Origin of the sequence: Streptomyces sp. NPDC050433, assembly GCF_044458565.1 — a bacterium.
In the GTDB taxonomy this organism is placed as follows: Bacteria; Actinomycetota; Actinomycetes; order Streptomycetales; family Streptomycetaceae; genus Streptomyces.
On record NZ_JBITIB010000018.1, the window covers coordinates 1 to 57671 of the forward strand.

Annotated in this window: 44 protein-coding genes and 1 pseudogene (1 of these 45 running past the window's edge); 24 read left to right on the forward strand and 21 right to left on the reverse strand. The window is 69.5% G+C overall.

Translation table 11 applies throughout. From position 1 onward, the window contains the following. The coding region (locus ACIBLA_RS22130) for a cation transporter (RefSeq protein WP_399199547.1) at positions 1-182 on the reverse strand (182 nt) is incomplete at its 3' end. A 286-nt stretch (positions 183-468) separates the two neighbouring features. Here ACIBLA_RS22130 and ACIBLA_RS22135 point away from each other — a divergent pair. The 3 genes from ACIBLA_RS22135 (at position 469) to ACIBLA_RS22145 (ending at position 6838) form a co-directional block, all read left to right on the forward strand. Beyond that, positions 469-1173: a copper homeostasis protein CutC gene (locus tag ACIBLA_RS22135; protein WP_363246928.1), complete on the forward strand. Its 705-nt coding sequence runs from the start codon at positions 469-471 to the stop codon at positions 1171-1173. Between the two features lie 251 nt (positions 1174-1424). Continuing rightward, positions 1425-6161: a DUF6531 domain-containing protein gene (locus tag ACIBLA_RS22140; RefSeq protein WP_399199548.1), complete on the forward strand. Its 4737-nt coding sequence runs from the start codon at positions 1425-1427 to the stop codon at positions 6159-6161. Then, positions 6158-6838: a histone-like nucleoid-structuring protein Lsr2 gene (locus tag ACIBLA_RS22145; RefSeq protein ID WP_399199549.1), complete on the forward strand. Its 681-nt coding sequence runs from the start codon at positions 6158-6160 to the stop codon at positions 6836-6838. Before ACIBLA_RS22140 ends, ACIBLA_RS22145 begins: the two co-directional genes overlap by 4 nt. Positions 6839-6867: 29 nt before the next feature. Here the strand turns inward: ACIBLA_RS22145 and lspA are convergent, their stop codons facing one another. After that, positions 6868-7431, reverse strand: coding sequence for a signal peptidase II (gene lspA / locus ACIBLA_RS22150; protein ID WP_399199550.1), 564 nt, complete (start codon positions 7429-7431; stop codon positions 6868-6870). Between the two features lie 14 nt (positions 7432-7445). After that, complete coding sequence (locus ACIBLA_RS22155; protein ID WP_399199656.1) at positions 7446-9590, reverse strand: HelD family protein; 2145 nt, start codon at positions 9588-9590, stop codon at positions 7446-7448. Between the two features lie 354 nt (positions 9591-9944). Here ACIBLA_RS22155 and ACIBLA_RS22160 point away from each other — a divergent pair, with 354 nt between their 5' ends. Then, positions 9945-10154 (forward strand): hypothetical protein, encoded by a 210-nt coding sequence (locus ACIBLA_RS22160; RefSeq protein WP_363242688.1) that lies wholly within the window; start codon positions 9945-9947, stop codon positions 10152-10154. An 80-nt stretch (positions 10155-10234) separates the two neighbouring features. Next, positions 10235-11503 carry a glycosyltransferase 87 family protein gene (locus tag ACIBLA_RS22165; RefSeq protein WP_399199552.1) on the forward strand — a complete coding sequence of 423 codons (1269 nt, stop codon included), beginning with the start codon at positions 10235-10237 and terminating at the stop codon, positions 11501-11503. Here the strand turns inward: ACIBLA_RS22165 and ACIBLA_RS22170 are convergent. Both ACIBLA_RS22170 and ACIBLA_RS22175 read right to left on the reverse strand, forming a co-directional pair. Continuing rightward, the gene (locus ACIBLA_RS22170) at positions 11461-13104 is read right to left on the reverse strand and encodes a DNA repair helicase XPB (RefSeq protein ID WP_363242690.1); all 1644 of its coding nucleotides are present in this window, start codon (positions 13102-13104) and stop codon (positions 11461-11463) included. The genes ACIBLA_RS22165 and ACIBLA_RS22170 overlap by 43 nt on opposite strands. Before the next feature lie 72 nt (positions 13105-13176). Next, positions 13177-13929, reverse strand: coding sequence for a MerR family transcriptional regulator (locus ACIBLA_RS22175; RefSeq protein ID WP_399199553.1), 753 nt, complete (start codon positions 13927-13929; stop codon positions 13177-13179). A 72-nt stretch (positions 13930-14001) separates the two neighbouring features. Here ACIBLA_RS22175 and ACIBLA_RS22180 point away from each other — a divergent pair, with 72 nt between their 5' ends. From ACIBLA_RS22180 to ACIBLA_RS22190, 3 genes are all read left to right on the forward strand, one after another. Next, positions 14002-14469, forward strand: a complete 468-nt coding sequence (locus ACIBLA_RS22180; RefSeq protein ID WP_399199554.1) for a DUF6194 family protein — start codon at positions 14002-14004, stop codon at positions 14467-14469. Between the two features lie 47 nt (positions 14470-14516). Continuing rightward, positions 14517-15089 (forward strand): helix-turn-helix transcriptional regulator, encoded by a 573-nt coding sequence (locus ACIBLA_RS22185; protein WP_399199555.1) that lies wholly within the window; start codon positions 14517-14519, stop codon positions 15087-15089. Positions 15090-15280: 191 nt separating this feature from the next. Next, on the forward strand, positions 15281-15559 hold the full coding sequence (locus tag ACIBLA_RS22190) for a DUF397 domain-containing protein (protein WP_399199556.1): 279 nt from the start codon (positions 15281-15283) through the stop codon (positions 15557-15559). 71 nt (positions 15560-15630) lie between these two features. Here ACIBLA_RS22190 and ACIBLA_RS22195 read toward each other — a convergent pair whose 3' ends face one another. Continuing rightward, positions 15631-16050, reverse strand: a complete 420-nt coding sequence (locus tag ACIBLA_RS22195) for an NUDIX hydrolase (RefSeq protein ID WP_399199657.1) — start codon at positions 16048-16050, stop codon at positions 15631-15633. Between the two features lie 230 nt (positions 16051-16280). Between ACIBLA_RS22195 and ACIBLA_RS22200 the strand changes: the two genes are divergently transcribed. Then, on the forward strand, positions 16281-17036 hold the full coding sequence (locus tag ACIBLA_RS22200; protein ID WP_399199557.1) for a VanZ family protein: 756 nt from the start codon (positions 16281-16283) through the stop codon (positions 17034-17036). Positions 17037-17044: 8 nt separating this feature from the next. Here ACIBLA_RS22200 and ACIBLA_RS22205 read toward each other — a convergent pair whose 3' ends face one another. Then, positions 17045-19555 carry a helicase C-terminal domain-containing protein gene (locus tag ACIBLA_RS22205; protein WP_363242694.1) on the reverse strand — a complete coding sequence of 837 codons (2511 nt, stop codon included), beginning with the start codon at positions 19553-19555 and terminating at the stop codon, positions 17045-17047. A gap of 387 nt (positions 19556-19942) precedes the next feature. Between ACIBLA_RS22205 and ACIBLA_RS22210 the strand changes: the two are divergent. Further along, a pseudogene (locus tag ACIBLA_RS22210) lies at positions 19943-20425 on the forward strand (hemerythrin domain-containing protein); the annotation flags it as partial. A gap of 84 nt (positions 20426-20509) precedes the next feature. Then, positions 20510-21613 (forward strand): hypothetical protein, encoded by a 1104-nt coding sequence (locus ACIBLA_RS22215; protein WP_399199558.1) that lies wholly within the window; start codon positions 20510-20512, stop codon positions 21611-21613. A gap of 107 nt (positions 21614-21720) precedes the next feature. Here the strand turns inward: ACIBLA_RS22215 and ACIBLA_RS22220 are convergent, their stop codons facing one another. From ACIBLA_RS22220 to ACIBLA_RS22230, 3 genes are read right to left on the reverse strand one after another with little or no spacing between them, the layout of a single operon-like run. Next, the gene (locus tag ACIBLA_RS22220; RefSeq protein ID WP_399199559.1) at positions 21721-22554 is read right to left on the reverse strand and encodes an ABC transporter ATP-binding protein; all 834 of its coding nucleotides are present in this window, start codon (positions 22552-22554) and stop codon (positions 21721-21723) included. After that, a complete protein-coding gene (locus tag ACIBLA_RS22225) occupies positions 22551-23651 on the reverse strand; it encodes an iron ABC transporter permease (protein WP_363242697.1) in 1101 nt (366 codons plus the stop codon). The genes ACIBLA_RS22220 and ACIBLA_RS22225 overlap by 4 nt, the downstream gene beginning before the upstream one ends. Beyond that, on the reverse strand, positions 23648-24688 hold the full coding sequence (locus ACIBLA_RS22230) for an iron ABC transporter permease (protein WP_363242698.1): 1041 nt from the start codon (positions 24686-24688) through the stop codon (positions 23648-23650). The genes ACIBLA_RS22225 and ACIBLA_RS22230 overlap by 4 nt, the downstream gene beginning before the upstream one ends. Positions 24689-24846: 158 nt before the next feature. On the opposite strand from ACIBLA_RS22230, the gene ACIBLA_RS22235 reads away from it, so the two are divergent. After that, on the forward strand, positions 24847-25518 hold the full coding sequence (locus ACIBLA_RS22235) for an HAD hydrolase-like protein (RefSeq protein ID WP_363242699.1): 672 nt from the start codon (positions 24847-24849) through the stop codon (positions 25516-25518). On the opposite strand, the gene ACIBLA_RS22240 is transcribed toward ACIBLA_RS22235, so the two are convergent. Then, complete coding sequence (locus ACIBLA_RS22240) at positions 25470-25691, reverse strand: hypothetical protein (RefSeq protein WP_363242807.1); 222 nt, start codon at positions 25689-25691, stop codon at positions 25470-25472. The genes ACIBLA_RS22235 and ACIBLA_RS22240 overlap by 49 nt on opposite strands. Before the next feature lie 266 nt (positions 25692-25957). Here ACIBLA_RS22240 and ACIBLA_RS22245 point away from each other — a divergent pair, with 266 nt between their 5' ends. Next, positions 25958-26341 (forward strand): cold-shock protein, encoded by a 384-nt coding sequence (locus ACIBLA_RS22245; protein WP_363242700.1) that lies wholly within the window; start codon positions 25958-25960, stop codon positions 26339-26341. A 20-nt stretch (positions 26342-26361) separates the two neighbouring features. Here ACIBLA_RS22245 and ACIBLA_RS22250 read toward each other — a convergent pair whose 3' ends face one another. The 5 genes from ACIBLA_RS22250 to ACIBLA_RS22270 form a co-directional block, all read right to left on the reverse strand. Beyond that, a complete protein-coding gene (locus ACIBLA_RS22250; protein WP_399199560.1) occupies positions 26362-27390 on the reverse strand; it encodes a questin oxidase family protein in 1029 nt (342 codons plus the stop codon). Between the two features lie 87 nt (positions 27391-27477). Continuing rightward, complete coding sequence (locus tag ACIBLA_RS22255) at positions 27478-28347, reverse strand: 1,4-dihydroxy-6-naphthoate synthase (protein WP_399199561.1); 870 nt, start codon at positions 28345-28347, stop codon at positions 27478-27480. Next, positions 28332-28991: a futalosine hydrolase gene (locus ACIBLA_RS22260; protein WP_399199562.1), complete on the reverse strand. Its 660-nt coding sequence runs from the start codon at positions 28989-28991 to the stop codon at positions 28332-28334. Before ACIBLA_RS22260 ends, ACIBLA_RS22255 begins: the two co-directional genes overlap by 16 nt. A gap of 60 nt (positions 28992-29051) precedes the next feature. Beyond that, the gene (locus ACIBLA_RS22265; RefSeq protein WP_363242704.1) at positions 29052-29549 is read right to left on the reverse strand and encodes a DUF2771 domain-containing protein; all 498 of its coding nucleotides are present in this window, start codon (positions 29547-29549) and stop codon (positions 29052-29054) included. Between the two features lie 27 nt (positions 29550-29576). Beyond that, positions 29577-30926, reverse strand: a complete 1350-nt coding sequence (locus tag ACIBLA_RS22270) for an MFS transporter (RefSeq protein WP_363242705.1) — start codon at positions 30924-30926, stop codon at positions 29577-29579. 419 nt (positions 30927-31345) lie between these two features. Here ACIBLA_RS22270 and ACIBLA_RS22275 point away from each other — a divergent pair, with 419 nt between their 5' ends. From ACIBLA_RS22275 to ACIBLA_RS22295, 5 genes are all read left to right on the forward strand, one after another. Then, entirely contained in the window at positions 31346-32251 is a 906-nt protein-coding gene (locus ACIBLA_RS22275) for a DUF3027 domain-containing protein (protein WP_399199564.1), read from the forward strand. A 121-nt stretch (positions 32252-32372) separates the two neighbouring features. Continuing rightward, entirely contained in the window at positions 32373-33251 is an 879-nt protein-coding gene (locus ACIBLA_RS22280; protein WP_399199565.1) for a nucleic acid/nucleotide deaminase domain-containing protein, read from the forward strand. Continuing rightward, positions 33248-34921, forward strand: a complete 1674-nt coding sequence (locus tag ACIBLA_RS22285; protein WP_399199566.1) for a hypothetical protein — start codon at positions 33248-33250, stop codon at positions 34919-34921. The genes ACIBLA_RS22280 and ACIBLA_RS22285 overlap by 4 nt, the downstream gene beginning before the upstream one ends. A gap of 97 nt (positions 34922-35018) precedes the next feature. Next, entirely contained in the window at positions 35019-36575 is a 1557-nt protein-coding gene (locus tag ACIBLA_RS22290) for a nucleic acid/nucleotide deaminase domain-containing protein (RefSeq protein WP_399199567.1), read from the forward strand. Continuing rightward, a complete protein-coding gene (locus tag ACIBLA_RS22295) occupies positions 36572-37165 on the forward strand; it encodes an SUKH-4 family immunity protein (protein WP_399199568.1) in 594 nt (197 codons plus the stop codon). Before ACIBLA_RS22290 ends, ACIBLA_RS22295 begins: the two co-directional genes overlap by 4 nt. 771 nt (positions 37166-37936) lie before the next feature. Here the strand turns inward: ACIBLA_RS22295 and ACIBLA_RS22300 are convergent. Further along, positions 37937-38200: a hypothetical protein gene (locus ACIBLA_RS22300; RefSeq protein ID WP_399199570.1), complete on the reverse strand. Its 264-nt coding sequence runs from the start codon at positions 38198-38200 to the stop codon at positions 37937-37939. Beyond that, positions 38197-45426, reverse strand: coding sequence for a DNRLRE domain-containing protein (locus tag ACIBLA_RS22305; RefSeq protein WP_399199658.1), 7230 nt, complete (start codon positions 45424-45426; stop codon positions 38197-38199). Before ACIBLA_RS22305 ends, ACIBLA_RS22300 begins: the two co-directional genes overlap by 4 nt. Positions 45427-46757: 1331 nt before the next feature. Here ACIBLA_RS22305 and ACIBLA_RS22310 point away from each other — a divergent pair. From ACIBLA_RS22310 to ACIBLA_RS22320, 3 genes are all read left to right on the forward strand, one after another. Then, complete coding sequence (locus ACIBLA_RS22310) at positions 46758-47252, forward strand: hypothetical protein (RefSeq protein WP_399199571.1); 495 nt, start codon at positions 46758-46760, stop codon at positions 47250-47252. 171 nt (positions 47253-47423) lie between these two features. Then, positions 47424-50534, forward strand: a complete 3111-nt coding sequence (locus ACIBLA_RS22315) for a sacsin N-terminal ATP-binding-like domain-containing protein (RefSeq protein WP_399199572.1) — start codon at positions 47424-47426, stop codon at positions 50532-50534. Between the two features lie 138 nt (positions 50535-50672). Next, positions 50673-51527 carry a DUF5707 domain-containing protein gene (locus ACIBLA_RS22320; protein WP_399199573.1) on the forward strand — a complete coding sequence of 285 codons (855 nt, stop codon included), beginning with the start codon at positions 50673-50675 and terminating at the stop codon, positions 51525-51527. A 78-nt stretch (positions 51528-51605) separates the two neighbouring features. Here the strand turns inward: ACIBLA_RS22320 and ACIBLA_RS22325 are convergent, their stop codons facing one another. After that, positions 51606-54089: an HAD-IC family P-type ATPase gene (locus ACIBLA_RS22325; protein ID WP_399199574.1), complete on the reverse strand. Its 2484-nt coding sequence runs from the start codon at positions 54087-54089 to the stop codon at positions 51606-51608. A gap of 98 nt (positions 54090-54187) precedes the next feature. Continuing rightward, positions 54188-54475, reverse strand: a complete 288-nt coding sequence (locus ACIBLA_RS22330) for a DUF2530 domain-containing protein (protein WP_363242722.1) — start codon at positions 54473-54475, stop codon at positions 54188-54190. Between the two features lie 158 nt (positions 54476-54633). Between ACIBLA_RS22330 and ACIBLA_RS22335 the strand changes: the two genes are divergently transcribed. Beyond that, positions 54634-56061, forward strand: a complete 1428-nt coding sequence (locus ACIBLA_RS22335) for an NCS2 family permease (protein WP_399199575.1) — start codon at positions 54634-54636, stop codon at positions 56059-56061. 13 nt (positions 56062-56074) lie between these two features. On the opposite strand, the gene ACIBLA_RS22340 is transcribed toward ACIBLA_RS22335, so the two are convergent. Continuing rightward, positions 56075-56257 carry a ribbon-helix-helix protein, CopG family gene (locus ACIBLA_RS22340; RefSeq protein WP_363242724.1) on the reverse strand — a complete coding sequence of 61 codons (183 nt, stop codon included), beginning with the start codon at positions 56255-56257 and terminating at the stop codon, positions 56075-56077. A gap of 176 nt (positions 56258-56433) precedes the next feature. On the opposite strand from ACIBLA_RS22340, the gene ACIBLA_RS22345 reads away from it, so the two are divergent. Continuing rightward, positions 56434-56871 (forward strand): MarR family transcriptional regulator, encoded by a 438-nt coding sequence (locus tag ACIBLA_RS22345; RefSeq protein WP_363242725.1) that lies wholly within the window; start codon positions 56434-56436, stop codon positions 56869-56871. A 123-nt stretch (positions 56872-56994) separates the two neighbouring features. Then, positions 56995-57671, forward strand: partial view of an MFS transporter gene (locus ACIBLA_RS22350; RefSeq protein WP_399199576.1) — the 5' portion only. Its footprint extends 673 nt past the window's final position; only the first 677 of its 1350 coding nucleotides appear in the window; the start codon lies at positions 56995-56997; the stop codon falls past the right edge of the window.

Sequence of the window (57671 nt, forward strand, 5' to 3'; positions counted from 1 at the left end):
TCGCCCTGATAACTGACCCTGGCCTTCTCCGTCGCGTAATTGACGGTCGCCTCGACACCGTCCATACGATTCAGCTTCTTCTCGATACGAGCCGCGCACGAAGCACAGGTCATCCCACCGATGGCCAGCTCGACCTCAGCCGTGGCGGCGGCGGGTGTGTCGGTTGCCTGTGTGGTGGTCATGGCCGGCTTCTCCTCTGTGTCCTCTGCTGCGGTCCAGTACCCCTAGGGGGTATCTATCCCTTGATTCATGTATACCCCTCGCCCCTATCTCGGGCAAGGGTAGTTGCTTGTCTTTTACTATACCCCCAGGGGGTATCTATCAATCATGGGGTCGACTGCGAGGTCGACCATGCTGGAGGTTTGGTGATGCGAGCGCGCCCCACGGCGTCGTAGGCTGGCTATTGGACTAGACCTATCGCGGGCTTACGAGCCTCCCAACCAGCCTTCAGAACGGAAATGGGTTCCCATGAGCAAGCGCGCAGTCCTGGAGGTGATCGCCCTCGACGCCGTGGACGCTGTCGCGGCCCAGGCCGGCGGGGCGGACCGCCTTGAGCTGGTCACCGACATGGCGGCGGACGGCCTCACCCCGGCGGTCGAGACCTTCGCCAAGATCCGTGCCTCCGTCGACATCTCGCTGCGCGTGATGCTGAGGCTCCAGGACGGGTTCTCGGCGGGCTCCCCGGAAGACGTGGACGCGCTGGTGGAAGCCGTGGTCGCGATGCGGATGGAGGGGGCGGACGAGTTCGTACTCGGCTTCCTCGACATCGCGGGCAATCCGGACCTCGTCACCGTCGAACGGCTCGTCGCGGAGCTGGACCCCTGCCGCTGGACCTTCCACCGGGCGATCGACCGCGCGGTCGACCGCGACGCGCTGCGCAAGCAGCTCGCGGACCTGCCCGGCCTGGACACGTATCTCACGGCCGGTTCGGCGAGCGGGGTGGACGCTGGCATTCCGGTCCTGCTGGAGGAGGCGGCGTCGGGGGCCCGTGGCGAACCGGGTTACGGTCCCGAACTCCTCGTCGGCGGCGGGCTGCGGCTCGACCATCTGCCGCGGCTGCGCGAGGGCGGCCTGAACGCGTTCCACATCGGTGGCGCGGCGCGGCCGAACGGGTGGGGGGCGCCCGTGGACGAGGCGACGGTGCGGGAGTGGCGCGAGGCGATCGACGCGTAGCCGAGCGGTCTCGGCAGTCGGCCCGATGGTGTGGTGTCGAATCCGGGCAGCGCCATGAGGGAGGACGAGCACCCGCTGAACGTCAGCATGGACCACAGCCGCGACCACCTTCGTCTTCGATCTTTGTCCAGATCATGAGGAGACAGGTGAAGGGCTCGTGAGTGGCGGATATCCGCCTGGGTGAGCCGTGTGGGACATGGCAGCGTGGATCTGGTCGGTAGTGAGTGACAGCAGTGCGGGGGGACTGACCGGTGGGGTACACGATTCCCGAGGGTGTCGACACGATGCTCGACATCGTGGGTGTGGGCTGGCCGAATGTCGATGAGGACGCGTACCGCGACATGGCGGACGCGTTGCGGGAGTTCGCGGAGGATGCGGACGAGGACGCGCACGCGGCGCACGGGCACATCCAGCGGTTGTTGTCGACGGGTCAGAGTGAGTCGCTGACGGCGCTGGACGCGCACTGGAGGAAGGTCCAGGGGAAGAACAAGGACCTGGCGGGGGCGGCGCGGCTCATCGCCGGGGCTCTGGATCGGGTGGCGGACATCATCGTGGCCCGGAAGATCGCCGCTGTCGCGGAACTCGCCGACTTGTGCGCGACGGTGGGGATCACGCTGGCTTTCGCGCCGGTTACGGCCGGGCTGTCGACGCTGATCGCGGGGGCGAAGATCGCGGCCACTCGTATCGCGTTCAGGAGGATCCTCAAGGAGATGGCTGAGGCGGCGGTCTCGGAGATCACCGCGATCCTGACTCAGCCCGCGGTGGCGGCGTTGGAGAGCATCGTGACGGATCTGGTGATCCAGACCGCGATGAACGTGACCGGTCAGCAGGACGGCGTCAACGCCGGCCAGGCGGTCCAGGCAGGCAGGGACAGCCTCCAGTTGAACTCGGCCGGCGGGGGTACCGGTCCGGGCGGGGGCCTGGGCATCGATCACGACGCCCACGGCAACACCGGCGGGAAGCTCGTGAACGTGCAGGTGTCGATGAACACCCGCGCGGCGGGCAAGATAGGCAAGGCCAAGGGCCATCACGGCAGGGCGAAGGGGAAGGACTCCCTCACCGCCGTCCTCGACTCCACCATCGAAGGCGTGGTCGAGAAGCTGGTCAAGGGCCACAACCACATGGGCAAGCACGTCGGGAAGGAACTGCCCGACGCCATCGGCCTCAGTTCCAAGACCCACAAGAACACCGACCTGGACATCGACGACCGCATCAAGAAGATCCCCGGCGGCGGTCGCCGGGACGACGGTGATCTGGGCGACAGGCGCGGCGACTCCGGCGGCCCCGCCCGCAATCGCCCCGACGACACCCGCACCAAACCGGCCTCCCTCGACGGAGCGACGAAGGATCCCCGCGGCAATGCGGTCTCGCTGGAGAAGACGGTCTGCGCCACCGACCCTGTCGATGTGGCCACCGGTGGGATGGTGCTGCCTCAGACGGATCTCGCGCTCCCCGGCACGCTTCCACTCGCCCTGCGGCGTACGCATCTGTCGGGTTACCGGTACGGGCACTGGTTCGGACGTAGTTGGGCCTCCACTCTCGATGAGCGGATCGAACTCGACGCCCGCGGCCGGGGCGCGCTCCTGGCCCGCGAGGACGGCTCGGTCCTCGTCTATCCGCGCCTGCCCGCTGTCGGCGACAGTGAGGGTGTCCTCCCGCTGGAAGGTGACCGCCTGCCTCTGACGCACGGCGGCCTCGCCGACGACGTGACCACGTACGTGATCACGGACCTGCGGTCGGGCTTGGTCCGGAGGTTCACCGGTAGCCCGTACCGTACGTCGAAGGCGCACTGGCTGACCGAGATCGAGGACCGGCACGGCAACGGCATCACCATCCATCGCCGCCCCGACGGCACCCCCACCAGCGTCGTCCACGACGGCGGCTACCACATCACCCTCACGACCGGCGACGGTCGAATACGCTCCACGGTGCTGCGCACTTCCGACGGTCCTGTCACAGTCATGGCCTACGGCTACGACCAGGACGGCAACCTCGATGCCGTCACCAACTCCTCCGGCGTCCCCTTGCGTTTCACCTACGACGCGGAAGCCCGTATCACCTCCTGGACCGACCGCAACGACTCCACCTACCAGTACCGCTACGACACCGCAGGACGAGTCACCCGCACCATCGGCCCTGACGGATACCTCTCCAGCACTTTCGCCTACGAGACGGATCCGGAGTCGGGCGGCGGTGTCACTCGCTACACCAACTCCCAGGGCGCCACCACCATTTACCGCCTCAACGACCGTCGGCAGGTCGTGGCGGAGACCGACCCTCTGGGGAACACCAGCCAGTACGTCTTCGACGCCTACGACCTGCTCGTCGCGGCAACTGATCCGTTCGGGCAGACAACGGAACTGGAACGCGACGCCTCCGGCAACGTCATTGCGATGACCGCGCCGGACGGGCAACGGACCTCGGCCACGTACAACGACCTCGGACTACCGGTCGAGGTGGTCGAGCGGGGAGGCGCGCGGTATCGGTACGCGTACGACGCGAGGGGCAATCGCACGGCGGTCATCAGTCCTCTCGGGGCGAGGACGGAATACCGGTACGACAGTGCTGGTGGTGTCGTCGAGATACGCCCTGCGGCCGGAAACCCGATCCGTGTCCGGAACAACGAGGCGGGCCTGCCCCTGACGATCACAGCGGTCAACGGTGCCGAAGCCGTGTGCACCCGTGATTCCTTCGGTCGTGTGACCGGCGTCGCCGATGCCCTCGGCGGCTCCGTCCACCAGGAGTGGACCGTCGAGGGGAAGCCGGCGTGGCGTGAACTGCCCGACGGTACGCGGGAGGAGTGGGCCTGGGACGGTGAGGGGAACCTCCTGCGGTACACCGACCGGATGGGGCGCGTCAGAGCCCACTCCTACACTCACTTCGACCTGCCACTCGAAACCAGTGCGGAGGAATCCGCCTACGCCTTCACCCATGACACCGAGTTGCGTTTGACGCAGGTCACCAACTCCGACGGTGCTTCGTGGACATACGTTTACGACCTGGCCGGCCGGCTCGTCGGGGAGAGGGACTTCGACGGGCGCTCGATGACCTACGCGTACGACGCCGTGGGCCGTCTGGTCAGGCGGTGCAATGCGGCAGGGCAGATTCTGGAGTACGAGCGTGACGTCCTCGGCCGGGTGCGGCGTGTCACACACGATGGCAGCACCCTGGCCGCCTTCGCCTACGCCTCCAGCGGCACCGTCCGGGAGATCGCCAGCCCGGATGCCCGGATCACGCGCGAGACCGACGTCACCGGCCGCCTGATGTCGGAGACGGTGAACGGGCGAACCTTCCGCTACGCCTACGACGCGCAGGGCCGCCGCGTGTGGCGGCGTACCCCTTCCGGTGCTGAGAGCAGCCTCGACTACGGCCCCGAGGGATTGACCACCTACGGTGTCGGGGACCACGCCTTCAGCTTCGAGCGTGACGCTCTGGGCAGGGAGACAGCGAGGACCCTTGACGAGTCTCTGGTCATGCGGCAGTCCTGGGACGCGGTGGGCAGGCTCACGCAGCACCGCGTGGAGACGGAGGACGCCGAAGTTCTCGTCAGGGCCTTCACCTACCAGCCTGACGGCACACCCGTCGCCATCGACGACAACATCACCGGCCGCCGTACCTTCACGCTGGATACGGGTGGCCGTATCACCGGTGTGCGGGCACGGGGCTGGAGCGAGCAGTACACGTACAACAGCGCGGGCGACCAAGTGACGTCCGATGTCAGCGTCCCGTCCGCGGCCGGGCAGGACGGGGCGGGTGAACGTCACTACGACGGCACCCTGTTGACCCGCGCCGGCCGACGCCACCACACCTACGACGCGCAGGGGCGGCTCATTGAGCGGAGTAGCCGTTCTCTGAGTGGCAAACGGCTGACCTGGAAGTTCGACTGGGACGCCGCGGACCGTCTGATCCAGGTCCGTACTCCTGCCGGCACCCTCTGGCGTTATGTCTACGACGGCCTCAACCGCAGGATCGCCAAGGTCCAGCACCACGCCGACGGCACGGTCATCGAGTCGGTGCACTTCAGCTGGGACGGACCACAACTCGCGGAACAACGGGCCGGTGACACCGTCCTGGTATGGGACTACCTCGGTCTGAGGCCCCTGGCTCAGCGAGAGGTGAAGACCCGGCGTGACTCCGACGACGAGGACCAGCGTGAGATCGACCGACGGTTCTTCGCGATCGTCACCGACCTCACCGGCGGCCCGCAGTACATGCTGGCCCCCGACGGATCCATCCCCTGGCGGGCGCGTACCACGACCTGGGGTACGACGCGGTGGAACAGCAACGCCACCGCGTACACCCCGCTCCGCCATCCCGGGCAGTACTTCGACCCGGAGACGGGGCTCCACTACAACGTCCAGCGCTACTACGATCCGGACAACGGGCGTTACATCAGCCCGGACCCGCTCGGCCTGGCACCTGCCCCGCACCAGTACGCCTACGTCAGTAACCCGTTCGTCATGGCGGACCCCCTGGGGCTGGCCGGGTGCTCACCGGACCACACCTGGGGCGGCAGGGTCGTCTTCGTCCGGGACGAGCACGGTCGCCCCTACGAGATGCACGCCACGATCACCCGCGACATGCTTGACGAGGGCACCGAGGCCAACCCGCGGCGGATGCCACCGGGCTTCATCGACGGGAACCTCTACAACCAAGCCCGTGGCCATATGCTCGCCCGGATGCTCGGGGGCACAGGCGACAACCTGGACAACCTCTTCACCATCACGCAGAACCCCACCAACAGCCCCCTCATGCGCGATCTGGAGCAAGACATCTACAACGCGGTCATGGGAGATCCGGCCAACGGTGTCCCGGGCCAGACCGTCCAGTACAGCGTCTATCTTCAATACACCGACGACATGACGACCTCGGTGCCCTCACGCGTCTTCATGGCAGCGGACGGCTCCGACGGATACTTCATGGACACCAACTTTGCCAACCCCGACCACGCAGCGCAGCAGAACCGACGCCGATTGGGAATCGAATGACCGATCTCGAGACCCTCATCCGACTGTGCCCTCCCCCGAACCCGCCGATGCCCATCGACTGGAACGGAATCGAGGCCGGGCTCGGAATGCCCCTGCCCGACGACTACAAGGCCCTCGCCGAGAGCTACGGGCCCGGAACCTTCTGCGACTACCTCACCCTCTACCATCCCCACGGGCCCACCGAGTACGTCACCCTCACCGGCCCCATGCCCACGCGGATCAGGGCCCAGCTACGCACGGACTACGACCGTGGCACACACCCGGTGCCCTACGACCCCGACCACCTCTTCGCCTTCGGTGTGACCGGCAACGGCGAGTACCTCTTCTGGATCACCGACCCCGCGACCGACAGTAACCGCTGGCGAATCGCGGTCAACGAGGCCCGCGGGCCTCGCTGGTTCACCTACGACGGCACCGCTGCCGGCTTCCTCGTGTCCGTCCTCACCGGCGAGACGCGCGTACCCCAGTTCCCGCAAAGCCTGCTCGAAGTTCCCCTCACGTTCACGCCCTCACATCCCGTTCTCTTGAAACCCCAGCCCTACGACCGTCTTGCCTCCGCCCCTGTCGACACCGCGGCCGTCCGCGCGTGGGCTCGTGAAAACGGCTACGACGTACCGTCCCGAGGACGCGTCCCCCCGGACATCCTCAAAGCATGGGAAAACTCCCACAACCACTGAGCCGTCCCGGCCGGAGCTACGTACAGCGGCTACTCGTGGGAGGGGATGCTCTCGGCCGCCGTTGCTTGCGGGTCCTGGGTGGCCTCTACGCCCATGAACGAGAGCACCACGATGGTCACGGCTCCCGCGAAGATCCCGATGTCGGCGACGTTGCCGACGAAGAAGCCCGAGTAGTCGATGAAGTCGACCACATGCCCCCGCCCGAAGCCGGGCTCGCGCAGGAGCCTGTCACCGAAGTGCGACGTGGCGCCGCCGAGGAGCAGCCCGAGCGCGTACGTCCACGGGGCGGAGCGCACGCGCCACGCGTACCAGGCGATGGCGACGACGGCGAGCCCGGCGAAGACGGTGAAGATCCAGGTCACCCCGGTGCCCATGGAGAAGGCGGCGCCGGGGTTGTAGACGAGCCAGAAGCGGATGAAGTCACCGATGACGGGGATCGACTCGGAGTCCCCCAACGCCGTGACAGCCCACCACTTGGTGCCCTGATCGACGATCAGAAGCCCAAGGGCGACACCGAGAGCGGACCAGAACAGCCGGCGGGTGGGGGCGGGGGTGTCGGTGTCGGCCGCCTCGGGCTCATCGTTCGCGTTCACCCGCACAGTGTCGCCTACCCGGCCGAGTCCGCCCAGGGCGAGGTCAGCTGGGGCGGGAGTGCGGTGGCGTGGAGCACCGTCAGGCCCGAGACCGCGCGGGTCAGTGCCACGTACAGGCGGCGCAGGCCCGTGCGTTCGTCGGGTTCGCCCGCCACCACCGCCGACGGCTCGTCCAGGACCACGTAGTCGTACTCAAGACCCTTGGCCAGCGACGCCGGGACCAGGGTGAGGCGGGAAGCCGCCGTCGTCTCCTCGCCCGGAGCCAGGTACGACAGGTCCGCCGCCGACAGGGCGGCGGCCAGCTCCGGGATGCGGGCGTCCGCCGCGATCAGGCCGATCGAGCCCTCGTGGCGCAGCGACTCCACACACGCCCCGACGACCGCCGCGTCCAGGGTGTCCGCTTCCACGGGGCGTACCTCCAGCGACCCCGGCGACTCACGTACCGACGCCACCTCCGTCAGCCCCGGTGAGATCGCGGGCAGCAGGCGCGACGCGTAGGCGATCACCTCGCGCGGTACGCGGAAACCGGCCGTCAGCTCCTCGACCACCGCCTCCGGCTTGCCCAGATGCGCCAGCGCCTCCGCCCAACTCGCCGTCGCCCAGGGCGTGGTGCCCTGCGCGAGGTCCCCGAGCACCGTCGCCGAGCCGGTCGAGCAGCGTCGGCCCACCGCCCGGTACTGCATCGGCGACAGGTCCTGCGCCTCGTCCAGTACGACATGGCCGAGCGAATGCGTACGGGACACCAGGTCGTTCGCCTCGTCGATCAGCACCGCGTCCGCCGACGACCACTGCGCCGTCTTCACGCTGCGCGGCGGCTTCGTCCACAGCAGCGCCTTCTGCTCGTCGTCCGTCAGCAGCCCCTCCGCGTGCTCGGCCAGGAAGTCCGCGTCGGAGAGGAGACGCAGCACCAGCTTCGCCGGGTCGACGGCGGGCCATGCCGTCTTGACCGCGGCCTTCACCGCGGGGTTACGGGCCACCGCGTCCTGCACGCGGTCGTCGGGCGCCTCGCCGGATCTCTCCATCTGTACGAGCACGGCGTGCGCGATGCGCTGCGGCAGGGCCTCGTGCGCGGCGCCGTAGCGGATGTCGCGGTCCAGCAACTCCCTTACCAGCTCTTCGAGTTCGTACGCCGGGACCCGCCAGCGCCGGGACCCGCGCACCACCATCACCGGCTCGGTCGGCAGAGTGACGTGCGACCGGACAGCGCGGCGCAGCACCCGCGCCATACGGGCGTCGCCCTTGACGACCGCCGTCGCCGCGCCGTCCACGCCCCGCACCCGCACCTGGCCGGACCCGGACGCCACCAGCTCGTCGACCGTCGCCTGCTTGACCTCCAACTCGCCCAGGGCGGGCAGCACTTGCTCGATGTAGTGGAGGAAGGAGGCGTTCGGTCCGATGACGAGCGTGCCGGTCCGGGCCAGCCGCTCGCGGTGCGCGTACAGCAGATACGCCACCCGGTGCAGGCCGACCGCCGTCTTTCCGGTGCCGGGGCCGCCCTGTACGCAGACGGAGCCGCCGAGCCCGGACCGGACGATCTCGTCCTGCTCGGGCTGGATCGTGGCGACGATGTCACGCATGGGGCCGACGCGCGGGCGCTCGATCTCGGCCTGGAGCAACTTGCTGGAGTGGGCCGTCTCCGTCGGGTCGGAGAGGTGTTCGTCCTCGTACGCGGTCAGCTCGCCCGCTGTGTAGCCGAAGCGCCGGCGCAGGCCGATGTCCAGCGGGTTCTTCTTGGAGGCCTGGTAGAAGGGCTGCGAGACGGGCGCGCGCCAGTCGATGACCATGGGGTCGCCGTCGGCGTCGTGGACATGTCGCCGGCCGATGTAGAAGCGCTCGCCCTCCGCGCCCTCGGCCTCCTCGGCGCCGACCGCGCGCAGATAGTCGAGGCGGCCGAAGAAGAGGGGGGTGTGGGAGAGGTCGGCGAGTGCCTTGATGCGGTCCTCGATCTGCGATTCGAGGACGGCGGCGTTGACCCAGTTCGCCGTCACGTCGCGGATGTCCAGGGCCTGGACGTCCTCGCGCATGGCGCGCAGGGCGGCGCGGGAGGCGCCCAGGTGGGCGCGTTCACGGGCGAGGAGCGGGTCGGCGCCGTCAAGGGAGAAGGGGGAGAGGGGGGCGATGGCGGGAGCAGACGTCGGTGCGTGGTCGTGCGCGGACACGGTGGTGCCTCCGGATGTACGCAGGCCGACGGGCCGCGACCCGGTGGTGGCGGGGTGGCGGCGAGACATCGGCGGTGGATCACGTCAGGGCAGCCGTCCGGTTTCCGACCGGGCGGCGGCGCTCCTCGGAGGGAGGCGGGAGAAGAGGGAGAGTGTAGTCAGGGGGTGGCGGACGGGCGAAATGGTTTTCCGCCGGGGGCGTCTGTCATTCCTGGGTAGTCATGGGGGAGGGGGGTGTAGTCCCCGTAGGGGATGCCGTACGGGATGCCCTATCTCTGGAGTCGTAGGGAACGGCTCCGGAGCTTCACCCCGCAGAGCGATGTGTTCCGGTCGCGGGAGAAGCACCATTGAAGTATGAGTACAGCGACCTTCAACCCCATGCCATCCGCGCACGTCGGGCCTCCGCAGAGCGGGGCCACCGCGCTCGGTTCCGCCCCTCACTCCGGACCGCACTCCCCGCACCGGCTCGGTGACGCGCTGCGGGCCGTCAAGGTCTTCGTGGCCGCCGCGTTCAGCGTGGCCGTCCTCGGTGAGTACGGGGAGGAGGCGGGCATCATGCGCTGAGCCGCAGCTCTGCCGCAGCTTTGACCAGCGTCTCGGTGGCGGCCTGATCGGCTAATGTCGCGGCCGTGACGTACCTGAACGTGACTATCCGAACGCTCTTCGCAGTTGGCGCACTCGCCCTGTCGCTGACCGCGCTCATATTCGCCGCGCTCTGCCCGGTCTCGTTCGCCCCCGTCGATTCCGTCGCCCAGCCCATCCACGCGGCCGACCGTTTCGCGGTCACCGAATGGGCACTGCCCGTCGCCTCTCCGCCGTTCGCCGCGATTCTGTTCGTCCCGGCCACCTGGCTGCCGGTCGCCACGCTCAAGGCCGTCGCCGTCGTGGGCAACGTGCTGCTGCTCGCCCTTCTCGTCCGGCTGTCCTGGCGGTTCGCCGGGCGCCACCGCACCCCCACCCGCGCCCTCGTCCCCCTCCCGCTGTGCGTGCCCGTCGTCGTTGTCGTCGCTGTCGCAGTCGCCGTCGGGCTGTGGCTCGAACCCGTCCTGCGTACCGTCCACTTCGGAGAGATCAGCCTCGCGCTGACCTGCCTCATCCTCTGGGACCTGACCCGCCCGGACCACGCACTCGGCAAGGGCTTCGCCCTCGGGATCGTGGCGGGCGTCGAGCTGACGCCCGCCCTCTTCATCGCCTATCTGCTGCTCGCGGGCCGTCCCGGTGCCGTACGTGCCGGGCTCACCGCCCTCGCGTCGCTCATCGGCACCATGCTGCTCGGCGCGCTCGTCCTGCCGCGGGCGAGCGCCGACTTCTGGACGCTACGGGTCTTCGAGACCGGCCGTGCGGGCGACGGGTGGACCATCGGCAACCAGTCGCTGCAAGGGCTGTTCGCCCGCGCTCTGCACACCACCGAGCCGGGTGTCGGCTGGGCGCTGGCCTGCGTCGTCCTCACGTTCGCCGGACTGTGGCTGGCGCGAAGGGCCGTCGTACGGGCGAGACTTGAGACATGGGGGGTCCTCGTCACCGCGCTGACCGCGCTGCTCGTCTCCCCGGTCAGCTGGTCCCACCACTGGGTGTGGTGCGTGCCGCTGCTGGTCGTCCTGCTCGCGGAGGGCCGTTGGCGTACGGCGGTGGCGGTCGCGCTGGTCTTCGCGGCCCGGACCTTCCGGTTCGTACCGCACGAGGGCGGGGGCGAGCTGGAACTGCCCTGGTGGCAGCAGCTGTTGGCGTCCCCCTACGCGCTGCTGGCGCTCGCGCTCCTGGCGTACGCGGCGTACCGCTGTCGCGCCCGTACGGCCCTCCGGGTGCGACGGCCAGGGGGCACGCGCCGCATCCCGCCGCTCAAGCCCCTCGCCACGGCGGCCCCCGCCGCTCAGCTGCCGGCCAGCAACTCGTCCGCGTCCACGATGCGGTAGGCGTACCCCTGCTCCGCGAGAAAGCGCTGGCGGTGCGCCGCGAAGTCCTGGTCGATCGTGTCGCGCGCCACCACCGAGTAGAAGCGCGCCTCATGCCCGTCCGCCTTCGGCCGGAGCACCCGGCCCAGCCGCTGTGCCTCCTCCTGCCGTGAGCCGAACGTGCCCGACACCTGGATCGCGACCGTCGCCTCCGGCAGATCGATCGAGAAGTTCGCCACCTTCGACACGACAAGCACCGAGATCTCACCCTGCCGGAACGCGTCGAACAGCTTCTCCCGCTGCGCGTTGCTCGTCTCGCCCTTGATCACCGGGGCGTCCAGATGCTCACCCAGCTCGTCCAGCTGGTCGATGTACTGGCCGATGACCAGCGTCTGCTCGCCCTTGTGCCGGCGGACCAGCGCCTCCGTCACCTTGCGCTTCGTCGCCGTCGTCGCACAGAAGCGGTACTTCTCGTCCTGCTCGGCCGTCGCGTACGCCAGACGCTCGCCGTCGGTGAGATTGACCCGTACCTCGACACAGTCCGCGGGCGCGATGTAGCCCTGCGCCTCGATCTCCTTCCACGGCGCGTCGAAGCGCTTCGGCCCGATGAGCGAGAAGACGTCCGACTCGCGGCCGTCCTCCCGTACGAGCGTCGCCGTCAGCCCCAGCCGGCGCCGCGCCTGGAGGTCGGCGGTGAACTTGAACACCGGGGCGGGCAGCAGATGCACCTCGTCGTAGACGATCAGCCCCCAGTCGCGCGAGTCGAACAGCTCCAGATGCGGATAGACGCCCTTACGGCGGACCGTGAGCACCTGGTACGTCGCGATGGTGACCGGGCGGATCTCCTTGCGCGTACCGCTGTACTCGCCGATCTCCTCCTCCGTCAGCGACGTCCGCCTGATCAGCTCGTGCTTCCACTGCCGGGCGGAGACGGTGTTCGTGACGAGGATCAGCGTCGTCGCCTTCGCCTGCGCCATCGCGCCCGCGCCGACCAGCGTCTTGCCCGCGCCGCACGGCAGCACGACCACCCCGGACCCGCCGTGCCAGAAGCCCTCCACGGCCTGTTTCTGGTACGGCCGCAGCGACCACTCCCGCTCGTCCAGCTCGATGGCGTGCGCCTCACCGTCCACATACCCGGCCAGGTCCTCGGCCGGCCAGCCCAGCTTCAGCAGCGTCTGCTTGATCTGCCCGCGCTCGGAGGGGTGCACGGCGACGGTGTCCGGGTCGATCCGGGCCCCGACCAGCGGCTGGACCTTCTTCGACCGCAGGATCTCCTCCAGCACCGGGCGGTCGGTGCTGGTCAGCACCAGCCCGTGGGTGGGGTGCTTGGAGAGCGTGAGCCGCCCGTACCTGGCCATGGTCTCGGCGACGTCCACGAGCAGCGCGTGCGGCACCGGGTAGCGCGAGAACGCCACCAGCGCGTCGATGACCTGCTCGGCGTCGTGCCCGGCCGCCCGCGCGTTCCACAGCCCGAGCGGGGTCAGCCGGTAGGTGTGGATGTGCTCCGGCGCGCGCTCCAGCTCGGCGAAGGGCGCGATGGCACGACGGCAGGCGTCGGCCTGGTCGTGGTCCACCTCCAGCAGCAACGTCTTGTCGCTCTGGACGATGAGAGGTCCATTCACAGCTGCGCCCTTTCGTCCTTCGTCCGTCTTGCGTACGGCCGCCGCGCGCGGCCAAACGTCCAGTGTCGCCCATCACCGACGTTTTCGGGGCGGGGCCGCGTGTGAGGTGGGCCCGGTGGCGGCGAGGACCGCGCTGAGCGCGGCACCGGCGTCGAGGAGAGCACGGGAGCGGGCCGCGATGCTCATGTCCCGGGCCGCCAGCCCGGCTGCGACGTCCTGCGACCCGCGCCCGCGCCGCAGGCCCGGCAGCAGCTCCCGGAGCTGCCCGATGCGGTACCCGGCGGCACGCAACTGGTGCACGATCCGGGCGTCCCGGGTCTGCGCCGGTGAGTAGCGTCGCGTCTCCCGCGGGGGGACCCGGTCGGGAACGGCGAGCCCCTCGGCGTCCCAGTGCCGCAATGTCGACGGGCGCACCCCGAGCGCGGCGGCGAGTTCGGAGACGCTCATCGAATCCGAAGGGCGTACGTCTTCGACCGGCTCGGCGGAGATCGCCGCGGCGGCCTCCCTGGCGAGCCTGAGGTCCGTGCGTTCCCGGTCGAGGCGAGCGTGAGCCGAGTCGAGAAGCGCGAGTACGTCCGGGACCGGGCGATCGTGCACGGCACGAACGATCCGCTTGGCCTCGACCGGACCGGTCCCGACCGCGAGGGCCCGATAGGCCAGGACGGACTGAAGGTGGACCTCCCCGTAGATCCGGTAGCCCGCCCCCGAGCGCGCCACCGGCGGCAGTACACCGTCGCGTTCGAGATTGCGCACCTGCTGGACGGAGTACCCGGCGCGTCGCGCGACATCGACCGTGCGTGTGGGCGGCGACTTGAGGGTTGGCACCCGACACTCTCCTGTCTTCCGTGTCTCCCGGCTCAAAGTCTCCACAAGCACCTTAATGAAACGCTTGAGCACATGACCATGGAAGAGATCATCGAATTCGTCGAGGCCCTGGACGGAGCCCTGGCCGTCGGGCCGGGGCCCGGAGACGGGTCACCGGAGATCAGTTGGGGGGATACGTTCTTTTTCTACGCCCCTGACGGCGTCATGCCGCAAGGGACTCAGCCGTTCGCGACGATCGTGACGAAGAACCAGCCGGGCGACGAGAGTTCGCGCCTGGACCGCCCTGACACGTTCCGCGTCAATGTGGCCGCCGGAAAGGAAGCGTTCACCACCTGGACCGGCCACGCACCGCGCGAACCGGCCGCCGCCGACGACCCAGGCGCCACCGACGCGCTGATCGCCCACCCCGTCTACGGCTCCGCCGGCTGGCTCGCGGTGGTGAACCCGGGCCCCCGGACCGATACGAGGCTCCGTGAACTGCTCAGCACCGCCCACCACTTGGCGCGTTCACGCTACGAGCGACGTCGGCGAGAGATGTAACCGTTTGTGTGTGATCTGTGACTCTGTGGCGCTAGCGTGGTCGGGAGATGATTCCGCGACGCGAAAGGGGCTGGACGCATGGCCGGCCGGCCGATGTGGGCGAGCAGGTGGTGTGCTCGCCGTCGCTGATCGCCCACTTCGAGGCGGGGCGACGTACACCCTCGCTGCCGGACGCGCACCGCTTGGACAAGGCGCTCCGTACAGACGGGTTCTTCGTGCGGATGCGGCGGACGCTCGGCAAGGTGAAGTTCGCCGAACACTTCGAGGCGGCGGCCGAGGCGGAGCAACTCGCGTCGCTCATCGAGGAGTACGCGGTGTCGCTGGTGCCGGGCCTCCTTCAGACGGAGCGGTACGCGCGGGCGGTGTACCGAGGGTTTCAGCCGCACGACCTGGCGGACAGCGTGGACAGGAAGATCGCCAACCGGCTGGAGCGCGCCCGGATTCTGGATGATCCGGAGACTCCCAGGATGTGGGCGATCCTGAACGAGAACGTCGTCCGGGCCGTGGTCGGCGGGCCCGAGGTCATGGCCGAACAGCTCCGTCATATCGCCACGTTGGGACGATCCGGGCGTGTGCTGGTGCAGGTCCTGCCTCATCGCGTGGGCGCGCCGCGACCATGAGCAGCATGGTGAAACTGATGCGTTTCGATGACGCGCCGGACATGGTGTACGTCGAGGGATTGCTCACCGGGGCGTTGACCGACGAGCTGTCAGTGGTACGTCGTTACCGCGACGCATACTGGCGCGGGCCGCCTCGCTTCCCCCGGAGGCATCCCTCGATCTGCTCGACTCGGTGGCGGAGGAGTACGACCATGAGCGTTCATCGCATCCCTGACGCATCCATACTCACCACATGGCGCAAGTCCAGCTACAGCGGTGGTGACAACGGCAGTTGCCTGGAGGTGGCCGATGCGCTCCCGTGGCGCAAGTCCAGCTACAGCGGTGGTGACAACGGCAGTTGCCTGGAGGTTGTTGACGGGCTCGTCGACGTCGTGCCGGTTCGCGACAGCAAGAATCCCCACGGTCCGGCCCTCGTTGTCCCCGTGGGGGCGTGGTCCGCGTTCATCAAAGGCGTGAAGGGCGACCTGTAGACCGGCACGTGGGGAATCGACCTGGAGCACGTCGTGGGCTTCCTCTCCCGGCCTGATCCAAAAGAGAGGCCCTAGCCGAGATAGGGCGTCGGCCGATGCTCCGTGAAGTGCTGGAGCCGTAGCCGTTGGGTGTGGCGCATGGGCAGTGAGTCGAGCTCGGCCGCCTCCACGAACCGCAGTTCTGTGCTCTCGTCGGAGATGGCCGGCTCACCGCCGACGATGCGCGCGGTGAAACAGACATTGAACTGTCGCCGCACCTCCCCGTCGCTGTACTCGATGATGTGCCGTGGGTCGGTGTAGGTGCCGACGAGTCCCGTGATCTCCACATCGAGTCCGGTCTCTTCCTTGACCTCACGAACGGCCGCGCCGGGCAGCGATTCGCCCAGGTCCATGCCGCCGCCGGGCAGCGCCCACAGGCCGTTGTCCCGCCGCCGTTGCAGCAGGATGCGGCTCCGCTCGTCCGTGACCACCGCTGAGGCGGCCACGACCATGACGACGAACACCTTCAGCCTGACCCTGAGTTGGTCAGGATCCACATCCTGAACCCGCACGCCGTACATGTCGGTCGACATCGTCGTCCCCCTCAACAAGTGACTCGCGGAGACAACCGGCACCGGCGGAATCGCCTGCCTCCCCCCAACATCGGTGATCCGCCCAGAGGGGTCTGACAACCGGCCCGACTCGGCTGCGTACGTGGTCCCGTCGGGGGCAAACGCGGCGTATGACCGTTGGAACGGAACGGAACGGTGGGCGGGCGACGGCCCGCGCGGTGGATGGGGCGGGGAACGCGGCCTCGGCCTGGAGTACCTCGTGGGGTGGAGCCGTGTTGCGGGTGGTCATCCTTGCCGTCGTGCTCGTTCTGCTCGTCGGGTTCGCCGCCGTACTCGCGGAGTTGACGCTCACGCCGTCGCCCGCCTCGTCGGAGATCGCCGGGGCCAATCTGCAGCCGGGGCGCTCGTTGCGGCAGTACGCCGAGGACTACACGTTCCTCGCGGCGTGCAAGCAGATCGGCGGCAATGTGCTGATGGGCGCGCCGTTCGGGCTGTTGCTGCCGGTGTTGGTGCCGCGCAGGTTCCGGATGGTGCGGGTTGTCGCGTTGACGTTGGTCATGATGACCATGGTGGAGCTGGCGCAGGGGGCGATCGTCGAGGGGCGGGCCTTCGACGTGGACGACGTGATCATGAATACGAGCGGTGCGTTGCTCGCGTACCTGCTGCTGGGGCGCCGGTTGAGTCACCGGTTTCACACGCTGGGGTTCCGTTCGCCGGAGGGGCGGGAGGGGGACGTGGTGAAGCGCGAGCCCGTGGCGGCGAAGAAGGCGGTTGCGAAGAAGCCAGCTGCCAAGAAGCCAGCTGCCAAGAAGGCCGCTGCCAAGAAGACCGTTGGCAAGAAGGCGGTTGCCAAGAAGACCGTTGCCAAGAAAGCCGCTGCCAAGAAAGCGGGCGCTCCGAAGAAGAAAGCCGCTCCCAAGAAGTAGGCGGTGCCCTACGCCGGGTCGTCCGCCAGTTCCGACACTCCCGTGATGCGGTGCAGCGGGTACGTGCGGACCTCGTCCGCCGTGTGGTCGTACGCCGTCACGAAGCCGCCCTCCACCCGTACCGGCGCGATCACGCGCTGGCTCGCCGCGCCCTCCGCGTTGACGTAACCGATCCAGAGCGCCGAACCCGTCAGCGCCGCCGCCTGCACCGTGGCCAGCGTTTCGGCCGATGTCGTGCGGGGCATGTCGCCGCTCGTCGTCGCCGGGGCCGGTTCGGGGAGCGTCTTGCGTACGGCGGTCGCCGCCTGGTCCCCGGCCCGGATCGCCCGTACCGCCGCGCCGAGCAGCGTCGGCGCGGGCACCGGCGGGCCGTCGGGGACGGGGGCCGGTGGCGTACGGGGCGGGGTGCGGTGCGCGTGGGCGCGGGTGATCAGGACGTCGCCTTCGGCGGACTCGGCGGCCGGCGCGAGGCCCATCGTGCGCAGCCCGTCCAGCAGCGTCGTGGGGTCGGCCTGGGCCGACAGGACGGTGGGCGCGAGGCGGCGCAGGCGCAGGCCGTGGGAGCGCCGGTCGGCCATGATCTCGTCCAGGACGGCCTCGTCGTCGCACCGTACGTACGCCGACGCGGAGCCGATCCGCAGATGCCCGTGCCGCCGCGCCATGTCGTCGATGAGATAGCTGAGCGGCTGCGGCACCGGCGTACGGCTGTGTGCCGCGAGGAACGCGTGCAGGTCGGACGCCGACTGCCCGGCGTCGAGCGCCCGGCGTACGGACGCGGGCGTGAAGCGGTAGACCGTCGCGCCGCCCCGCGACTCGATGTCCGCGATCACGGACAGTGTCTCGGCGAGCGGACGCAGCAGCGGTCCGGGGGCGACGGCCGTGAGGTCGGCCTGGAGGAGCACATGGTCGAGCGGTTCGGGGAGGTGCGGCGCGAGGGTGGCGGCGGCAGCCGCGCCGATGGCCGTGCCGGTGTTCGGCTTCGGGAACGTACCCGTCGCCCCGCCGGCCGACGGCTCCGCGGCGATCAGCGCACGGCCGTGCGACGACAGCGCGCCGCGGCCGGTCACGCCCAGCAGCTCCGCCTCGTTCAGCGTCCACGCGGCGATGCGCGCCCGCAGGTCCTCCGGCCGGCCCGCGACCGCGCCGCGCAGCGGGCGCTCCCAGCGCAGCCGGGCGAGCACGCTCTCCGGGTCGGGGGCGGTGCCCTCCGGGAGGCTCGCGAGCAGGTCGAGGACATGGCGCCGTACCTCCGGCGCGCCGCCCCGGTCCAGGTCCGGGCCGAGCGCGGCGAGCGTACGGCCCTTGCTGTCCTGGCCGCCGACCAGGCCCGAGGTGCGGGTCGCCTCCAGCCAGGCCGTGGCCAGGAGGGCCCAGCGCTCGGCCGCGGGCAGCTCCGGCCACTGGTCGTAGGCGGGCGTCGGCGCGTAGCGCTCATCCGCCTCGCCGTCCGCCGCCAACAGCCCTGCCGCGTAGGCGAGTTCGACCCAGAAGGCGGCCACGGGCTCGGTCACGTCCAGCGCGATGGCGGTGCGCTTCAGGTCGCGTACGGAGAGGCCGCCGGCCCGCAGGACGTTCGGGCCGCCCTCGTTCCACTCCTTGGCCAGCTCCTCGATCATCTCCAGCGCGGTGTACGCCTGCGCCGCCGCCGCGCTGTCCACAACCTGTGGACGGCTCGCGGGCGTCAACGACGCGGAGGGGTGCGGCAGGATCTCCGGCGGCTCCGGCTCGGTGTGCCGGTGCGCGCGCCCGCCCCGCAGGTGCAGCGCGGCCTCGCGCGGCAGCACGACGGTGCGCGTCGAGGTCGGCAGCAGCAGCCCGTGGTCGCGCAGCCACTGCACGGGCGGCGCGGGCTTCGAGGTGATCTCGCCGTACGGCGGCCCCCACACCAGCCGGTCGAGAACAGCCAGCGCGTCGGGCGGGGCGGTGTCGAGGAGCGCCGCCATGCGCGTGCGGTCGGTGAACAGCGCGGTCAGGGCGGTCACCGCCGAGACCGGGTCGTGCGTGGACGGCAGCCCGGCGGTGGTGATGATCTCCTGGATCCGGCCCGGTGACATCCCCGCCGTGGCCTCGGCGACGGTCGGGCCGAGCCCGGTCGGGGAGGGGCGGTTCGGGGACGGGGCAAGGATCTCGCGGGCCGTACGGACCAGCCGCAGCCGGTCGTCGGCGCCCCAGAGCAGCGCCTGCTCGCGCAGCGCGGCGACGGCGCGCGGCAGGGCCGCCTCGACGCGCGGGTCGCGCTCGTCACCGGTCATCAGCGCGCGGACGGACTCGTACGGCGCGGGGTCGGTCGAGGCCGCCAGCGCCTCGGCGGTCTGGAGCGTGAAGCGGTCGAGCCGCTCCAGCGCCCGCATGACGGAGGCACGGGTACCGGCACGGGTGGCGAGCTGGCCGAGGTCGTTCGGTACGGGGCTCAGCAGGTCGGGACGTGCGCGCAGCAGGGCGGCCAGCGCGTCGTCGTCGCGGGTGCGCAGGGCCTCCGCGAGCGTACGCGGGGGCGTTCCGCCGGATCGTTCGGACACGTGCGCCTCCAGGGCGGCTAGCTGATTCCCATCCGCCACACGTTAGCTCCTGCGGGGCGGATGGCCGGGGTGTCGGCGGTCGGGGGCCCAAGGCGTCCCCGGTTTGTTGACAGGTGTTGGACGGCTGCATGTAATGGGGGTGGTGCCGCGTGGCGCCGGCCGAAGAGCAGTGGGCGGGCCGGTGACCGGGCGAGCGCCCTTCATTCGAGGGATCCGCCGATGAGTACGTACTCCGCGATCCGTACGTGACGACGTGACGTAACGAGCGAGCGCCTACGAGCGCACCGCCACCGCCGTCGCCTCATTTCTTTCGCAGCCGGGATCGGCTGCTCTCACCTTCCGGAGAATCAGACACGCATGCCCACATCGTTCAACGACTCCGTCAGTCCCCGCGAGGTCCGGACCCTCGCCGACAAGATCCTTGAAGTGCACGACCAACTGCGCGCCCAGCTCAGGCTGGTGACGGCGGACGTCGACGCGCACCTCGTGGCGCTCGCGGCCCACGAGGGTCCCGGCGAGCCGCCGGAGCCCGGTCTCGGGTTCCAGATCCGGCAGCGCTGCCTGGAGTTCTGCCAGGCTCTGGAGTTCCACCACACCAGCGAGGACGGGCACCTGTTCCCCGGCATCGCCGTGTATCACCCGCACCTGACCGACGTGTTCGACCGGCTGGGCGCCGAACACCGCACGGTCGCGCGGATCCAGGAGAGTCTGGTGGCGCTGCTGGCCGGCATCGGCGTCGCCGAACCGCGGCGCTTCCGCGCGGAGTTGGCGGCGATGACGACGGAGCTGCACGCGCATCTCGCCTACGAGGAGGAGGTGATCCTTCCTCTCGTGGCGGACGTGCCGTGGCCGCCGCCGCCCCGCGCGTGAGCGTGGTCGTATGTCGTACTGGACGTAGGCGTACGGGCGCGACACCATCGGCCGCAGGTACGGCGCGCAAGTGCGGAGGGCAGTGTGGGGATCGAGAGCGACCAGCTCGTCTACGACTATCTGAGCCGGGTCGGAGACGTGGCCCAGCAACGGCAGTTGCCCTCCGGTGAGCGGATGAGACTCGTCTCCGAGCTGCGGAGCGAGATCGACAAGCAGCGCGGGAAGTTCGGCGGCGACAGCCCCGCCGCCGTGCGCCGCATCCTGGGGCGGCTCGGTTCGCCGGACCAGGTGGTGGGTGCGGCGACGGGGGAGTACGCGGGTGGCGGCCCGGTCGGATCGTCGGGCGGTGGCGCGGGCGGCCCGGTGCGCCCGGAGCCGGTGGCCGGGCCGCCGTCACCGCCGCAACCCGCTCTCCCGAAGCAGCGCGGCAAGCGGGGTGGTCTCGGGCTCGGTCTCGGGCTGGGGCGACCCCGCGAGGCGCGGCAGTCGGACGGACCCTCGCTGCCGAAGCAGAAGCGCAGATCCGTACCCGGGCCCCCCGCCGCCGAACCCACCGCGGCCCCGCCCCATCTGGCCGGTACGCAGGGACTCGGCTCGTCCGGCGACGAACCGGACTGGTGGCGCGTCGACCCCGGCCCGATGGGGGCGGCGACCGATGTCTCCGGGTTCGTCGGTGGTGTCGAGATCCCCGAAATACTGAAGCCGCCGCCCAAGCCGGAGGAAGCCGCCGAGAAGGAGGACACGGGCGACGAGGAGGATGCCGAGGAGACGACGCCCGAAAAGCGCCGAGCGCTGCCACGGCTCCGACGCCGTGGTGCGAAATCCGCCCCCGACGCCGCCGCCCGCCCCGGACTCCAACTCACCAATCCCTTCCTGCTGCTGGCCGCCGCCCTCCTTGTCCTCGGCGCGGTCCTCGGCTCCTTGCTGGCGCTCGCGGGCGGCTGGCTCCTCGCGTACGCCTCACGCCGACTGTCGCGCTTCGAGGCGAAGCTGGCGGTCTTCGGGCTGCCGATCGTGGCCGTCGTCGGGGGCGGGGTCTGGCTCTGGGGCCGTACGACGGAGCGCTGGGGCGAGGTCATCGCGGACGACGCGATGGGTGACGCGATCGCGGAGACGTGGCCGGTGGTGGTGCGGGTGGCGGCGGTCAGCTCGGCGCTGTTCCTGGTGTGGCGCTCGCGCCGGCGTTGAGGCGGGGTGTTAGTACGGCGGGGGTTCGTACCGGGGCGTTCGCGTACGTACGTTGTGCGCCCCGGTACGAACTCCCGCGAACTCCCGCGAACTCCCGTGAACCGCCGCTACGCCGCGTCCGCCCCGTCCCGTGGCCGGTACGGCGCCCCCGGTACCACCAGCGGCGACCCCGTCACCGGGTCCGGTACCACCACCGATTCGAGGCCGAACACCTCCCGTACCAGCTCCGCCGTGACCACCTCGGCCGGGTGGCCCTCGGCGACGACGCGGCCCTCCTTCATGGCCACCAGGTGATCGGCGTACCGCGCCGCCTGGTTGAGGTCGTGCAGCACGATCACCACCGTGCGCCCCTGGTCGTGGTTGAGCCGGCGCACCAGGTCCAGGACCTCCACCTGGTGCGCGATGTCCAGGAACGTCGTCGGCTCGTCCAGCAGCAGCAGATCCGTCTCCTGCGCCAGAGCCATCGCGATCCATACGCGCTGCCGCTGCCCGCCCGACAGCTCGTCGACCGGCCGCTCGGCCAGCTCGGTCACGTCCGTACGCGCCATCGCCTCCGTGACGGCCCGCTCGTCCTCCTCCGACCACTGCTGCCACCAGCGCTGGTGCGGCTGGCGCCCGCGCGAGACCAGATCGGCGACGGTGATCGCCTCCGGCGCCGACGGCGACTGCGGCAGCAGACCGATCGACTGCGCGATCTTCCGCGTCGGTATCCTCGCCAGCTCCTCGCCGTCCAGCAGCACCGAACCGCTCCTGGGCTTCAGCAGCCGTCCGAGCGCGCGTAGCGTGGTCGACTTGCCGCAGGCGTTGGGGCCGACGATCACGCTCACCCGCCCGTCGGGGACGGCCAGTTCGAGATCGTGGACGACCGTGCGGTCGTCGTAGGCGAGCGTCAGCTCGTGTGCCCTGAGCCTGCTTTTCAGACTGACCGTGCGCTTGCTCATTTTCCAGCTCCTGCGGTACGGCTGCGGATGATCAGCCAGATCAGATACGGCGCCCCGATCGCGGCCGTGAGCACCCCCACGGGCAGTTCGGTGGGCGCGAACAGCTTGCGCGCGAAGAGGTCGGCCAGCACCACGATCACCGCGCCGAGCAGCGCGGAGCAGAGCAGCGGTATCTGCGCCGTACGCGTCATCCGCCGCGCGATCTGCGGTGCCAGCAGCGCCACGAAGTCCACCGGACCGGCCGTGCCGGTAGCGACGGAGGCGAGCACCACGCCCAGCAGCACGAGCCCGAGGCGCACGTGCCCGAGGCGTACGCCGAGCGCGGTGGCCGAACCGTCGTCCATCGACACCGTGCGCTGGGCGTACGCCGCCCACGCGACGGCCGGCAGCAGGATCAGCAGCAGCCAGCCGAGCGGCGCCGCCTCGTCCCAGCCACGCCCGTTGAGCGAGCCGGTCATCCACACCTGGGCCTGCTGGGCGACGAGATAGTCGCCCTTCGTCATGAAGAGTGTGGTGAGCGAGCGCAGCGCGATCGCGAAACCGATGCCGATGAGCACGAAGCGGGTGGCGTGCAGTCCGCCGCGCCAGGCGAAGACGTACACCAGCGCCGCCGCCAGCATGCCGCCCGTGACCGAGAGATACGGCAGGACGGTGAACGACGTGACGCCGTACGTCATCGCGAAGACCGTCAGCGCGCTCGCGCCCTGCGTGACGCCGATGATGTCGGGGCTGGCGAGCGGGTTGCGGGCGACGGCCTGGATCAGCGCACCCGAGACGCCGAACGCGGCGCCGACGAGGAGACCGACCACCATGCGCGGCAGCCGCAGCGTACCGACGACGAGTTCGTCCGGCGACGGCTGTCCGAGGATCACCTTCAGGACCTCGGCGGGGGCGACGAAGCTCTCGCCGACACTGAGGTAGGCGACGCAGCTGAGGCAGAGCAGCAGCACGAGGGCGGCGGCGACGACGGCCGCGCGCCGGTGCACGAGGAACGACACGCGCCGGGCGCCGAACCGGGTGCGTACGAGGGAGTATCCGGCGGGCCGCACGCCGGCGCGCGCCTCGACGACCTTCCGGTCAACAGCCGTCGCGCTCATGCCGGTACCGCCTTCCTGCGTACGAGAACGACCAGGAACGGCACACCCAGCAGCGCCGTCATCACCCCCGCCGGCACCTCGCCCGGCGGGAACAGGACGCGGCCGAGCACATCGGCGACGAGCAGCATCACCGGCCCGACGAGCGCGGCCATCGGCATCAGCCAGCGGTGGTCCGTCCCGACGATCGCGCGCGCGATGTGCGGGACGGCGAGGCCGATGAACGCGATCGGGCCGGCCGCGGCGACCCCGACACCGACGAGTACGGTCGCGCCGACGCCGCCCACGACGCGTACGGCTCCGACGTTCTGGCCGAGGCCCTTCGCGACGTCCTCGCCGAGCGCGAGCGCGTCGAGCCCGCGGGCCACGCTCACCACCAGCACCGTCCCGACGGCGAGGAACGGCCAGACCTGGCCGACCAGTTCGGCGTCCCGGCCAGCGACCGACCCCACCTGCCAGAAGCGGAACTCGTCCAGGGCGGCGGCCCGCGTCGTCAGGATGCCCATCGTGACGGAGACCAGCAGCGCGTTGATCGCCGCGCCGCCGAGGGCGAGTTTGACCGGGGTCGCGCCGCCTCTGCCACGGGTGGCGATGGCGTACACCGCGACCGACGCGACGGCGGCGCCGGCGAACGCGAACCAGACATACCCGGTCAGCGTGTGCACCCCGGCGAACGCGATGGCCATGACGACGCCGACAGCCGCGCCCTGGCTGATGCCGAGGATGCCGGGGTCGGCGATGGGGTTGCGGGTGATGCCCTGGAGGACCGTACCGGCGAGTGCGAGCGCGGCGCCGACCATCAGGCCGATGACGGTACGGGGCACCCGCAACTGCCGTACGACCTCGGCGTCGTCGCCGTGACCCCCGCTGAACAGGGCGTCGAACACGGCGCTCGGCGCGACGGCGCGGGCGCCGACCGCGAGGCTGAGCAGGACCGCGAACAGCAGGGCCACGGCAGCGGCGGCCGTCCAGCCGACGCGGCGGGCGACGAGGGCGCGTCCGGTGCGGTGGGTCGTCGTCGGGGCGGCGGCGGCTGGCATCGGGACCAATCGGGGGTACGGAGGCGGGGTGAGGCTCGGTGAGCCCGGCAAGGCGGTGAGCCCGGCAAGGCTTGGTAAGGCTTGGCTAAGTCTATGCGCCGAGATCAAGCCACCGACCGGCGGAGGGTCCCAGGACAGCTCCTAGGCACAATGTTGATATGACTTCGCTTCCGTCGGCCTCTCCCGCCCAGCCGCTGACCGTCGGGTTCGACCTCGACATGACACTCATCGACTCCCGGCCCGGCATCCACGCCGCGTACCTCGCGCTCGCGGCCGAGACCGGTGTCGCGATCGACGCCGATCTGGCCGTGACCAGGCTCGGTCCACCGCTCGACGAGGAGCTGGCGCACTGGTTCCCGGCGGACCGCGTCGCGGCGATGGGGGACCGGTACAGGGAGATCTATCCCACACACGCCATCGCGCCGACGCTGCTGATGGCCGGCGCCCGCGAGGCCGTCGCCGCCGTCCAGGCGCTCGGCGGGCGGGCGATCGTGGTGACGGCGAAGCACGAGCCGAACGCCAAGCTGCATCTCGCGCACCTCGGCGTCGAGCCGGACGCGGTGATCGGCTGGCTGTGGGCGGAGGCGAAGGCGGAGGCGCTGCGCGAGTACGGCGCGAGCGTGTACGTGGGCGATCACACCGGCGATGTGCGCGGCGCCCGTACGGCGGGCGCGCTCTCGGTCGCGGTGCCGACCGGCCCCTGCGGTGAGGACGAACTGCGGGCGGCGGGCGCGGAGGTGGTACTGCCGGACCTGCTGGCGTTCCCCGAGTGGCTGCGGTCCTACGTGGCGGAGCCGCCCGCCGCGCCCGCCGCGCCCGACCGGGCCTGACGGCGCTGCGCGGCGATCGACCGGAGCAGCCCGGCGCCGGCGAGCAGGAAACCGACGCCCATCAGCATGGAGAGCAGATACGCGACCGTCGGGAACGGGTCCGTCCCGAGAAGCAGTGGGGCCACTGTGACCAGTGTGGCGACCGCGCCGACGATGAAAACGATCGCGCCGATCCGTACGAGCCGATCGCCGGCAGCCGGGGGCGCGGCTGTGGGTCCGGCCGCGGGTCCGGTCGGCGGTCCGGCCGTCGGTGAGGAATGAGTAGCAGTCACTCCACCAGGGTAGTTCCCTGCGGACAGGAACCAACCGGCGACGTCTTGTCACCAGCCCCTGGACCATTAGCCTTGGGGATTGGCGGGTCGTCCGACCCGCTGTAGTGCTATCAAGAGCCGTTTTGTGCGCGCCAGCGCCCCCAACACATATGAGGACGAGGACAGACGTGCCTACCGGCCAGGTCAAGTGGTTCAACCGTGAGAAGGGCTTCGGCTTTCTCTCCCGTGACGACGGCGGAGACGTCTTCGTCCACTCATCGGTCCTCCCTGCCGGAGTCGACGCACTGAAGCCGGGCCAGCGCGTCGAGTTCGGCGTCGTCGCGGGCCAGCGCGGTGACCAGGCCCTCTCGGTCACCGTTCTCGACCCGGCCCCCTCGGTCGCGGCGGCCCAGCGCCGTAAGCCCGACGAACTGGCGTCGATCGTCCAGGACCTGACGACGCTTCTGGAGAGCATCACCCCCACGCTGGAACGGGGCCGCTATCCGGACAAGGCCCAGGGCGCGAGCATCGCGGGCCTGCTCCGCGCGGTGGCGGACCAACTCGACGTCTGAACCCGGTGCCCCCACCTGCCTCAGTAGCGCAGCGGCTCGCTCAGGTCCACAGCGCGCAGTGCCGCGGTCAGTGCCTGTTCGTCGCCCGTGTCCACGGCGGTGTCCGCGAACTTGATGACGTGTTCGTCGCCGTGGGCAAGGGCGCGTTCCAGGACCTCCTCGGCGGTGGTGCCGGTGACCGGCGTGTACGGGACCGGCTCCGCCGGGGCGTACATCGACGTCACCGCCGCCGAGGCCGTCCACGCCGCGTGCAGGCTCGGGACCCACAGGGCGCGCGGCAGGGCGGGGAGCGTACGCAGCACGGCGTTCGGTGCCGTCGCCGCGTGGACCAGCATCGTCTCGTCGCCGTGGCCGTGGGTGGCGTAGCGGTGCGTCGCCGCGCGCACCAGGTCCGTCAGCCGGCGCCGCGCCTCGTCCGGGTCGGTCACGTCCGCCGACCAGACCGGCAGCCGGTCGACGCGGGGGAGCCGGTCCCTGAAGCCGCCCCGGAGGTCGCCGATGGGTGGTACGGCCTCCAGCGCGGCGTCGGCGTCCGGGGCGCCTGCGAGCGGGGTGACGCCGCGGACCGTGTGGTGCCGGGCGGCCCAGTAGCCGAGTCCGTGGGCGAGTTCGGTGAGGCGCGGACCGTTCTCGCCGCTCTCCGTGATGACGCGTACGGCATGGCCCACCCGGATCACCGGGTGGGTGGCCCCGCCGTACATTCCCGGCAGCAGCCGGGGCCACCACTCGGCGAGCACGTCACGCCAGGGCCGTTCCTCGATCGCCCGCAGGAAGTAGCCGATCCAGTCCGCTCCCCGGCGCGTATCGCCCAGCGCCTCACGCCAGTTGGCGTCGGTCACGGGGGACACGCGCGTGGGGAAGTCGTCGAGCCGGACCTGGTAGGCGTCCAGCCACCGGTGCACGGCCGCCGACTGCCCATGCGTGGCGAGCGCCTCGACCACCATGGGGGCGTGGTTGGTCAGGCGCCACTCGTAGATCTCGGGACCGGAGGCGTGCAGCCGCCCCAGCGCCTCTTCCAGGACACCGCTCGTGTTCACGTCGTTGGTCATGGGTGTGACGCTAGGACGGGGGCCGGCGGTCGCGTATCGGCCGCTCGGACCAGGCCGGCACACCCGGGTCCTAGGACCGAGGTCCCGTCAGCCGAACGAGAGCGCGTCCGGGGCCAGGGGTGGGACCAGGCCCTCCGCCGACGCACGGGTGAGAAGGCCGCGGACCGCCGCGTAGCCTTCCGGCCCCAGGTCGGCGGTGAACTCGTTGACGTACAGGCCGATGTGCTGGTCCGCCACCGCCGGGTCCATCTCCTGCGCGTGGGCGCGGACGTACGGGCGCGAGGCCTCCGGGTCGTCCCACGCCATGCGGACCGACGTACGCGCCGAGTCCGCCAGCGTCCGGAGCGTGTCCGCGCCCAGGTTGCGCTTGGCGATGATCGCGCCGAGCGGGATCGGCAGGCCCGTCGTGGACTCCCAGTGCTCGCCCATGTCGGCGAGCCGGTGCAGCCCGTACTCCTGGTACGTGAAGCGCGCCTCGTGGATGACGAGCCCCGCGTCGACCTTGCCGTCGCGCACCGCGGGCATGATCTCGTGGAACGGCATGACCACGATCCGGCCCACCCCGCCGGGCAGGACCTCCGCCGCCCACAGCCTGAACAGCAGGTAGGCGGTGGACCGTTCGGACGGTACGGCGACGGTCCCGCCGGTCAGGTCGGCGGCCGGCTCGCGCGTCAGGACCAGCGGACCGTTGCCGCGGCCGAGCGCGCCGCCGCACGGCAGCAGCGTGTACTCGTCGAGCACCCACGGCAGGACGGCGTACGACACCTTCAGTACGTCCAGCTCGCCGCGCTCCGCCATGCCGTTGGTGATGTCGATGTCCGCGAACGTCACGTCCAGTTGGGGCGCGCCGGGCACCCGGCCGTGCGCCCAGGCGTCGAAGACGAACGTGTCGTTGGGGCAGGGCGAGTACGCGATCCGCAGGGGCGGCGTGGCGGCGTGCCTCATGGTGTCTGCCATGGCGACTCCTCGAAGACGGGGCTGAGTTGCTGGAAGGCGTACCGCAGCGCGTCCAGCGCCGGACCGATACGCCAGGCCGAACGGTCGCGCGGGCCGACCGCGTTGGAGACCGCGCGGATCTCGATCACGGGTACGGCGTGCGCCGCCGCGGCCTCCGCGACGCCGAATCCCTCCATGGCCTCGGCGGCGGCGCGCGGGTGACGAGCGGTCAGTTCGGCGGCACGCGCCGCCGATCCGGTCACGGTGGAGACGGTCAGCACCGGTGCGTGGACGGCGTCCAGAAGGCCCGCGATCCGGGCGGCGAACCCGGGGGGCGGGTGGTGGACGGTGCGGCCGAAGCCCAGCTCGTCCACCGGGAGGAACCCTTCGGGCGTCTCGGCGCCCAGGTCGGCGGCGACGATCGCGTCCGCCACCACCAGGGAGCCGAGGGGCGCGAGCGGCTGGAAACCGCCGCCGATACCGGCGGAGACGACCAGGTCGTACGGCGCGGAGGCGAGGGCCAGCGCCGTCGCCGTACCGGCCGCCGCGGCGGCGGGACCGACCCCGGCCGCCAGCACGTCGGTGGCCGCCGGCACGTCCGCGCCCGGCCCGCCCGAGACCGCGTCGGCCTCGGCCGCCACGGCCGTCACCACCAGTACGCGCACGAGCGCCCCTCCTACGAAAGAGCAGGATCAGGTCGGAACCGGATAGGAACCCGGTCGGGATCAGGTCAGCGACTTGTTCTTCAGCTCGAAGTTCCAGACCCCGACGACGGCCCGCTTCTTCTCGCTCGTCTCGACGATGCTCAGATTCACCGTCTTGATCGGCTCACCGGTCCGCGAGGAGAAGAACGAACTGGCCGGGAAGGTGCGGTAGGTGTTCTTGTCCGGCTCCGGCTCGGCCCGCTGACCCTCGATGTAGAAGGTCCAGCCGTTGCGCGCGATCTCCGGGTCCACGCCGAAGTGGATGCTGGCGTCGGGGGAGACCGTGATCGTCTTCCTCCCGTCCGTGTCGTTGAGGCACTTCTTGAGCGCCGCGTTCCCGCCCAGCGAATCGCCGTCGTTGTAGCAGGTCGCCTCCGAGTGCACGGAGTCCGTACCGACCGTCAACGTCGCGATCGGCGTCGGCTTGTCGCAGGCCGAAAGGGCGAGCAGGCCCGCGGACATGGCGCCGAGCGCGACACCGGTCCGGCGGGCCCTGGCAGAGATAAACGCAACGGTCATGGGCCGAAGGCTATCGCCCGGCCGGGTTCAGGCGACGCGCGGGTGCGGCGTGCCGTGCCGGGCCGCGCCGAGCAGCCCCCGCCAGGAGAACACCGCCCCGGTCGCCACCAGACCGGCCGCCACCGCCATACCGAGCACGCCGTTGAGCGGCAGGGCGATACCGATCGCGCCGCCCACCACCCACGACATCTGGAGCAGCGTCTCGGAGCGCGCGAAGGCGGACGTCCGCACCTCCTCCGGGACGTCCCGCTGCATACACGCGTCCAGCGACAGCTTCGACAGCGCCTGCGAGAAACCGGCCACCGTACAGAGCACCGCGATCATCAGGCCGCTGAAGAACACCGCCGCGAGGATCGCCGCCGCGAGCGCGAGCGCCAGCACGGTCACGATGATCACCTCGGGCGCGCGGGCCTTGAGCCAGGCGCCCACCGCCGTACCGACCGCGTTGCCCGTACCGGCGGAGACACCCACGATGGCCAGCGAGACGGCGGCACTCTGCCCCGCCAGCGGATGCTGCCGCAGCAGGAACGCCAGGAAGAAGATCAGGAACCCGGAGAGCGCCCGGTGCGCCGCGTTCGCCTGGAGGCCGTTGAAGACGGACGGGCTGACCGAACGCAGACTCGGCCGCTTCTTGCCCGCGCGCGCCACGATCTGCACCCTGCGCTCGCCCTTCGCGGAGTCCACCTTCGGCGGCATCGTGAACGCCAGGAAGGTGCCCGCGACGAAGATGACGAACGCCCCGTACAGCGGCCACTGCGGCCCGATCTGATGGAGGCCGGCCCCGATCGGGGCCGCCGCACCCGTCGCGAGCAGCCCCGCGAGCGTCACTCGGGAATTGGCCCGGACCAGGGGGAACTTCGGTGGCAGCAGACGCGGTACGACGGCGCTGCGGACCACGCCGTACGCCTTCGACGCGACGAGCACGCCCAGCGCGGCCGGATACAGCTCAAGACCCCCCGTCGCGACCGCGCCCGACATGGTCAGCGCGAGCAGCGCCCTGGTCAGCATCGCGCCGGCCATCGCGGCGCGGCGGCCGTGCGGGACGCGGTCGAGGAGCGGGCCGATCACCGGGGCGAGGAGCGTGAAGGGGGCCATGGTGACGGCGAGGTAGAGCGCGACGCGGCCACGAGCCTCGTCGGTCGGTACGGAGAAGAAGACCGTCGACGCGAGGGCGACGGTGATCATGACATCGCCCGCGCCGTTCACGGCGTGCAGTTCGATCAGCCTGCCGAGGCCCGACTCGCCCGCGCCGTGCGCGTGCGTGGCCTTGCGGATGCCCTTCGCGGCGCCGGTGAACGGCAGGTGCAGGGCACGCCCCATCGACCGGCCCGCTCTGCGGAACGGCCCGGACCCCTCGGACGACCTGACGGCTGCCACCCCGTCATAGTGCCCCCACAACGGGCGGCGGAACGCTCGCGACGTCGCTGACGCGCGGAGTTCGGCTGTTCTTCTCATTACTTTGCCGAGATTTCACGGCGTGTCCGGGGGCCGGGGCACACCGCCGGTTCCGGGGCTTTCCGCCGTGCCCGCACCGCCTCCGGGCTGCCCGAACGCGGGGAAAAGGGACGCGCCGGTGGGCGGCGGGCGGTGGAGGGGGTAGCGTGCGTAGCGCGCCACCGGCGGTTGTTCTCGGCCGCGCGCCTCTTCGTCATCCCGCAGAATGGTTGACGGTAGGTGTGCCCGAGAGAAGTCGGGCGTGGACGTCGATGCGGCCCTCTGGTCCGCTCCGCCCTCGGCCCGTACATCGTGAATCGGCCGGCGCACCCGTGAAACGGCGTAGGAGAGAAGCGAGACCTGTGAGTGCTGCGACGACTCGAAGCCGAACCCCCGACCGCCTGTGCGCCGAGGCGGTAGACCTCGCGAGGTCAGCAGCCGAGGAGGCTGCCTCGCCCGGTGTCGTCGGCGAGCATGTGGCGGCGCTGTCCGAGGGTGACCGCGTCGTCACGCATCTCTTCGAATGCAAGGAGATGGGCTACCGCGGCTGGCGGTGGGCGGTGACCGTCGCCCGCGCGTCCCGCTCCAAGCTCGTGACCCTTGACGAAACGGTGCTGCTGCCCGGCCCCGACTCCCTCCAGCCCCCCGAATGGGTGCCGTGGAGCGACCGGCTGCGCCCCGGTGACATGGGCCCCGGCGATCTGCTGCCGACCGAGGCGCAGGACCTGCGCCTGGAGCCCGGCTACACCGGCGAGGACACGCCCCCGCCGAACTCCGCGATCCCGGACGCCGTCACCCCGCAGGCCCTGGCCGAGCTGGTCGAGGCGGAAGACATCGAAGTCAGCGCGGAGACGGACCGCGACGGCGACACCTCGGGCACACCCGTCACCGCACGCGGCACCATCGCCTCGGTCGCCGAGGAACTGGGCATGCGCCGGGCCAGAGTGCTGTCCCGGTACGGACTCCACATCGCGGCCGACCGCTGGGACGAGTCCTTCGGCGCGAAGACCCCCATGGCCCAGGCGGCACCGGCACCCTGTGTCTCCTGCGGCTTTCTGCTCCCGCTGGCGGGCTCGCTGCGGCAGGCGTTCGGCGTCTGCGCGAACGAGTTCTCACCGGCGGACGGCCGGGTGGTCTCACTGGCGTACGGCTGCGGCGGCCACTCGGAGGCGGCAGTGATGCCCACCCCGCCTCGCCCGGCACCCCACGTCCTGGACGAACTGGGCGCGGACGCGTTCCCGCTGGAGCCGCCGGGGGACGGGGGGTAGGGCGAGTCGCTTGGCCCACCACTCGACGTCGCACTCCTCGTCCGAACGGTGAACGACCCCGGCTTCACCTGAGTTCAGTAGGGTCGTAGACCGTCCGTCGTCTGGTGTGTGAGGTAGCTCGATGTCGATGTCGTCTCGTGATCCGGTGGGAGCGCAGTTCGGCGTCGAGGGGATGCGTCGCTTCCGTACCGGTTCCGCCTCCGGTGTACTGCTGCCTGAGTCGGCGCGCGCGGGTCTTGAGGAGACGGGCGTGCCGCTGCAAGTCCCTCCTTATTTCACCGCCGCCGCTGAGAGCGACGCGCTCCAGCTCGGTACCTTCGCGGCTCATACAGGTCTTCCCCGCCCCGCGGCGGGGTTCGAGGGCTGGCCGCGGGTTGGGCATGACGGGCTGGCTCAACTGTGCGTACGGCCTGACGGCGCTCTGCAGGCGGTCATGCTGGAGGGGGGCGAGGAGGACTTGTTCGTCAGCTCGGATCTTGAGGCGTTCAACGGGTCGTTGGCGGTGCTGGACCGGGTGCTGCCCGTGATCGCGACCTCGTCCGGTCTGACCGAGGCGGCGGCTGCGTTCCGGGAGTTGAACGAGGCGTTGCGTGGCGTCGACGCGGAGGCTTTCAGCGAGCGGGAGGGGTGGTGGCCGCGAGTGCTGGACGACGTGCGGCACACGCTCAACTTTCCTTTCTCCGCGGCGTTCGAGTACGTCGACCACGCCGGGGAGAAGCACATCGTCACGGACGCGACCGGGCCGGGGCGTGCGCATCCGGAGGAGCTTGTCTGGCGGGAGCTGTCCGCCCGGGGAGTGGCGCCGGGGCAGGTGCGGCGGGTGTTCTGCGAGTTGCAGGCGTGCATGATGCCCGGTCACTACTGCGCGGTGTGGATGCAAAGGCTGTTCCCGCAGGCGGAGTTCACGCACGCCTTCGACTACGGCAGTGATGCCGAGTCCCGCGAGGCGGGGCTCAAGGCACTGATCACGCGGGCGGCCGAGCAGGCGGGCGGCGGGTGAGCGTGACCAGGTGGGGCCGGCCTGCGGCCGGGCGTGAACCGGCCGGGGCCGCGTTGCTGGCGTGGCTGGCTGATTCCTCCGCGCCGGGCCTGTGTGTGGTCACGGGTGGTGCGGGGTGCGGGAAGTCGGCGCTGCTGGCCTGGCTGGTGCGGCATGGCACCCGTGCGGGCACCGAACGGGAGCGGGCGGTGCATGCTTTCGTGCCGCTCGGAGGCCTCAGTGTGCGCGGTGCGGTGTGGATGCTCGCCGATCAGCTGGGTCTGGTGGCGCGGGGGCCGGAGGAGTTCCTGGCACGGCTGGCCGGCGACCGCCGCCGGGTCACCGTCGTCCTGCCCGACCTGCACGCGGCTGACGATCCAGGTGCGCTCGCCGAACTGGTGCTCGCGCTGAACGCCCACGAGCACGTGCGCCTCGTGGTCGAGACCCGCTCGGGGACCGCAGTCCAGGTGCAACTGGCCGACAGCGGGGCGGCGGTGATGGATCTGGACGAGCCGCAGTGGACGGATGAGGCCCGCCGGCGGTCCTGGGATGCGACCCACACCGAGACCATGGCTTCCCCGGCTCGGCAGCAGGCCGCCACGGTTGTGGAGTTGGCCGACCCGGCCGCGCTGTGTGCGGCCGACCCGTGGGAGGTCACTGCCGCTTTCGACGCCGACCCAGAGGAGCACGGGGGGCTGCGTGCGGCGTGGCTGCGTGCCGGGCAGTCGCTGTGCCGTGACCAGGAGGTCGCGGAGCGCGCGCTGGTGCTGCTGACCGCCCTGGGCGATGCCGCTGATCCGCGGCTACGGCCCGAACTCGCCCGGCTGGCGGCCCCCACCTACTGGCAGCTGGACTGGTCCAAGGTGCGCGGGGACATGGCCCCGCCCTGGCCCGGACCGGTCTTCGCGATGACCACGGTGGGACTGCCCGCCGGCCAGGCACTCCTGGCCGACCATCAAGGTGTGCTGCGGACCGTGGACGCCACCGACGGCACCCCCGTCGGACGCCTGCCCCAACTACCCGGCCGACCCGCCGCGCTCTACGTCCTGGCGGACTCAACTGTGCTGGCCCTCGACGGCCAGGGCCACCTGCACGAGGCCATGCTGCCCGGTGCGTCGCGGCCCACAGGCCTCGCGGCCCTGCTCGACGACGGGCCGACACCCGCGCAGCGGCTCACCGACACCCTCCGGACCCATCTCGCCCGCTCCCTCGGCACGGCGCTCTGCGCCACACCCGGTGTCGTGGCTGTCGGCGTGGACGACGGCAGCGTCCACACCTTCACACCCGGCAAGCCGGACGAGCCCGCGCGCTCGGCCGCTCTGCACACCGGCACCGTCACCGCGCTGGCGGCGCTCGACCTTCCGGTCGGCGACGACGGGCAGGCGGTGCCGCTGCTGTACAGCGCAGGGGCCGACGGCCAGGTCCGCGCCTGGTCCCCGACCACCGACCCGCAGCCCACGCCGGTGGCCGAACGCACCAGTCCCGTCACGGCGTTGAGTACGGCGCACACGCCCCGCGGCTTGGCCCTCGCGGTCGCCTGGGCCGACGGACTGGTGGAGTTGCGCCTCCTCGATGAGGGCGAGACACGCCGCCTGTGGCCCGGTACGACGGTGAACGCCTTGGCCCTGACAGCCGTCGGGAGCCTGCTGATCGGGACGGACGACCGGTTGCTCTGCCTGCGCCCACGGTGACGTAGCCGATCCCACCCACCCTGCCGTCGCGCCCAGTTGACGCACCCTCACATCGCGGGAAAAGTGTGATGAGCTGATCGCTGAGGGGGCGTGCCGTATGGGGAAGAAGCTGCCCGATGAACTTGTCGAGGTGCTCGATCTCGTCGGCGTCCAGTGGCCCAACATCGACGAGGACGAGGTCCGAGACAGCGCCAAGGACTACCGGCAACTCGCCGAAGGCCTGCGGGATGTCATCAAGGAAGGCAACACCGCCTGCTCCCACATCGTCGGAGGGCGCAGCAAGGGCGCGACCGTCACCGCCATCGACCGCCGCTGGGGCAAACTCACCACCAAGGACCTCACCACCTTCGCCAAGGCACTCGACGACCTGGCAGGCGCCCTCGACGACTGCGCCGGCCTGATCGAGGCCTGCAAGGCTGCCTGCATCGTCGAACTCGGCGCCACCGCAGCTGCCGCCACCGCCGGTGTCGTCGGCATGTTCTTCACCGCAGGCCTCAGCGGCCTGCTCACCGCCGGAGCCATCGCCGCCTGCCGCTTCGCCCTGCACGAGATCATCGACTACGCCGTCGGCGAGATCACGGCCATCGTCACCGACAAGATCGAGGCGAAGATCCTCGGCAAGATCGAGGACGTCTTCACCGACCACCTCGACGCCGACGGCGGCGAGGACCTCTCCGGCTACACCGCCGGCAGCGCCGACATGGCGCAGGACCTCGCGATCGAGTTCGACGACTTCGACCGGGCCACCGGCGGCTACGAGGAAACCCGCAACAACTTCGACAGGAAGAAGGGCACCCACAAGACCGGCGGCGCCAAACGCCGCAGCTCGGTCAAGAAGGACAGCCGCTTCCACAGACTCGCCACCGTCATGGACAAGGCCGAGGACGCCGTCGACAAGAAAGCCGACGAAACCGTCGACGTCCTCGAAAAACACGGCGGGAAAATAGACAGGAGCAAACGCGAACAGAAGGAACGCGACGAGAAAACCAAACGCGACATCGACGACTGCAAGGACGTCGACGGCGGAGACACTCCGATGTACCTCCTCAACGCCGACGGGTCAGTGCAGGAACTTCATGCCGACGGCAGCAGGACCGCTGTATCGAAAGATGACAAGTCCGGTATCTGGAACATCATGGAGAAGGATGGGACTGTCTGGCGTCCACCGAAAGGTACGAATCCCTACCCTGTCCCGAATACACGCACCGGCCCCAAGGTGGTCTCCCAGAAGATTGCACCAGGTTCTACGGACCTGTCTCGAGCCACGGAAATCGCTCGGTTCGCCAAAGGTGACTACGGCGGCACCAACTTCGCCGCTGCGGAATACGTGGATCCCAAGACCAAGAAGCCCATCATTCTCGTCGGCGACAGCGAAGGGCCGCACTCGGAAAGAACAATCGGATACCCGATCCTCCGACACGAAGAAGCTGCCAACGTCACCAAGGTCTACACCGAGCGGGAACCCTGTCAAAAGTCCCCGAAGTGCGACCAGTGGCTCGACGAGTACTTCAAATCGAAGAATCCGAAACTCGAAGTAGAGCACGCTAACTCATACGACCAATCGCTCTCTGTCAGGGATCCCCAACGAGACAGAGAACACCGGGAGTACATGAGAGAATTGCAGGATCGCCACCAGAAGCAAGGGCATCCATGACAGACAGGTCCGACATGCTTACCCGCATCACTCCAGAAGATCTGATCGAGGCTTTCGGCCTTACCTCCATCACGTATTTTCCACAGGCGGTACCTGGGCACCTTCATGGCCCGACGGCCCACTTTCTGGCAACTGTCGGACTCCCGGAGAGTAAATTCTTCGGCCCTCGAATGGATCTGGAGGACGACAGTACGCAGCGACTTTGTTTCAGCCCGAGCTTGAAGGCGTCTTTCGAACGAGCCGGATCTGAACTGCCGCCGGAGGCTGAGACATGGGAGAAGCTCGGAGACTTCATCTACGCCACAGTCGCACTCGACCCCCAGGACGGTCGGATCTACACCTTTCCGGAGGGAGAGAGTGACTACCAGCCGATGCACGCGGACGTCTCGAGCCTCGTACACGCTCTCATCGTTCTGAACAGTGGGCGGGTGGACTTCCTGAAGCTGGGGCCGGACGACGATGAGCAGCGTGCACGGATCGTGGACCGCATGACTCACGAGATCACCGCTGTAGACCCCGCACCCTTCACAGACGAAGAAGGCGAGTGGGAAACACTCTTCGACCAGATCAGACTCAACATGTGGCGATGAGGGCAGCCGCAGGGTCAGGGCGTGGACCGGTGCGACAAGGAAGTCCCGTTCCCTTCGCCAAAGAAGACGGCGAATGGAACGCCCGCCGTCGAAGAGATCGCCATGGGGATGTGGGCGTAGAACACCTGCGAAGAGAAGCTGAGACTCAGCGGGACCGGGGCCACCGGCGTCGGGCTCCCTGGCAGGATTCCGCGAGTTCGTCGGCACCGAGCAGCGCGGCCGAGGCAATGAGTGCGCGCGGTCACCCGCCGACGCCCTCCTGACGGGCCCGGCCACCGAACCGAACCCGGCCATAGCCGTACCCGCGACCCGTCGGAGGCGTCCCGTGCGGTGCCTTCGTGCCCCACACTTACCGAGTAGTGGACCGGTAGGCGGACGGACAGAGTGGAGTCACAGGGCGAGTGTCACAACGACCGGCCGGGTGGTCTCACTGGCGTAAGGCTGCGGAGGCCACTCGGAGGCGGCGGTGATGCCCACGCCACCAGGCCCGGCCCCCGCACGTCCTGGACGAACTGGGCGCGAACGCGTTCCCCGCTGGAGCCGTCGGGGGACGGCGGCGTCGTGGGTGACCCCGACCCCGACCCCGACTCCTCACCGGGTCGGAGTCGGGGTCGAGTCCAAGGCAAGGGCCGGGACGCGCGTACGGTGGCAGCCGCCAGTCCCTGGCATGGCCGCTGACCGGCTGCGATACAGGTGGGTGAGCCCTCCAGGGGCTCACCCACCTGTTCTTTCGGTCCCTGACCCGACCCGATCGGATCGGGTTCGATCAGGTCAGCTCAGGTGGAGCTTGAGCTGATGGTTGTGTTCTGTGTGCTCGACCACGACTCCGGTGACCGCCTCACCCAACTCGGGCCAGATCACCGTGTGGCCGTCATCGCCGTGATGCATTCCCGCCACATCCGCGAAAGCGCAGCTCAGTTGCACACCTTCGACCGAAATGAAGATTCCGAAGGGAGCGACCTCGTCCACCGTGCCGTGCACCGTGGACCCGCGGGGGAATCTCTGTTTGATGGCAGCCCATTCTTCGCTTGTCATCTGTGCCACACCCTGTCGTATGAGTTCAGCCGGTCGAACGCTGATGTCGGGATCGGCACTTCTACCTCAGAGCTACCTTCGTACTGCTTCTCGTAGCGCTTGAAGTAGCTGTTGTAGTCTTCCTCGGGGATTCGAATTTCGATGACACCATCCCCGTAGTACCGAGCGTACTTTTCCTCCACCAGACTGTATTTCCTTCCGAAGTACGCCATACCCGGTTCCCTGCTTGAAGAAGGGAAGTCCGCCGCCAGGTAGCCGTTGTCGTACTGGTGCTGGCCCTTACCCGACTGCGGCGCCTTGAACAGGGAAATGTAGCCGTCGCTGTCGCCGTACTTCTCCTTCTTGGGTGCCGGCGGCTCCTTGGGCTTGGGTGCGGGGGGCGTCTTCTTCTTGGGCATCGCGCCCGGCGACGGAGTGGCGGAGGGCTTACGCCCCACCAGGTCGGCCACCATGCTGGGCAGGGTGTACGTCCACTTGTCGGTGTTGTAACCCTGGTCCGCGGCCCACTGGTCGAACGAGGCGCCGTAGTCGCAGCCCGGAGCACCGGCGCCGCCGTTCCAGCAGTCGCCGTCGACCAACCAGCCGGCGTACGACGCCGTGTCCGGGACGTTCGACACCAGGCCGTAGAACACTTCCCCGGTGCCCATGTAGATACCGCTCGCGGTGTCGGCGATGGCGTCACCGGTCGCGGCGACGGCGTCCTCGCACCAGCCCATGCCGAAGCAGTGGCCGTCGAGTTCGACGTTGCTCACCGGATTTCCGCCCGAGAAGGCGTACCGGTTACCGGTGTACGGGTCGCTGCCCAGCCGCATGTCGGCCAGGGCGCCGTTGTACATGTCCCGAGTGGTGAAGCGGTTCAGGCCCGGGCTGTAGTCCCGGAAGCCCATGTCGTAGGTGCCGGAACTGGCGTCCCAGCGCTTGGAGTTGAAGCGATAGGGGTTGTACGCCTCCTTGCCGGGGTCGGTCGCCTCGGGCTTGTCGATGCCGGTGAACTCGGTGTCGTCGTCCTTGCCGTAGGCCGTGTAGCCGTAGGTCGCCTTGGTGTCGCCCGTGCTGTCGGTGAGGATCTCGGCGTCGGTGTGGCTGTTGTAGCCGTAGACCCCGAGTTCCTCGGTGCCGTCGCCCTCGTGTGTGATCTGCGACAGGCGCTTGCCCCACGGGCTGTACTGGTAGGACTTGGTGATCTCGCCGGCCACGCGCTCGTCGAGCACCTCGCCACCGGTACCGAGGTAGTTGTAGTCAGTGGTCTTGGTGCCCTCGGTCTTGGCCGTCTTGCGGTCCAGCGGATCGAAGGTGTACTTCGTCGTCTTCGACGTGCCGTCGCTCTGCAGCTTGGTGTGCTCGGTGACGTGGTCGAAGCCGTCGTAGGTGTTGTCCTCCACGGTCCTGCCGCCGGACGTGACCGTGTCCAGCCTGCCGTACGCGTCGTAGTCGTACGTCGCGGAGATGCCGCCGGAGGTCGCCGTGGTCAGCCGGTTGCGGTCGTAGTCGAAGGTGGACGAGACGCCCTTGACCGTCTGGCTGATGACGTTGGCGTTGTTGTCGTGGACGTAGGTCTCGGTACCGGCGCCGTTGCCGGTCTTGGTGACCTTGCTGATGCGGTCGGACGGGTCGTAGGTGTAGTCGCTGGTGGAGTCGAGGTACGCCGCGTGGTTGTCGGCGTTCATCTTCTTCGCGACGTCCTGTGCCTTGTTGCCGTTGGCGTCGTAGGCATAGGTGTGCGAAGCGACCAGCGTGCCGTCGACCTTCTTCTCCGTGGTTCCCTTGACCGCCCCGTTCAGGTAGTACGCGAAGTCGACCGTGTTCTTGTTGGCCTTGGTCTCCTTCAGCATCTGGCCGCGGTCCGTGTACGTGTACTCCGTCACCTCCGGATCGGCGTCCGTTGCGGACTCGCCGATCTTCACGGTCTTGACCAGCTCGCGCGGGTCGTAGGTGAAGGCGGAGTGCTGGTCGGGGTGGGTGACGGTCTCCGGCTGACCGTTGCCGTCATAGACGTACGATGTGGTCTTCTTCGACTCGCCGGCCAGTGCCTCGGTGACCTTCTCGACCTGGTTGAGGCCGGTATAGGTCATCGTGTAGGCGTCGATCTTCGCGCCCGCGGAGGTGTCGTCGATCGACGTGGTGTTGCCGTTGGCGTCGTAGGCGTAGGCGAACGACTTGCGGTCCGTGCCCGCGGAAGGGGCATCCGTGCGGGTCTTCATCGACCCGTCCGGCCAGTACGCGGTGGTCATGGTCCGCGACGGCGAGCCGCCGGCACCGGTAAGCGTGCGCCTGGTCTGCTGCCCCGCGTCGTCGTACTCGTACGAGGTGCGGATGTCCCACGTGTCGGTGGACGTCCTGGCCCAGCCGTTGTCGAAGTAGGTGTACTCGGTGTCGTTGCGGACCGACTCACCGGACGACGGCGGTGCCGAGACCTTGCTCACCCGGCCGACCGCGTCGAACACCGTCTGGGTGTAGACGTTCGGGCTGTTGTAGCGCGTGTCCGCCGGGTCGTACGGCTGGTACGCCTTCACCGCCCGGTTCAGCTTGTCGTACTCCGTACGAAGGGCGAAGTCCTCGGTGCCCGAGGTGTTCACGCCGCGGGGAGTGACGACCTTGGTGCGGTTGCCGACCTCGTCATACTCGAACTTCGTCGAGCGGACCGTGGCGCCCTCGTAGGGCTCCTTCTTCTCGACCGTCATGCCCCGCTCGTCGTAGCGAACCTCAGTCCTGTTGCGCTCCTTGTCGGTGGCCGCGACGATCAGCGAGTCCTTGTCGTACACGGTGGTGGTGTACTTGCCCGCCGCGTCCGTTCCCTTGACGACCCGGTGGTTGAGGTCGTACGCGGTCTTGGCCGTGTAGTCGGTCGTGTCGGCGCTGGCGTTCTTCTTCGGGTCGACGACCGTCGTCATGTTGCCGACGTTGTCGTACTCGTAGGAGATCTTGTCGCCCGTCGTGTCCACCACGCTGGTCAGCTGGTAGATCGCGTCGTAGTGGTTGGTGGTGACGTAGTCCGTGGCGTCCGAGGTGGTCGCCACGCCCTTCGGCTCGGTCGTCGTCCGGAGATTGCCGACCTTGTCGTAGGTGTAACTGGTCGTGCGGTCCGCGATGTTGTTGTCAGGACCCGTCGACTCCTTGACCTGGTCAGCCGCGTCGTAGACTGCCGTGGTGACGGCGCCGACCGTACTGGTGGACCTGGTGACGTTGTCGTTGGCGTCGTACTCCGGGGCCGGCGTGGTGATGTGGACCCCGGCCGCCTGGTCCTTCGGCACCTTGGCCACCAGCCCACGGCCGAAGGTGTCGTAGGTCTGCGTGGTGGTCTTGTCCAGCGCGTCGGTGACCGAGGTGACCTGGCCGCGCTCGTCGTAGACGAACGTCGTGGCGTGGTTCTCCGCGTCCGTGATCGTCTTCGGGTAACCACTGGGCTCGAAGCCGGAGTTGGTGGTCGGATTGCCGTTGGCGTCGACAGCCTTGGTCTGCTGGCCGTGGGCGTTGTACTCGTATGCCGTGGTGTAGTCGTCCGCGGTCGCGGTCGCGACGCCCTTGGGGTCGGTGACCGTCTTCAGGTTGCCGAACGAGTCATAGCCGAACTGCCACTCGCGGCCCTCCGGGGAGGTCTTGGTGGACAGGTCCGCGGAGAAGCCGTCGAGACGCGTCCGGTAGGTGTACTTCGAGGAGTTCGGCAGATTCCCGTCGTTCGCCGGATCGCAGTAGTACGTCGCGATCGTCTGCTCCGACGCCCAGGACTTGGTGGTCTCCGCGTCCCACTCCCGCAGCGGGTAGCCGGTCTTCTGGTCGTAGCAGTAGGCCGACTTGGCGCCGTTCGCCTCCTCGATGTACGTGACGTTGTTGTCCGCGTCCCAGTTCATCCTGGTGGTCTCGGACTTGGCGTTGGTCACCTGTACCTGACGGCCGAAGTCGTCGAGCACATAGTCCGTGGCGTGTGCCTCGGCGTCCGTGACCTTGGTGTCCGTGAACTCGGCGTTCGCGGTGTTCGGCTTGTACGCGTACGTCGTCGGGTTGTTCAGGCGGTCGGTGACGGACTTCGTCCACCAGTGGTACTTCGGGTCGTCACCCGCCGACGGCTCGTTGTAGGCCATCGACGTGCTGTTGCCGCGCGGGTCGGTGGCCTTGACGAGCTTGACGTTCTTGTTGCCCTGGGTGGCGTCGTAGGTGAACGTGAAGTCCTTGGGTTGGACGGAACCGACGCCGTCGGTGATCTGCCCGAGCAGGCCCTTGGTGGTGTAGTAGAACTCGATCTTCCGGCCGGAGATGTCCGTCGCCGAGCGGATGTGATCGTAGATCTTGGAGTTGTTCAGCGATGCCGTGTCGGTGGTCAGGACGCCCGAGTCATTGACGTACTGGTAGCTGTTCTGGCCCTTGTCCCAGTAGTCGACGGTCAGCGACTGACGGCCGGCCGGGTCGGTGATGTATTTGAGGAACTTGGTCGGCTTGTTGTTGGATTTGCGCTCTTCGTAGGTGAATGTCTGGGTGTTGCCGTTCTGGTCCACCGTCGAGGTGAGGTAGCCGTCGCAGCCGAACAGGAACCGGGTGCCGTCGGGACGGGTCATCGTCCAGGCGTCGGGGACCGCGTCCTTGGCGGGGGTGCAGTCCAGGCCGGTCTTGGGGGTGAGCTTGTAGTGGACTCCCGCAGGGGCCTTCCAGGTGCCGTCCTCCTGCTTGCGGAAGACATGCGTCGTGCCGTCGCCGTCCGGCAGCCGCACCTCGGTGGGGTTCGGCTTCGGGTGGAACTCCAGCGCGGCGCCCAGCCGGATCGGCCCGGCGGCGTGCACCGACCAGCCGTGTCCGGAGACGGTGTCGCTGGTGTCCAGCGAGTTGTACGCCATCCGGAAGAACGTGGTCAGTCCACGGCCCGGGTTGGTGAACGCGTTGTACTGCCAGACGGTGTTGCCCGCCGACAGGTTGTTCATCAGCGAGGAGCCGGCGCCTGTGCTCCTGCCGGAGTACCCGTAGAACTTCTCCATACCCAGCGCGTTGGACGTCGGGTCCTCGACCGCCACGTTCTGCTTCAGTGGTGCGATGCCGCCCGTGCCCGCCGACAGCCAGGTGCCGTCGGAGACCTTCCGGACGTCCCAGCCGAGCACGTACTCGGTCCGCTTGCTGCCCGAGTCGGAGTTGACCGGCGACTGGACCCTCGCTTGTACGGTCGCGGACTTGCCCGGTAGCAGCGCCGGAACGGCGGTCTTCAGCTGGTTGCCGCCGGTGGTCACATCCGTACCGTCGGGCAGCTTCCAGGTGTACGACAGCTCCCGCTCACCGGCGGCCCAGGCAGCGGAGGTGGTGTTGGTGACCGTGAACTCCACCGTGTAGGTGGAGTTCGGCGTCATACGAGCAGGGGTCTGAGGCGCGTAGTACGTGTCCTCGGTGGTGGAGTCGACGTAGATGACCTGCATGTACGGACGCAGCTGCGCGTCGGGGGCCTCGGCGTTCAGGAACAGCGTGCGCTCCTGCGGGCCGGTGGTCGTCTCGTCCTTGAGCTTGACCACCACGCCCTTGTTGCCGGTCGGGGTCTTCACCCACGACTGCATCAGGCCGGTCGCGTCCCACCAGTGCCGGCCCACATCGGCGACCTGCGCGACGGTGTCGGAGACAGCCGCGGACATGTCGCCGCCGGGCGTCGTCCACGCCGTGGTGGGGTTCTGGTTGTTCCAGGTGGCGGTGGTCTCGTCGAAGTCCTTGTTCAGAGCGTGGAGTTCGTAGATCGCGCCGTCGGTGCCCGTGGTGGTCTCCGCACCCCACATGTACATCTTGTTCTCAAGCACCGTGGCGGTGGACGGTATGCCGGTCGTGGGGAACTTCAGGACCGCGCGGGTCTTGCCGTACGTGGTGGAGTTGTTGCCGACACTCAGCCACTTCTGGCCCACGGCGAAGGACTGGATCGTGTCCTGGTTGGTGGTCGGCTGCTGCGAGGACAGCGTGGTGTCGGTGACACCTCCCTGACTCCCCTGGATGATCTTCATCGTGCGGCCGGCCTTCGGAATGCCGACCACCCTGGTCGGCGAGCCGAGAAGCTGGCCGTCCCTGGTCTTGACCGCCAGCTGGTAGAAGTACGACTTGCCGATCTCCGCCGGGCTGGAGTCCGGGGTCGGCACCGCGGTGGTGTCCGTGTACGTCGTCGCCGTCGAGCCGATCGGCGCGACGAGCGTCGCGGCGGACGGCGTGAAGACCTGCTGCGTGGAGCGGTGCAGCTGGTACTCGGCGATGTCCAGGGCGGAGTCACCCGTGGAGTTGGTGTACTTCGCCCAGGACAGCTCCGGTCCTGTGGAGTGCACCACGGTCGGCGAGTTCAGGGTGGTGCCGACCTTGCCGTACGTCACGGTGAGCCGCGGGATCGTCGAGGTCTCGCCACCGTAGGTGCTGCCGTCACCCGCCTCGTAGCGCGGACCGCCGGTCGGCGCGGTCCCGGACTCGTCCGTCCCCTTGAGGATGAAGCCGTGGTTGGCGGCGGTGCCCGAGACCCACTTCTGGACGGTGTCGGTGACCGCGAAGTTGTGCCACTGGTTGTACTCGCCGGTGTTCTTGACGATCGATCCCGGGTTCACCAGACGGACCGAGTCGGCAAGCGTCCGCGTGGTGGACGAGCCGGTGTCGCCGAGCACGATCTTGCCCGTGTTGCCCTTGGCGAAGTCGTACTGCGTGGCATCCAGGGTCTTCCACGTACCGGCGGTGCCGGTCTGGTTGACGGTGTAGTTCTTGGTGCCGCCGTTGTATGTCACCGTGTACGGGGCGGCGGTCGCCGCGTCGGACGCGGCCGGGTAGTGGACATCCACCCGGTAGCTCGCGGCCTCGGCCACCTTCGGCTGCCACGTGTACGTCTCACCGGTGGCGGCGTTCTTGTTGTACGCGAAGTCGTCGTTGGTCGCCGCGCCACCGGTCGTGGTGCCCCTGGGCCACTCCCCGACCGCGGCTGTGCCAACATCACCGTCGTCGAGTTGCACTGTGGTGCCCGACAACTCGCCGACCAGCGCGTTGGTGTTGGTCCACGTCGCCGTTGCCTCGTCCCACGCGCCGGTCGCCCGGTAGGCGCCGATGGTGACATCGTTGGCATTGGTGGTGTGCGACTGGTCGAAGTACACGCCCAGGCGCGCGGCATCGACACTCACGCCTGAAGGGATCTCCGTCAGCGGGAACTTGACCAGCGAACGCGCGGTGCCGGTGTCGGTCTTGCCGGCCGACAGCTTCCAGGTGTTGTTGAAGTTCACCCCCGCCTGATCCGACAGGACCATGGTGTCCTGCGAGGCAGTCGGCGACGGCGCGATGGTGATCGTGGGGTCGATCACCACCGGGTACCGCCGCTCTTTGGCCGCCAGCCACTTGGCATCCGGGGTGACCGTGAGCTTCCAGCCCTTGCCGTCCCGGCTGAGCTTCTGCGTCACGGCGGTGGAGTAGGTGCCACCGGTCGGCGACAGCGCGTCCTTCCTGGCATCCGTCATGTACGGCGCCGGAATCACCAGAGCCGGGGTGTTCGGCAACTCACCGAACAGCGCGACCGAACCGTCCTTACGGGCCTTCGGAGTCAGACCGTCCGTTTCCAGCGTGAAGGTGTACGACACGGGCCCGGACGGGGCCGCGTCAAGGACGATGTTCTCCTTGACCTGCCCACGGCCCACCACATACTCAAGATCGGCACCGGGGGCCGCGTCCTTGTACGTGACCGTGTCGCCCTTTGCCTCCGGCTTCAGCCCGTCCCCGGCGCCCTTGAGGCCAAGCGTCACCGCACGGCCGTCCGGAGCCTCGAACCGCATCAGCTTTCGGGCGTCGGCGCCGAACCAAGTCCGCCCGGTGTTGGCGGTGTTGGCGAATTCGAAACCCTTCGCCGTCGTCGCCTCCACCGAAGTGTCGATCGGCTTCCACGACTTCCCGGCCCTGTACGAAAGCGGCACGGCGGACAGCTCGGCCTCCACCCGCCCGTCGGACAACTGCCAGAACCGGGCCTGCGACGTACGCCGGTCCGTCAGCTCCTTGACCCGCTCGGCCTTCGGAAGCTTCTTGCCCTTCGGCAGCTTCTCCCGGCTCGGTATCTCCAACGTGCCGCCCACCGGCGGCTTGTCGTCGTTCTCGCCCTCGTCCGAGAACCAGCCCGCGACGGTATCGACAACCCCTTTTTCATCGTCCTCGGATGATGAATGAGGCGCCGCGTAAGCGATCTGCGGCAGCAGCGTACCCGCCACAGCCGCCACGATTAGACAGGAGATATATCTCCTGAATGGAATTTTCACACCCAAGCCTTTCCGATTCTGCGCGCATGGTCCGCGCGCGTAAGCACGACCGAAGGGGCAGGGGTGAGTTCAAGGCAGACCGCCGGTCAGGGAGGTGCGCCAAGAGACACCTGTCCCCTCACTCCGTCGGGAGTTGACCGTGGCAGCGTGATTCCTAACCCGTAATCATTTGCGGCGTCAACCACCTGGACATTCCAGACAGGCGTCTCTCTTCGGTTGGCGGTTCGTCCGCTATTTCCGCTCACTCGACGTGGGTGAATCGCGTCGTGTATAACCCGCAGGTCGTCACCGATCGCAGTCGCAACGAAGAATGCTCACCGACCGAAAGCCGGACTTTCATGCCACTGACCGAAACGGCGCCTACGACCGAGGGCCACGACGCTTCCGAGACCGCCGAGGAGTCCACGGCCGGGGAGCGACGGGCGCTCATCGGGATCGCCGCAGTCGTGCTGCTCGTCTGTGGCGGACTTGTCACCTACGGAATCCTCGACACGGAGGACGACCCGAAGCGGCCCGTTCTGCCCACCGCCGAGGTGACCTACGAGGTCCGGGGCGAGGGCACGGTCGAGATCTCGTATCTCGCCGGCGGCGAGTCCGGTGATGCGACGGTCGAGACCGGCGTCAGGCCGCCGTGGAAGAAGACCGTGCGGGTGCCCCTCGGTAAGAATCCGACCGTCAACATCGTTCTCGACGCGAAGGGTGGCATGGCCGGCTGCACCCTCGCGGTCCGGGGCGAGCATGTCCAACGTGCCACCGCCTCCGGCGCGTACGGCCGCGCCACCTGCACCGGCGAACTGCCCACACCGGTCGCCACAGAAGAGAGCACCGGCTGACGGCCCACGCCATACGTACGGTCGTCGCCGGTCCTGGTGGACCGCCGCTCGCCGCTGCCACGACCGGTGGCCCCGACCCGTGACCCGGGTGTGGTCCGCCGCGCGGTACCTTCGGGCCCACACTTACTGAGTGGTGGACCGGTAGGCGGACGGACAGAGCGGAGTCACAGCGTGAGCGTCACGACGACCGAGGGGCCCGATCCGTTCGGAACGGGTCGGCTGCGGCGTGCGGTGCTGGACTCGTGGGGGGCCGGGCCCGCGCGGTTTCGGGAGGATGCCAATGCCGAGGAGGACCTGGCCCTCGGTGGCTACCGTGACCGGCTGATCGTCGAGCTGGCGCAGAACGCCGCCGACGCCGCCGCCCGCGCCGGTGGGCCCGGCCGGCTCCGGCTCACGCTGCGGCCCGCCTCCGCCGACAGCCCCGCCGTGCTCGTGGCCGCCAACACCGGTGCGCCCCTCGACGCGGCCGGTGTCGAATCCCTCAGCACCCTGCGCGCCTCCGCCAAGCGCGAGGGGCACGAGTCAGCCGTCGGGCGCTTCGGGGTCGGCTTCGCCGCCGTCATCGCCGTCAGTGACGAGCCCGCCGTCGTCGGGCGGCACGGCGGTGTCCGCTGGTCCCTCGCCGAGGCGCGCGCTCTGGCCGAGGAGGTCGCCGGGGCGAGCCCCGGACTCGGCGACGAGCTGCGCCGCCGGGACGGGCATGTGCCGTTGCTGCGGCTGCCGCTGCCCGCCGAGGGCAGCGCGCCCGACGGTTACGACACCGTGGTCATCCTGCCCCTGCGGGACGGAACGGCGCTCGATCTGGTGGAGCGGCTGCTCGCTGGGATCGACGACGCGCTGCTGCTGACGCTGCCGGGGCTCGCCGAGGTCGTCGTCGAAACGCCGGACGGCGAACGGGTGTTGAGGCGCACCGAGCACGGGCCGTACGTACACGTCGAGGACAGTACGGCCGAGGCGGTGAGCCGCTGGCGGGTCGTCAGCCACCACGGTGCCACCGAGCCCGCGCTGCTTGAGGGCCGGCCCGTCGAGGAACGGCTGCGCCCGCACTGGGCGGTCACCTGGGCCGTCCCCGTGGACGGTGAGGGCGCCCCGGCCCGGCCCCGTACCGCGCCCGTCGTGCACGCCCCGACGCCGACCGACGAACCCCTGGGCGTACCCGCGCTGTTGATCGCCTCGCTGCCGCTGGACACCACCCGGCGGCACCCCGCGCCCGGACGGCTCACCGACTTCCTGGTGGAGCGGGCCGCCGACGCGTACGCCGAACTGCTCCGCGACTGGCGGCCGGTGTCCACCGGCACCATCGACCTGGTGCCGGGGCCGCTCGGTAAGGGTGAGCTGGACGGGGTGCTGCGGGCCGCGATCCTTCAGCGGCTGCCGCGCGTCGGCTTCCTCGAACCGGCCGCGCCCAGCGAGGAGTTGACAGCGCTGCGGCCCTTCGAGGCGGAGGTCGTGGAGGGCGCGGGCGCCGACACCGTACGCGTACTGGCCGAAGTGCTGCCCACGTTGCTGCCCGCCGGGCTCGAACGGCGCACGGAGCTGCGGTCCCTGACGGTGGGCCGGCTGCCGCTCGGCGACGCCATCGAGCGCATCGGCGGCACCGAGCGGCCCCCCGAGTGGTGGCGGCGGCTGTACGAGTCGCTGGCCGGTGTCGACCCGGACCGGCTGTCCGGACTGCCGGTGCCGCTGACCAGTGGCCGTACGGCCGTCGGCCCCCGGCGGGTCCTGCTGCCGCTCGTCGACACACCGTCCGACCTGGCCAGGCTCGGTCTGAAGGTGGCGCACCCGGACGCCGCCCACCCGCTGCTGGAGAAGCTGGGCGCGCTGCCCGCCACGCCGCGCGCCGTGCTGACGACCCCGGAGGTACGGGCGGCGGTCGCGGCCTCGCTGGACTCCGGTGAGGTCTGGGACGAGGACCTTCCGTACCGCCTGGACGCCGACGAGTTGGCCGAGACCGTCCTGGCGCTGGTGCGGGACGCGGATCTGGGCGTCGGCGACGAGCCGTGGCTGGCCGCGCTCGCGCTGCCCGACGAGGAGGGCGAACTCGCCCCCGCCGGTGAACTCGTCCTGCCCGGCAGCCCGTTCGCCGCCGTGATGCGGGAGGACGAACTCGCCCTGTGCGACGCCGACCTGGCCGAACGCTGGGGCGAACAGCCGCTCGCCGCCTGCGGGGTGCTGGCCAACTTCACCCTCGTACGTGCCACGGACGTCGTCCTGGACCCCGACGAACTGGAGCCGCGTGACGGCGACTTCGCCGAGCCGGACGACGCCGGGCTGCTGGACGCCGTCGACGTGTGGTGCGAGGACGTGCTGGACCGGCTGCCCGAGACGCCCGTGCCGCCCGTCGCGACCGAGATCGTCGCCGTACGCGACCTGGACCTCGTGGACGACGACGCCTGGCCGCAGGCCCTGGCCCTGCTGGCCCAGCCGCCGTTGCGGGACGCGCTGGTCGCGCCCGTACGCGTGCTGCTGCCCGACGGCACCACTGAGAGCGTCCGCTCGTACACCGCCTGGTGGCTGCGCGACCACCCGGTGCTCGACGGGCGCCGGCCGGCCGGTCTGCGCGCGGCCGGCGGTGATCCGCTGCTGGCCGGTCTGTACGACTCCGTGGACGCCTCCGGCTTCGAGGACGCGCAGGTGCTGCGTGCTCTGGGCGTACGGACGTCGGTCGCCGCGCTGCTGGACGAACCGGGCGGCGCCGCCGAGCTGTTGGGCCGGCTGGCGGACCCGGACCGTGAGGTGACCGTCCGTCAGCTGCACGCGCTCTACACGGCCATCGCCGACCTCGACCCCGAGCAGGTCACGCTCCCCGACGAGTTGCGCGCCGTCGTGGACGGCGAGGTGCGGATCGTGGACGCGGCGGACGCCGTGATCGCGGACGTTCCCGACCTGCTGCCGCTGACCGGCGGTCTGCCGCTGCTGCCGGTCGCGCCCGCGCGCGCCGCCGAGCTGGCCGAGCTGTTGCAGGTCGGGCGCCTCGGAGAGAGCGTGACGGCGGAGGTGACGACGGAGGGCGAGGAGTACGAGGTCCCGGAGTCCGTCCACGTACTGCTCGGCGTGGGCACCCCCGACACGTACACCGAGCACGAGCGACTGCTCGCGGGCGGCGTGGAGCTGGACTGGCGGCGCACGCCGGACGGCACGATCCACGCGTCCACGGTGGAGGGCGTCGCCGCCGGGCTGGCGTGGGCGGCGGGGCAGTGGCCGCGCCGCTTCGAGGTGGCCGCGCTGCTGGAGGACGCGTCACGCACGGAGGAGCTGGCGCGGGACCGCTGGTTCGATTGATGATCAAAACTGCGACTGCGACCGACAGGGCCCCAGATGGGTGATCTTCACGAAAAACGCACGTGACGCACAACCATTGGTCCGCCCTTCTCGTCTGAACAGGCGAGCCAACAGGCTCCCTGACCAATGGGGAAATGCATGCGAATCCGCGTCACTGTTGCCGTCGCGACCGGTGCCCTGGCCCTGTCGGCCCTCGCCGTGCCGGCGACCCAGGCCGCGCCCTCGGGCGACCGTCCCGGCGTGCCGTCCTACGGCTCCGCCACCCACCAGGACTCCGCCGCCGCGCCGAAGGGCAAGGCCAGGGCCGCCGCCGAGGCCCCGGTGATCAGCAAGGCCGTGGTGAACGGTGGCAAGCCGATCGTCGTCGGCACCACCGCCGTCAAGAAGGTCTCCGTCGCGATCACCGCGTCCCACCCGTCGGGCATCGCCGACTCCGACGCGATCATCTGGATCGGCTCCAGCGTGGACGACCCGGACTCCTTCGGCTTCGGCACGACCGGCCCGGCCAACTGCGTCGCCGCGAACGCCACCACCTCCACCTGCACGCAGACCATCGAGGTGGACCCGACCTGGCTGATCAACAGCGACTCCAGGACCTGGAACGTCGGTGTCTGGGTGAATTCGAACGACACCTACAGCGCGCAGAACGACAAGTTCGGCAAGACGAACCTCCAGCGCCTGTCCAAGCTGGACGTCAACGCCGCCCCGGAGCCGGTGAAGAAGGGCGGCACGATCACGATCACGGGCAAGCTGTCCCGCGCCAACTGGGAGACGGGCACCTACAAGGGCTACGCCACCCAGTCCGTGCAGCTCCAGTTCCGTAAGAAGACGAGCACCACCTACAGCACGGTGAAGACGGTCAAGACCTCCACCACCGGCACGCTGAAGACCACCTCCAAGGCCACCGTGGACGGCTACTGGCGCTGGAACTTCGGCGGTACGTCGACCACCCCGGCGGTCATCCCGGCCGGCGACTTCGTCGACGTGAAGTAGCCCGAGCGATCGTACGAAGGGCCCCGCGCTGCACAGCACGCGCGGGGCCCTTCGCCATGTCCACGGACAGTGACGCCGCTACGCCGGGTACCTCCGGTCCACCAGACGCCACGCCACCTCCAGCAGCGCCGCGCCCACGGCCGCGATCGCGACCGCCGTCCACGGCAGCGTCGCGCCCACCAGTTTCAGCGCGAAGAAGTGCTGGAGCGACGGCACGACCAGGACGACCAGGAAGCAGAAGCCCATCGCCAGCACCAGGGCCACCCGCCACCAGGTGTAGGGGCGGGCGATGATCACCAGGACCCACATCGAGACCAGGAACAGCGTCAGCGTCGCCGCGCTCGTCTCGGCGGCCAGCGAGCCCGGTCCGCTGTAGTGCGCGCGGGCCAGCAGATACGTGGTGAACGTCGTGGCGGCGGCGACGATGCCGCTGGGGATCGAGTAACGCATCACCCTGCGTACGAAGTTGGGCTTCGCGCGCTCCTTGTTGGGCGCGAGGGCCAGGAAGAAGGCCGGGACGCCGATCGTGAGCGTGGAGATCAGCGTCAGATGCCGGGGCAGGAACGGATACTCCACCTGCGTACAGACCACCAGGATGGCCAGCAGCACGGAGTAGACCGTCTTCGTCAGGAACAGCGTCGCGACGCGCGTGATGTTGCCGATCACCCGGCGGCCCTCGGCCACCACCGAAGGCAGCGTGGCGAAGCTGTTGTTGAGGAGCACGATCTGGGCGACCGCCCGCGTCGCCTCCGACCCCGACCCCATCGCGACGCCGATGTCGGCGTCCTTCAGCGCGAGTACGTCGTTCACGCCGTCACCGGTCATCGCGACCGTGTGGCCGTGCGACTGGAGCGCGCCCACCATCTCCCGCTTCTGCTGCGGGCTGACCCGGCCGAAGACCGACGCCTCGTCGAGCGCCTGCGCCATCTCGTCCCGTTCGCCGGGCAGTTGGCGCGCGTCCACCGTGCGGTCCGCGCCCGGCAGCCCCAGCTTCGCGGCCACGGCGCCGACCGAGACCGCGTTGTCGCCGGAGATCACCTTGGCCTCGACGTCCTGGTCGGCGAAGTACGTGAGGGTCTCGGCCGCGTCGGGGCGCAGCCGCTGCTCCAGTACGACCAGGGCCGTCGGCACCGCGCCTGCCGTCACGTCGGGCGCGTCGAGTGCGGGGGCGCCGTCGACGCGGACCAGCAGGAGCACGCGCAGGCCCTGCTGGTTGAGTGCGTCGATCCCGGTGAGCGTGGGATCGTCGGCGGGCAGCAGGACGTCGGGCGCGCCGAGGAGCCAGCTGACATGCCCGCCGCCGGTGTCGGGCCGCCCCTCGGTGTCGCCCTTGAACGTCGCGCCGCTGTACTTGCGGGCCGAGGAGAACGGCAGCGCCGCCGTGGCGCGCCACCCCGACTCGTCCGGATACGTGTCGATGATCGCCTGGAGGCTGGCGTTCGGCCGGGGGTCGGACGCGCCGATGGCGCCGAGCACCTTGCGTACGTACCCCTCGTCCGCGCCGCCCAGCGGCCGGAGTTCGGTGACGTCCATGCCGCCCTCGGTGAGGGTGCCCGTCTTGTCCAGGCAGACGACGTCGACACGGGCCAGGCCCTCGATCGCGGGCAGCTCCTGCACGAGGCACTGCTTGCGGCCGAGCCGGATGACGCCGATCGCGAAGGCGATCGAGGTCAGCAGGACCAGGCCTTCCGGGATCATCGGGACGATGCCGCCGATGGTCCGGGCGACGGAGTCCTTGAAGTTGTTCTGCTTGACGACGAGCTGACTGATGATCAGCCCGAGCGCTGTCGGGACCATCATCCAGGTCACGTACTTCAGTATCGTGCTGATGCCGCTGCGCAGTTCGGACTGGACGAGCGTGAAGCGCGAGGCCTCCTCGGCGAGTTGGGCCGCGTACGCCTCCCGACCCACCTTCGTCGCCCGGAACGCGCCGCCGCCCGCGACCACGAAACTGCCCGACATCACTGTGTCGCCGCGGCGCTTGAGCACCGGATCGGCCTCACCGGTGAGCAGCGACTCGTCGATCTCCAGATTGTCGGCCTCGACGATCTCGCCGTCCACGACGACCTTGTCGCCGGGGCCGAGTTCCACGACGTCGGCGAGGACGATCTCGGAGGTGGAGATCCCGGCCGCGACACCGTCGCGCCGTACGACGGGCTTCGCCTCGCCGATGAGGGCCAGGCCGTCGAGGGTCCGCTTGGCGCGCAACTCCTGGATGATGCCGATGCCGGTGTTGGCGATGATCACGAAGCCGAAGAGGCTGTCCTGGATCGGCGCGACCAGCAGGATGATCGCCCAGAGGATCCCGATGAGCGCGTTGAACCGGGTGAAGACGTTGGCGCGGACGATCTCGGCGGTGGAGCGGCTGCTGCGTACGGGAACGTCGTTGACCTCGCCGCGCGCGACCCGCTCGGCGACCTCCGCGGAGGTCAGCCCGGTGGCGCGGCGGCCGGCCGACGTCGGCAGCTCCCTCGGGTGGACGGGGTCCAGCTCCGCCCCCGCGTCGATGGACGGGCCGCGTGGCTCGCCGTCACCGGTGTCGATCTTCGCCCGCTGAGTCATGGGGTCGACGTTACGGCGGTGAAGGGCCGTTCACCCGCCGCGAGGCCGGAAGATCCGACCGAGGTACGAGAGGTACGGCGACAAGTCCACCCACGGCACTACGGCGCGGGGCGCTCGTCCGCGTTCGCGCCGGTGTCGGTGCCCGCCTGTGCGCGCTTGATGGCGGCGTCGCGCCTGCGGACGTACCAGATACCGATCAGCCCGAGCCCCGCACCGGCGAGACAGGTCCACAGCCACCAGAGGTGCCCGTGGTCGTCGAACCACCCGTAGAAGGGGAGCTGGACGAGGAAGAGGACGAACCAGATGACGGTGCCGCCGACGATGGTCGGGACGACCGGCCCCTCCAGGGGCTCGGGTGCCTCATGCGTCGGGGTCCACTTCGCCATGGCGGCAGTCTATGCGGGCGGGGTCGGCAGGCCGGTGCTGGAGCCATCTACGCGCGGAGATAGCGATCACCGATCTGTCTGTTCATACTGAAACGGTTTTGCGAATGGCCTGTTCTGTTCGTTCGAACGTCCGATGACCACGATGACTGAGGTTGCGCATGCCCGTGCAGGACAAGGCCCCCGCTCCGGTCGGCTTCGACCGCTTCGACCGCTTCTTCAAGATCTCGGAGCGCGGTTCCACCGTCGGCCGTGAGGTGCGCGGCGGCTTCGCCACCTTCTTCGCGATGGCCTACATCATCGTGCTGAACCCGATCATCCTCGGCAGCGCGAAGGACGCCTTCGGCAACCAGCTCGACAGCGGCCAACTGGTCACCGCCACCGTGCTGACCGCGGCCTTCTCCACTCTCCTGATGGGCGTCATCGGCAACGTGCCGATCGCGCTCGCCGCCGGGCTCGGCGTGAACGCGGTCGTCGCGCTCCAGCTCGCCCCGAGGATGAGCTGGCCCGACGCGATGGGCATGGTCGTCCTGGCCGGTTTCCTCGTGATGCTGCTGGTCGCGACCGGGCTTCGGGAACGGGTGATGAACGCCGTCCCGACCAGCCTCCGCAAGGGCATCGCCATCGGCATCGGCTTCTTCATCATGCTGATCGGCCTGGTCGACTCCGGCTTCGTGTCCCGTATCCCGGACGTCGCCAGGACCACCGTGCCGCTCCAGCTCGGCTCGGACGGCCACCTCAACGGCTGGCCCGTGCTGGTCTTCGCGCTCGGCGCGCTGCTCACACTCGTACTGATCATCCGCAAGGTGCCCGGCGCGATCCTGATCTCGATCGTGACGATGACGGTCCTGGCGCTGATCATCGAAGCGGTCGCCAAGGTGCCGAGCTGGGGCCTGACGACCCCGAAGTGGCCGGGCAACCCGGTGGCCAGCCCGGACTTCGGGCTGGTCGGCGAGTTGAGTCTCTTCGGCGGCTTCGAGAAGGTCGGCATCCTCACCGGTGTCCTCTTCGTCTTCACCGTGCTGCTGTCGACGTTCTTCGACGCGATGGGCACGATCCTCGGCGTCGGCGACGAGGCGAAGCTGATGGACGAGAAGGGGCGGCTGCCCGGTATCAACCGGGTGCTGTTCGTGGACGGCGTCGCCGTCGCGTCCGGCGGTGCGACCTCGTCCTCCGCCGCCACCTGCTTCGTGGAGTCCACGGCGGGTGTCGGCGAAGGCGCGAGGACCGGGCTGGCATCCGTCGTGACGGGCACGCTCTTCTCGCTGGCGCTGTTCCTCACACCGATCGCGACGATGGTCCCGTCCCAGGCGGCGACGCCCGCCCTGCTGGCGGTCGGCTTCCTGATCCTCGCCGGGTCGATCAGGGACATCGACTGGACCGACTACACGGTCGCCGTACCCGCGTTCCTGGCGATGCTGACGATGCCGTTCACGTACTCGATCACCAACGGCATCGGCATCGGCTTCATCACCTTCAGCGTGCTGCGCCTGGCGGCGGGCCGGGGGCGCGAGGTGCCGGTGGCGATGTACGTCGTGTCGGCGGTCTTCGTCTTCTACTACGCGATGCCGGCGCTGGGCCTGACGTGACCGTGGGGGCTGGTCACGCCGCGCCGTAGAACCTCTCCGTCTCGTCGACGGACGCCTTGAAGCGTTCGTCGAAATCGTCGCGCATGAGCGTCCCGACCACATAGTCCTGGACGGTCATTCCGCGTCTGGCGGCGTGCTGCCGTAGCCGGTCGAGCAGCTCACCGTCTATCCGCAGGCTGAGCACTGTCGATCCCATGCCGTCCAGGGTCGGGGGCGGGTACGGGCCGCTGGGTGACTTTCCGTGCTTTCCTCACTCGTTCGAGTGAGCTACCCGCGCTCGATGTGTCGTGCGATGTGTGGGATCTGTGCGATCTGGCGGGGAGCGGTGTTTTCCGTTTTCCTTAGCTTAGGTAATGAGTTACGCTAAACAACATGCCTGACCTATCCCACGGCGACGACGCAGCCGCCGTGAACGCACTCCGCTCGGCCGTCATGCGGCTGGGCCGGCGCCTCAAGCACCAGCGCGTCGACGAGTCCCTGAGCCCGACCGAGATGTCGGTGCTCGGCACCCTCGCCCGCTGCGGGTCCGCCACACCCGGCGAGCTGGCCCGCAAGGAGCACGTACAGCCGCCGTCGATGACACGCATCGTGGCCCTGCTCGAAGCCAAGGGGCTCGTCCGGCTCGAACCGCACCCCGACGACCGCCGGCAGAAGGTGGTCACCTCGACCGAGCGGGCCGAGGCCATGCTCGAAGAGAGCCGCCGCAAGCGGAACGCGTGGCTGACCGCCGTCGCGGAGGGCCTGGACGAGGACGAATGGGCCAAGCTCCGGGCGGCGGCGCCGGTGCTGGAGAAGCTCGCGCATTTGTAGCTGCCGTAACTGCCATTGCCGTAACCACCCGTATCCCCGGTTCTCGGCCTGATCGCTTCGGCCCGAGGGACCCGCACACGAGCACGTTGTCAACGTTGTCAGCGCCGAGGAGGCGAACCCACTTTGAGTACGGGATCCGGAGCAGACTCCGCCCCCGCACCGACCACCCCCAACCCCATTGAACAGACCGAACAGCCCCGCACGAGCATGTTCAGCTCGCTGAGGATCCGTAACTACCGGCTCTTCGCCACCGGACAGGTCGTATCGAACACCGGCACCTGGATGCAGCGCATCGCCCAGGACTGGCTGGTGCTCACCCTCACCGGATCCTCCACGGCCGTCGGTATCACCACGGCCCTCCAATTCCTGCCGATGCTGCTCTTCGGCCTGTACGGCGGCGTCATAGCCGACCGCTGCAACAAACGCACCCTGCTGCTCGGCACCCAGGCCGCCATGGGACTCACCGGCCTCGCGCTCGCCGCCCTCACCCTCAGCGGCCAGGTCCAGGTCTGGCACGTGTACGCCACGGCCTTCGTACTCGGCCTGGTCACGGTGGTCGACAATCCGGCGCGACAGTCGTTCGTGCACGAGATGGTCGGCCCGGACCAGCTGCGTAACGCCGTCAGCCTCAACTCCGCCAACTTCCAGTCGGCGCGCCTCGTCGGCCCGGCCGTCGCCGGTGTCCTGATCACCGCCGTCGGCAGCGGCTACGCCTTCCTCCTCAACGGACTCTCCTTCATCGCACCCATCACCGGCCTGCTGGTGATGCGCACCGCCGACCTGCACAAGGCCGAGCGCAC

What these genes read in the sequence shown, in the direction of transcription:
- ACIBLA_RS22135 (WP_363246928.1), top strand. Translation starts at nt 469, where the DNA reads ATGAGCAAGCGCGCAGTCCTGGAGGTGATCGCCCTCGACGCCGTGGAC.
- ACIBLA_RS22145 (WP_399199549.1), top strand. Translation starts at nt 6,158, where the DNA reads ATGACCGATCTCGAGACCCTCATCCGACTGTGCCCTCCCCCGAACCCG.
- ACIBLA_RS22160 (WP_363242688.1), top strand. Translation starts at nt 9,945, where the DNA reads ATGAGTACAGCGACCTTCAACCCCATGCCATCCGCGCACGTCGGGCCT.
- ACIBLA_RS22180 (WP_399199554.1), top strand. Translation starts at nt 14,002, where the DNA reads ATGACCATGGAAGAGATCATCGAATTCGTCGAGGCCCTGGACGGAGCC.
- ACIBLA_RS22185 (WP_399199555.1), top strand. Translation starts at nt 14,517, where the DNA reads ATGATTCCGCGACGCGAAAGGGGCTGGACGCATGGCCGGCCGGCCGAT.
- ACIBLA_RS22190 (WP_399199556.1), top strand. Translation starts at nt 15,281, where the DNA reads ATGAGCGTTCATCGCATCCCTGACGCATCCATACTCACCACATGGCGC.
- ACIBLA_RS22195 (WP_399199657.1), bottom strand. Translation starts at nt 16,050, where the DNA reads ATGGTCGTGGCCGCCTCAGCGGTGGTCACGGACGAGCGGAGCCGCATC.
- ACIBLA_RS22200 (WP_399199557.1), top strand. Translation starts at nt 16,281, where the DNA reads ATGACCGTTGGAACGGAACGGAACGGTGGGCGGGCGACGGCCCGCGCG.
- ACIBLA_RS22220 (WP_399199559.1), bottom strand. Translation starts at nt 22,554, where the DNA reads ATGAGCAAGCGCACGGTCAGTCTGAAAAGCAGGCTCAGGGCACACGAG.
- ACIBLA_RS22225 (WP_363242697.1), bottom strand. Translation starts at nt 23,651, where the DNA reads ATGAGCGCGACGGCTGTTGACCGGAAGGTCGTCGAGGCGCGCGCCGGC.
- ACIBLA_RS22230 (WP_363242698.1), bottom strand. Translation starts at nt 24,688, where the DNA reads ATGCCAGCCGCCGCCGCCCCGACGACGACCCACCGCACCGGACGCGCC.
- ACIBLA_RS22235 (WP_363242699.1), top strand. Translation starts at nt 24,847, where the DNA reads ATGACTTCGCTTCCGTCGGCCTCTCCCGCCCAGCCGCTGACCGTCGGG.
- ACIBLA_RS22250 (WP_399199560.1), bottom strand. Translation starts at nt 27,390, where the DNA reads ATGACCAACGACGTGAACACGAGCGGTGTCCTGGAAGAGGCGCTGGGG.
- ACIBLA_RS22255 (WP_399199561.1), bottom strand. Translation starts at nt 28,347, where the DNA reads ATGGCAGACACCATGAGGCACGCCGCCACGCCGCCCCTGCGGATCGCG.
- ACIBLA_RS22265 (WP_363242704.1), bottom strand. Translation starts at nt 29,549, where the DNA reads ATGACCGTTGCGTTTATCTCTGCCAGGGCCCGCCGGACCGGTGTCGCG.
- ACIBLA_RS22280 (WP_399199565.1), top strand. Translation starts at nt 32,373, where the DNA reads ATGTCGATGTCGTCTCGTGATCCGGTGGGAGCGCAGTTCGGCGTCGAG.
- ACIBLA_RS22290 (WP_399199567.1), top strand. Translation starts at nt 35,019, where the DNA reads ATGGGGAAGAAGCTGCCCGATGAACTTGTCGAGGTGCTCGATCTCGTC.
- ACIBLA_RS22295 (WP_399199568.1), top strand. Translation starts at nt 36,572, where the DNA reads ATGACAGACAGGTCCGACATGCTTACCCGCATCACTCCAGAAGATCTG.
- ACIBLA_RS22300 (WP_399199570.1), bottom strand. Translation starts at nt 38,200, where the DNA reads ATGACAAGCGAAGAATGGGCTGCCATCAAACAGAGATTCCCCCGCGGG.
- ACIBLA_RS22305 (WP_399199658.1), bottom strand. Translation starts at nt 45,426, where the DNA reads ATGGTCCTGTCGGATCAGGCGGGGGTGAACTTCAACAACACCTGGAAG.
- ACIBLA_RS22310 (WP_399199571.1), top strand. Translation starts at nt 46,758, where the DNA reads ATGCCACTGACCGAAACGGCGCCTACGACCGAGGGCCACGACGCTTCC.
- ACIBLA_RS22320 (WP_399199573.1), top strand. Translation starts at nt 50,673, where the DNA reads ATGCGAATCCGCGTCACTGTTGCCGTCGCGACCGGTGCCCTGGCCCTG.
- ACIBLA_RS22325 (WP_399199574.1), bottom strand. Translation starts at nt 54,089, where the DNA reads ATGACTCAGCGGGCGAAGATCGACACCGGTGACGGCGAGCCACGCGGC.
- ACIBLA_RS22330 (WP_363242722.1), bottom strand. Translation starts at nt 54,475, where the DNA reads ATGGCGAAGTGGACCCCGACGCATGAGGCACCCGAGCCCCTGGAGGGG.
- ACIBLA_RS22335 (WP_399199575.1), top strand. Translation starts at nt 54,634, where the DNA reads ATGCCCGTGCAGGACAAGGCCCCCGCTCCGGTCGGCTTCGACCGCTTC.
- ACIBLA_RS22340 (WP_363242724.1), bottom strand. Translation starts at nt 56,257, where the DNA reads ATGGGATCGACAGTGCTCAGCCTGCGGATAGACGGTGAGCTGCTCGAC.
- ACIBLA_RS22345 (WP_363242725.1), top strand. Translation starts at nt 56,434, where the DNA reads ATGCCTGACCTATCCCACGGCGACGACGCAGCCGCCGTGAACGCACTC.